Origin of the sequence: Methylobacterium sp. BTF04 (assembly GCF_010692745.1) — a bacterium.
Classification (GTDB): Bacteria; Pseudomonadota; Alphaproteobacteria; order Rhizobiales; family Beijerinckiaceae; genus Methylobacterium.
Genome location: NZ_JAAHTB010000028.1, coordinates 1 through 57671, shown reverse-complemented (window position 1 = coordinate 57671; position 57671 = coordinate 1). Strand labels below are relative to the sequence as shown.

The 57671-nt window shown below is 67.7% G+C and carries 52 protein-coding genes and 1 pseudogene (1 of these 53 running past the window's edge); 24 read left to right on the top strand and 29 right to left on the bottom strand.

Going from position 1 to position 57671, the window contains the following annotated elements; all coding sequences use genetic code 11:
• The 5 genes from G3T14_RS16280 to G3T14_RS16260 form a co-directional block, all read left to right on the top strand.
• Positions 1-1541, top strand: the 3' portion of a protein-coding gene (locus G3T14_RS16280; RefSeq protein WP_246733387.1) for an ABC transporter substrate-binding protein. The gene continues 10 nt to the left of window position 1, outside the view; the window shows 1541 of its 1551 coding nt (coding positions 11-1551); its start codon lies beyond the left edge, outside the window; it ends in the stop codon at positions 1539-1541.
• A 209-nt stretch (positions 1542-1750) separates the two neighbouring features.
• Positions 1751-2704, top strand: coding sequence for an ABC transporter permease (locus G3T14_RS16275; protein WP_163643589.1), 954 nt, complete (start codon positions 1751-1753; stop codon positions 2702-2704).
• Positions 2704-3633 carry an ABC transporter permease gene (locus G3T14_RS16270; RefSeq protein WP_163643588.1) on the top strand — a complete coding sequence of 310 codons (930 nt, stop codon included), beginning with the start codon at positions 2704-2706 and terminating at the stop codon, positions 3631-3633. Before G3T14_RS16275 ends, G3T14_RS16270 begins: the two co-directional genes overlap by 1 nt.
• Positions 3630-4685 (top strand): ABC transporter ATP-binding protein, encoded by a 1056-nt coding sequence (locus G3T14_RS16265; RefSeq protein ID WP_163643587.1) that lies wholly within the window; start codon positions 3630-3632, stop codon positions 4683-4685. Before G3T14_RS16270 ends, G3T14_RS16265 begins: the two co-directional genes overlap by 4 nt.
• Positions 4682-5707, top strand: coding sequence for an ABC transporter ATP-binding protein (locus tag G3T14_RS16260; RefSeq protein WP_163643586.1), 1026 nt, complete (start codon positions 4682-4684; stop codon positions 5705-5707). The genes G3T14_RS16265 and G3T14_RS16260 overlap by 4 nt, the downstream gene beginning before the upstream one ends.
• Positions 5708-5831: 124 nt before the next feature.
• On the opposite strand, the gene G3T14_RS16255 is transcribed toward G3T14_RS16260, so the two are convergent.
• The 4 genes from G3T14_RS16255 to G3T14_RS16240 all read right to left on the bottom strand — a co-directional run bounded on the left by G3T14_RS16255 (position 5832) and on the right by G3T14_RS16240 (position 10262).
• Positions 5832-6722, bottom strand: coding sequence for an ABC transporter permease (locus tag G3T14_RS16255; RefSeq protein WP_163643585.1), 891 nt, complete (start codon positions 6720-6722; stop codon positions 5832-5834).
• Positions 6723-6741: 19 nt separating this feature from the next.
• Complete coding sequence (locus tag G3T14_RS16250) at positions 6742-7686, bottom strand: ABC transporter permease (RefSeq protein ID WP_163643584.1); 945 nt, start codon at positions 7684-7686, stop codon at positions 6742-6744.
• A 286-nt stretch (positions 7687-7972) separates the two neighbouring features.
• Positions 7973-9247, bottom strand: coding sequence for an extracellular solute-binding protein (locus G3T14_RS16245; protein WP_163643583.1), 1275 nt, complete (start codon positions 9245-9247; stop codon positions 7973-7975).
• 28 nt (positions 9248-9275) lie between these two features.
• Positions 9276-10262: an ABC transporter ATP-binding protein gene (locus G3T14_RS16240; RefSeq protein ID WP_163643582.1), complete on the bottom strand. Its 987-nt coding sequence runs from the start codon at positions 10260-10262 to the stop codon at positions 9276-9278.
• Between the two features lie 212 nt (positions 10263-10474).
• Here G3T14_RS16240 and G3T14_RS16235 point away from each other — a divergent pair, with 212 nt between their 5' ends.
• Positions 10475-11734, top strand: coding sequence for a Zn-dependent hydrolase (locus G3T14_RS16235; RefSeq protein WP_163643598.1), 1260 nt, complete (start codon positions 10475-10477; stop codon positions 11732-11734).
• Here G3T14_RS16235 and G3T14_RS16230 read toward each other — a convergent pair whose 3' ends face one another.
• The 11 genes from G3T14_RS16230 to urtA form a co-directional block, all read right to left on the bottom strand.
• Positions 11735-12229 (bottom strand): ureidoglycolate lyase, encoded by a 495-nt coding sequence (locus G3T14_RS16230; protein ID WP_163643581.1) that lies wholly within the window; start codon positions 12227-12229, stop codon positions 11735-11737.
• 69 nt (positions 12230-12298) lie between these two features.
• Complete coding sequence (locus G3T14_RS16225) at positions 12299-13051, bottom strand: DeoR/GlpR family DNA-binding transcription regulator (protein WP_163643580.1); 753 nt, start codon at positions 13049-13051, stop codon at positions 12299-12301.
• Between the two features lie 182 nt (positions 13052-13233).
• Positions 13234-14286, bottom strand: coding sequence for an aliphatic amidase (locus G3T14_RS16220; RefSeq protein ID WP_163643579.1), 1053 nt, complete (start codon positions 14284-14286; stop codon positions 13234-13236).
• A gap of 175 nt (positions 14287-14461) precedes the next feature.
• Positions 14462-14779: a zinc ribbon domain-containing protein gene (locus tag G3T14_RS16215; RefSeq protein ID WP_163643578.1), complete on the bottom strand. Its 318-nt coding sequence runs from the start codon at positions 14777-14779 to the stop codon at positions 14462-14464.
• Between the two features lies 1 nt (position 14780).
• Entirely contained in the window at positions 14781-16010 is a 1230-nt protein-coding gene (gene fmdA, locus G3T14_RS16210) for a formamidase (RefSeq protein WP_163643577.1), read from the bottom strand.
• Between the two features lie 117 nt (positions 16011-16127).
• Entirely contained in the window at positions 16128-17183 is a 1056-nt protein-coding gene (locus G3T14_RS16205) for an alpha/beta fold hydrolase (protein ID WP_163643576.1), read from the bottom strand.
• 13 nt (positions 17184-17196) lie between these two features.
• A complete protein-coding gene (gene urtE, locus G3T14_RS16200; protein WP_204262897.1) occupies positions 17197-17886 on the bottom strand; it encodes an urea ABC transporter ATP-binding subunit UrtE in 690 nt (229 codons plus the stop codon).
• A gap of 83 nt (positions 17887-17969) precedes the next feature.
• Complete coding sequence (gene urtD / locus G3T14_RS16195; RefSeq protein ID WP_163643574.1) at positions 17970-18755, bottom strand: urea ABC transporter ATP-binding protein UrtD; 786 nt, start codon at positions 18753-18755, stop codon at positions 17970-17972.
• A gap of 11 nt (positions 18756-18766) precedes the next feature.
• Positions 18767-19933: an urea ABC transporter permease subunit UrtC gene (urtC, locus tag G3T14_RS16190; RefSeq protein WP_163643573.1), complete on the bottom strand. Its 1167-nt coding sequence runs from the start codon at positions 19931-19933 to the stop codon at positions 18767-18769.
• A 14-nt stretch (positions 19934-19947) separates the two neighbouring features.
• A complete protein-coding gene (gene urtB / locus G3T14_RS16185; RefSeq protein WP_163643572.1) occupies positions 19948-20874 on the bottom strand; it encodes an urea ABC transporter permease subunit UrtB in 927 nt (308 codons plus the stop codon).
• Positions 20875-21128: 254 nt separating this feature from the next.
• Positions 21129-22388, bottom strand: a complete 1260-nt coding sequence (gene urtA / locus G3T14_RS16180; RefSeq protein WP_163643571.1) for an urea ABC transporter substrate-binding protein — start codon at positions 22386-22388, stop codon at positions 21129-21131.
• A gap of 329 nt (positions 22389-22717) precedes the next feature.
• Between urtA and G3T14_RS16175 the strand changes: the two genes are divergently transcribed.
• Positions 22718-26122 carry an ATP-binding protein gene (locus G3T14_RS16175; protein WP_163643597.1) on the top strand — a complete coding sequence of 1135 codons (3405 nt, stop codon included), beginning with the start codon at positions 22718-22720 and terminating at the stop codon, positions 26120-26122.
• Entirely contained in the window at positions 26115-27026 is a 912-nt protein-coding gene (locus G3T14_RS16170) for a response regulator transcription factor (RefSeq protein WP_163643570.1), read from the top strand. The genes G3T14_RS16175 and G3T14_RS16170 overlap by 8 nt, the downstream gene beginning before the upstream one ends.
• A 143-nt stretch (positions 27027-27169) precedes the next feature.
• On the opposite strand, the gene G3T14_RS16165 is transcribed toward G3T14_RS16170, so the two are convergent.
• The 6 genes from G3T14_RS16165 to pdxH all read right to left on the bottom strand — a co-directional run bounded on the left by G3T14_RS16165 (position 27170) and on the right by pdxH (position 31479).
• Positions 27170-27424, bottom strand: coding sequence for a hypothetical protein (locus G3T14_RS16165; RefSeq protein WP_163643569.1), 255 nt, complete (start codon positions 27422-27424; stop codon positions 27170-27172).
• Between the two features lie 159 nt (positions 27425-27583).
• The gene (locus G3T14_RS16160; protein WP_246733385.1) at positions 27584-28012 is read right to left on the bottom strand and encodes a TIGR02301 family protein; all 429 of its coding nucleotides are present in this window, start codon (positions 28010-28012) and stop codon (positions 27584-27586) included.
• 248 nt (positions 28013-28260) lie between these two features.
• A complete protein-coding gene (locus G3T14_RS16155; RefSeq protein ID WP_163643568.1) occupies positions 28261-28761 on the bottom strand; it encodes an NUDIX hydrolase in 501 nt (166 codons plus the stop codon).
• An 11-nt stretch (positions 28762-28772) separates the two neighbouring features.
• Positions 28773-29918, bottom strand: coding sequence for a hypothetical protein (locus tag G3T14_RS16150; protein ID WP_163643567.1), 1146 nt, complete (start codon positions 29916-29918; stop codon positions 28773-28775).
• Positions 29911-30633 (bottom strand): SDR family oxidoreductase, encoded by a 723-nt coding sequence (locus G3T14_RS16145; protein ID WP_163643595.1) that lies wholly within the window; start codon positions 30631-30633, stop codon positions 29911-29913. The genes G3T14_RS16150 and G3T14_RS16145 overlap by 8 nt, the downstream gene beginning before the upstream one ends.
• A 207-nt stretch (positions 30634-30840) precedes the next feature.
• Positions 30841-31479 carry a pyridoxamine 5'-phosphate oxidase gene (pdxH, locus tag G3T14_RS16140; protein ID WP_163643566.1) on the bottom strand — a complete coding sequence of 213 codons (639 nt, stop codon included), beginning with the start codon at positions 31477-31479 and terminating at the stop codon, positions 30841-30843.
• A 227-nt stretch (positions 31480-31706) separates the two neighbouring features.
• Here pdxH and G3T14_RS16135 point away from each other — a divergent pair, with 227 nt between their 5' ends.
• From G3T14_RS16135 to fabI, 3 genes are all read left to right on the top strand, one after another.
• Positions 31707-32150, top strand: a complete 444-nt coding sequence (locus G3T14_RS16135; RefSeq protein ID WP_246733384.1) for an RT0821/Lpp0805 family surface protein — start codon at positions 31707-31709, stop codon at positions 32148-32150.
• A gap of 164 nt (positions 32151-32314) precedes the next feature.
• A complete protein-coding gene (locus G3T14_RS16130) occupies positions 32315-33256 on the top strand; it encodes a DnaJ C-terminal domain-containing protein (protein WP_163643564.1) in 942 nt (313 codons plus the stop codon).
• Positions 33257-33393: 137 nt separating this feature from the next.
• Entirely contained in the window at positions 33394-34236 is an 843-nt protein-coding gene (fabI, locus tag G3T14_RS16125) for an enoyl-ACP reductase FabI (RefSeq protein WP_163643563.1), read from the top strand.
• Positions 34237-34332: 96 nt separating this feature from the next.
• Here the strand turns inward: fabI and G3T14_RS16120 are convergent, their stop codons facing one another.
• The 4 genes and pseudogenes from G3T14_RS16120 to G3T14_RS16105 all read right to left on the bottom strand — a co-directional run bounded on the left by G3T14_RS16120 (position 34333) and on the right by G3T14_RS16105 (position 37586).
• Positions 34333-34785, bottom strand: coding sequence for a MarR family transcriptional regulator (locus G3T14_RS16120; protein ID WP_163643562.1), 453 nt, complete (start codon positions 34783-34785; stop codon positions 34333-34335).
• Positions 34773-35090: a putative quinol monooxygenase gene (locus tag G3T14_RS16115; RefSeq protein ID WP_163643561.1), complete on the bottom strand. Its 318-nt coding sequence runs from the start codon at positions 35088-35090 to the stop codon at positions 34773-34775. Before G3T14_RS16115 ends, G3T14_RS16120 begins: the two co-directional genes overlap by 13 nt.
• 172 nt (positions 35091-35262) lie before the next feature.
• Positions 35263-36414: pseudogene (locus G3T14_RS16110) on the bottom strand (AAA family ATPase).
• 86 nt (positions 36415-36500) lie between these two features.
• Positions 36501-37586 (bottom strand): polyphosphate kinase 2 family protein, encoded by a 1086-nt coding sequence (locus G3T14_RS16105; RefSeq protein WP_246733380.1) that lies wholly within the window; start codon positions 37584-37586, stop codon positions 36501-36503.
• 135 nt (positions 37587-37721) lie between these two features.
• Here G3T14_RS16105 and G3T14_RS16100 point away from each other — a divergent pair, with 135 nt between their 5' ends.
• Both G3T14_RS16100 and G3T14_RS16095 read left to right on the top strand, forming a co-directional pair.
• Positions 37722-38309, top strand: a complete 588-nt coding sequence (locus G3T14_RS16100; protein WP_348645288.1) for a histidine phosphatase family protein — start codon at positions 37722-37724, stop codon at positions 38307-38309.
• Between the two features lie 192 nt (positions 38310-38501).
• On the top strand, positions 38502-42569 hold the full coding sequence (locus G3T14_RS16095) for a Pls/PosA family non-ribosomal peptide synthetase (RefSeq protein ID WP_163643559.1): 4068 nt from the start codon (positions 38502-38504) through the stop codon (positions 42567-42569).
• Positions 42570-42659: 90 nt separating this feature from the next.
• Here the strand turns inward: G3T14_RS16095 and G3T14_RS16090 are convergent, their stop codons facing one another.
• Positions 42660-43319: an alpha/beta hydrolase gene (locus G3T14_RS16090; RefSeq protein WP_163643558.1), complete on the bottom strand. Its 660-nt coding sequence runs from the start codon at positions 43317-43319 to the stop codon at positions 42660-42662.
• Between the two features lie 285 nt (positions 43320-43604).
• Between G3T14_RS16090 and G3T14_RS16085 the strand changes: the two genes are divergently transcribed.
• From G3T14_RS16085 to sufA, 7 genes are all read left to right on the top strand, one after another.
• The gene (locus G3T14_RS16085) at positions 43605-44765 is read left to right on the top strand and encodes a cysteine desulfurase family protein (protein ID WP_163643557.1); all 1161 of its coding nucleotides are present in this window, start codon (positions 43605-43607) and stop codon (positions 44763-44765) included.
• A gap of 72 nt (positions 44766-44837) precedes the next feature.
• Positions 44838-46307: a Fe-S cluster assembly protein SufB gene (gene sufB, locus G3T14_RS16080; protein WP_163643556.1), complete on the top strand. Its 1470-nt coding sequence runs from the start codon at positions 44838-44840 to the stop codon at positions 46305-46307.
• A 192-nt stretch (positions 46308-46499) separates the two neighbouring features.
• The gene (gene sufC, locus G3T14_RS16075; protein ID WP_163643555.1) at positions 46500-47252 is read left to right on the top strand and encodes a Fe-S cluster assembly ATPase SufC; all 753 of its coding nucleotides are present in this window, start codon (positions 46500-46502) and stop codon (positions 47250-47252) included.
• Between the two features lie 2 nt (positions 47253-47254).
• The gene (sufD, locus tag G3T14_RS16070) at positions 47255-48577 is read left to right on the top strand and encodes a Fe-S cluster assembly protein SufD (protein WP_163643554.1); all 1323 of its coding nucleotides are present in this window, start codon (positions 47255-47257) and stop codon (positions 48575-48577) included.
• Positions 48578-48793: 216 nt separating this feature from the next.
• Entirely contained in the window at positions 48794-50038 is a 1245-nt protein-coding gene (locus tag G3T14_RS16065) for a cysteine desulfurase (RefSeq protein ID WP_163643553.1), read from the top strand.
• Between the two features lie 11 nt (positions 50039-50049).
• Complete coding sequence (locus G3T14_RS16060) at positions 50050-50430, top strand: SUF system Fe-S cluster assembly protein (protein WP_163643552.1); 381 nt, start codon at positions 50050-50052, stop codon at positions 50428-50430.
• A 139-nt stretch (positions 50431-50569) separates the two neighbouring features.
• Positions 50570-50947: a Fe-S cluster assembly scaffold SufA gene (sufA, locus tag G3T14_RS16055; RefSeq protein ID WP_163643551.1), complete on the top strand. Its 378-nt coding sequence runs from the start codon at positions 50570-50572 to the stop codon at positions 50945-50947.
• A 72-nt stretch (positions 50948-51019) separates the two neighbouring features.
• Here the strand turns inward: sufA and G3T14_RS16050 are convergent, their stop codons facing one another.
• Positions 51020-52084, bottom strand: coding sequence for a GGDEF domain-containing protein (locus G3T14_RS16050; protein WP_163643550.1), 1065 nt, complete (start codon positions 52082-52084; stop codon positions 51020-51022).
• 106 nt (positions 52085-52190) lie between these two features.
• Positions 52191-53849 carry a DEAD/DEAH box helicase gene (locus tag G3T14_RS16045; protein ID WP_163643549.1) on the bottom strand — a complete coding sequence of 553 codons (1659 nt, stop codon included), beginning with the start codon at positions 53847-53849 and terminating at the stop codon, positions 52191-52193.
• A gap of 269 nt (positions 53850-54118) precedes the next feature.
• Here G3T14_RS16045 and G3T14_RS16040 point away from each other — a divergent pair, with 269 nt between their 5' ends.
• The 4 genes from G3T14_RS16040 (at position 54119) to G3T14_RS16025 (ending at position 56717) form a co-directional block, all read left to right on the top strand.
• A complete protein-coding gene (locus G3T14_RS16040) occupies positions 54119-54844 on the top strand; it encodes an aspartate/glutamate racemase family protein (protein WP_163643548.1) in 726 nt (241 codons plus the stop codon).
• A 102-nt stretch (positions 54845-54946) separates the two neighbouring features.
• A complete protein-coding gene (locus G3T14_RS16035; protein WP_163643547.1) occupies positions 54947-55561 on the top strand; it encodes a hypothetical protein in 615 nt (204 codons plus the stop codon).
• Positions 55551-55910: a transcriptional regulator gene (locus G3T14_RS16030; RefSeq protein WP_163643546.1), complete on the top strand. Its 360-nt coding sequence runs from the start codon at positions 55551-55553 to the stop codon at positions 55908-55910. The genes G3T14_RS16035 and G3T14_RS16030 overlap by 11 nt, the downstream gene beginning before the upstream one ends.
• Positions 55911-55982: 72 nt before the next feature.
• On the top strand, positions 55983-56717 hold the full coding sequence (locus G3T14_RS16025) for a di-trans,poly-cis-decaprenylcistransferase (RefSeq protein ID WP_348645287.1): 735 nt from the start codon (positions 55983-55985) through the stop codon (positions 56715-56717).
• Between the two features lie 93 nt (positions 56718-56810).
• Here G3T14_RS16025 and G3T14_RS16020 read toward each other — a convergent pair whose 3' ends face one another.
• Positions 56811-57050: a hypothetical protein gene (locus G3T14_RS16020; RefSeq protein WP_163643544.1), complete on the bottom strand. Its 240-nt coding sequence runs from the start codon at positions 57048-57050 to the stop codon at positions 56811-56813.
• Positions 57051-57671 lie beyond the last annotated feature (621 nt).

The following is a 57671-nucleotide window of genomic DNA, read 5'->3' as shown; positions in this document are numbered from 1 at the left end:
GCGCCTTTGCGCAGGGCGTCCTCAAGATCGGGATGACCGCTTCCGACATCCCGCTGACCACCGGTCAGGCCGACAATGGCGGCGAGGGCATGCGGTTCATGGGCTATACGGTCTATGACGGGCTCATCAACTGGGACCTGTCCTCGGCCACCAAGCCCTCCGTGCTGGTGCCGGGCTTGGCCACGAGCTGGACGGTGGACCCGGCCGACAACACCAAATGGACGTTCAAGCTGCGCGACGGCGTGACCTTCCACGATGGCTCCCCGTTCACCGCCGAGTCGGTGGTGTGGAACCTCGACAAGCTCCTCAAGAACGACGCGCCGCAGTTCGATCCGCGCCAGTCGGCCCAGGGGCGCTCGCGCATCCCGGCGGTGGCCAGCTACAAGGTGATCGACCCGACCACGGTGGAGATCGTCACCAAGGCGCCCGACGCGACGCTACCCTACCAGATCGCCTGGATCATGATGTCGTCCCCCACCCAGTGGGAGAAGCTCGGCAAGAGCTGGGACGCCTTCGCCAAGACCCCGTCGGGGACGGGCCCGTGGAAGCTGACCCTGTTCGCCCCGCGCGAGCGCGCCGAGATGGCGCCCAACAAGGAATACTGGGACAAGGCCCGCGTGCCGAAGCTCGACAAGCTCGTGCTGGTGCCGCTGCCCGAAGCCAATGCCCGCGTGGCCGCCCTCCGCTCCGGTCAGGTCGACTGGATCGAGGCGCCGCCGCCGGACGCCGTCGCCTCGCTGAAGGCCGCCGGTTTTGGCATCGTCACCAATTCCTATCCGCACAACTGGACTTGGCACCTGTCGCGCGTCGAGGGCTCGCCGTGGAACGACATCCGCGTGCGCAAGGCCGCCAACCTCGCCGTCGACCGCGAGGGCATGAAGGAGCTGCTCAACGGTCTGATGATCCCGGCACAGGGCTTCATGCCGCCGGGCTCGGCCTGGTTCGGCCACCCGACCTTCAAGCCGACCTACGATCCGGAGGGCGCCAAGAAGCTCCTGGCGGAAGCGGGCTATGGCCCCAACAAGCCGATCGTCACCAAGATCCTGATCGCGCCGTCGGGCTCGGGCCAAATGCAGCCGCTGCCGATGAACGAGTTCATCCAGCAGAACCTCGCGGATGTCGGCATCAAGGTCGAGTTCGAGGTGGTGGAGTGGAACACCCTGATCAACTTGTGGCGGGCGGGCGCGAAGTCCGACATGTCGCGCAAGGCCACGGGGATGAACTTCTCCTACTTCATCCAGGACCCCTTCACCGGCTTCATCCGTCACCTGCAATGCAACCTCGCCGCGCCCAACGGCACCAACTGGGGCAATTACTGCGACCCCGAGATGGACAAGCTGTTCGATCAGGTCCGCACCACCTTCGATCCGGTGGAGCAGACCAAAGTGCTGGAGAAGGTCCACGAGAAATACGTCAACGAGGCCCTGTTCCTGATGGTGGCGCACGACACAAACCCGCGCGCCCTGAGCCCCAAGGTGAAGGGCTTCGTCCAGGCGCAGAACTGGTTCCAGGACTTTTCGCCGATCTCGATGGGCAAATGATCCGCGATGGGCAAGTAATTCGCGATGGGCAAGTAATCGGCGGCGTTTGCGCATGAACCCTCCCCCCGTCGCGGGGGAGGGTGACCCACGCAGTGGGTCGGGAGAGGGGAGCGCCACCGTCTCCGAACAGACCTGAGCCGACCCCTCTCCCGCCTGCTTCGCAGGCACCCTCCCCCGCACAGAGGGGAGGGGTTCAAGGGCCCCGCACCATGCTGAGTTTCATTCTCCAACGCCTGCTCACCGTCACGCCGGTCGCGATCGGCGTGAGCATCGTGTGCTTCCTCCTGGTGCACCTCGCCCCCGGCGATCCGCTCAGCGCGATCCTGCCGGTGGACGCCACGCAGGAGACCATCGACGCCATGCGCACCGCCTACGGCTACGACAAGCCGCTGCCGGTGCAATATGTCCTCTGGCTCTGGCACGTGCTGCACGGCGATCTCGGCATCTCCATCGCCACCGGGCGCCCGGTGGTTCAGGAAGTCGGCCGCGCGGTGGTCAACAGCCTGATCCTCGCCTTCGTGGCGACGCTCATCGGCTTCACCTTCGGCACCTTCTTCGGCTTCGTCGCCGGCTATTTCCGCAATTCGGTGCTCGACCGGGCCGCCTCGGCGATCTCGGTGTTCGGCGTGAGCGTGCCGCATTACTGGCTCGGCATGGTGCTGGTCATCGTGTTCTCGGCCCAGCTCGGCTGGCTGCCGCCCACGGGCGCCGGACCGGACGGCTCGGGCAACTGGCGACCGGACCTCGACCACCTGCGCTACATCATCCTGCCGGCGGTCACGATGTCGGTGATCCCGATGGGCGTCATCGCCCGCACCATCCGGGCGCTCGTCGGCGACATCCTCGCCCAGGACTTCGTCGGCGCCCTGCGCGCCAAGGGCATGAGCGAGTTCGGCGTGTTCAAGCACGTGGTGAAGAACGCCGCGCCCACGGCGCTCGCCATCATGGGCCTGCAGCTCGGCTACCTCCTCGGCGGCTCGATCCTGATCGAGACGGTGTTCGCCTGGCCGGGCACCGGCTTCCTCCTCAACGCGGCGATCTTCCAGCGCGACCTGCCCCTGCTCCAGGGCTCGATCCTCGTGCTGGCGATGTTCTTCGTCGCTCTCAACCTCATCGTCGACGTCGTCCAGACGGCGCTCGACCCGCGCATCGAGAGGGGCTGATGTCGCTCGCTTCCCCCACCGCCCCCCCGGTCCTCGACATTGCCGGCGGGGCTACCCCGGCCCTGGCCACCCCCGACGCCTTCGTGCCCTCGCGCGGGTTCTGGGGGCAGGTCGGGAGCAAGCTCCTGCGCGATCCCGTGGCGATGATCGCGGCCTGCGTCATCCTCACCATCGTGCTCGTCGCGGTGTTTTCGCCATGGATCACGCCGATGGACCCGTATCGCGGGTCGATGCTGCGTCGCCTGCGGCCGATCGGCGATTCCACCTACCTCCTCGGCTCGGACGAGCTCGGGCGCGACATGCTGAGCCGCCTGATGTTGGGCGGGCGCCTGTCGCTGTTCATCGGCGTCACGCCGGTGATCCTCGCCTTCGTCATCGGCTCCGGCATCGGCATTCTCGCCGGCTATGTCGGCGGCTGGCTGAACACCGTGCTGATGCGCACCGTCGACGTGTTCTTCGCCTTCCCGTCGGTGCTGCTGGCCATCGCGCTCTCGGGCGCCTTGGGGGCGGGCATTTTCAACTCCATCGTCTCGCTGACCTGCGTGTTCGTGCCCCAGATCGCCCGTGTGGCCGAGAGCGTGACCACCCAGATCCGCTCGCGCGACTATGTCGACGCGGCCCGGCTCTCGGGCGCCTCGACCTTCACGATCCTGAGGGTGCAGGTGCTCGGCAACGTGCTCGGACCGATCTTCGTCTACGCCACCAGCCTCATCAGCGTGTCGATGATCCTGGCGTCCGGCCTGTCCTTCCTCGGCCTCGGGGTGAAGCCGCCCGAGCCGGAATGGGGCCTGATGCTCAACACCCTGCGCACGGCGATCTACGTGAACCCCCTGGTCGCGGCGCTGCCGGGGCTGGCGATCTTCATCGTCTCGATCTCGTTCAACCTGTTCTCGGACGGCCTGCGGTCGGCGATGGAAGTGAAGGCATGAGCACGCTCACCGGCGCCGTTCCCACCGACCGCGATCGCGGTGGCCCCGGCCAGCCGCTCCTCACCGTCGAAGGCCTCGTCAAGCACTTCCCGGTCAAGAAGGGCCTGGGCGGCAAGAAGGCGGTGGTCCGCGCCGTGGACGGCGTCGATTTCGGCATCCTCAAGGGCGAGACCCTGGGGATCGTCGGCGAATCCGGCTGCGGCAAGTCCACCACCGCGCGCCTGATCATGGGCCTCATCGCCCATGACAAGGGCGACCTCCTGTTCGACGGCGAGCGGATCGGCAGCCGTGCCCTGCCGCTGCGCGAGTTCCGGGCCCAGACCCAGATGGTGTTCCAGGACAGCTACTCGTCGCTGAACCCGCGCATGACCATCGAGGGCTCCATCGCCTTCGGGCCGCAGGTCCACGGCGTGCCCAAGCGCCAGGCCATCGAGCGGGCGCGCAGCCTGCTCGCCCGCGTCGGCCTGGAGCCGGCGCGCTTCGCGGCCCGGTATCCGCACGAGTTGTCCGGCGGCCAGCGCCAACGCGTGAACATCGCCCGCGCACTCGCCCTGGAACCGCGCCTCGTGGTCCTCGACGAGGCGGTCTCGGCCCTCGACAAGTCGGTGGAGGCGCAGGTGCTGAACCTGCTGATGGACCTCAAGCAGGAATTCAACCTCACCTACCTGTTCATCAGCCACGACCTCAACGTGGTGCGCTTCATCTGCGACCGGGTGGCGGTGATGTATCTCGGCCAGGTGGTGGAGATCGGCCCGGCCGACACCGTGCTGGCCAACCCGGCCCATCCCTACACCGCAGCGCTGCTGTCCTCGATGCCGTCGATGGACCCCGATGCACGCACGCAGGTGGCGCCACTGGCCGGCGATCCGCCCAACCCCATCGACCCGCCGCCGGGCTGCCGCTTCCATCCACGCTGCACCCTGGTGGAGGAGGTCTGCCGCAGCGTGGTGCCGCCGCTCGATCCGGTGGATCCCCTCCACCGAGTCGCCTGCCTCGCCCGCCAGCCGGGCTCGGGCCATTCGCTGGCACCCATGATGACGGTGGCGGCATGACCACATCCGTGAACGAAGCCGCCGTCGCGATCCGCGGCCTGAAGGTCGTCTTCGGCGGCGTGGTCGAGGCGGTGGACGGCGTCGACCTCACCCTCGAGCGCGGCCAGGCCGTGGCGCTGATCGGCGAATCGGGCTCGGGCAAGAGCGTGACCCTGCGGGCGATCATGCGGCTCAACCCCGAGCGCAAGACGAAGATCGGTGGCCAGATCCTGGTGGCCGGCCAGGACGTGATGGCGCTCTCGGCCAAGGGCCTGCGGGCCCTGCGCGGCCGGGCGGTGGCGATGATCTTCCAGGAGCCGCTGCTGGCGCTCGACCCGGTCTACACGGTGGGCAGCCAGATCACCGAAGCGATCCGCCAGCACGAAAAGATCAGTGCGGCGGACGCGCGCAAGCGGGCGCTGCAGCTGTTCGAGCGGGTGCGCATTCCGAGCCCGGAGCGGCGCCTCGACGCCTATCCGCACGAGATGTCGGGCGGCATGCGCCAGCGCGCGATGATCGCGCTCGCACTCGCCTGCCGGCCGCAGGTGCTGCTCGCCGACGAGCCGACCACGGCGCTCGACGCCACGGTGCAGATCCAGATCCTGCTGCTTCTGCGCGAATTGCAGGCGGAGCTCGGCCTCTCGACGATCTTCGTGACCCACGATCTCGGCGCGGCGGTGGAAGTCGCCGACCGGATCGCGGTGATGTATGCCGGCCGCATCGTCGAGGAGGGCTCGGCCCGCGACGTGGTGCTGAACCCGCACCACCCCTACACCATCGGCCTGATGCGCAGCCGCGCCGACGGGGCGCTCTCCAAGGGCACGCGCCTCAAGACGATTCCGGGCAGCCCGCCCGACCTCGCCAACCGCCCGCCCGGCTGCCCGTTCGCCCCGCGCTGCTTCCTCGCCGAGGATCGCTGCCGGGTGGATGCGCCGGCCTATGTCGCCGTGGAACCCGGCCACCGGGCGGCCTGCTGGCGCACCGACGCGGCGCATGCGGCCTTCGCGGGCGACAAGGCGCGGGTGCTGGAGGCGGCGGTTTAGCGGTTTGGGCGGTCCTGCCGCTGCGGGCAATCGGATCACAAAGCTTTTGGGTGACCGCGCTTCAGGTGGGGGCATCGCGCCGACGCGGCGCGTGCGCCGCTGTCCAAAAGAAATCGGACGGCGTTCAGCCCATCCGTAATCCGGCCTTCGCCTTGCGCCGCTGCAGATACAGGCTCGCCCCCAGCGCCGTGGCGATCACTGCGAGCGACATCCCCGTGGTGAGCGTGCCGAGCGCGTAAATCTCCGGCGTGGTCACCGTGGTGGTGAGCCCCTGGAGTTCCAGCGGCAGGGTGTTGCGGCCGCCGATGGCCTGGCTGGTGCGGGCAAGTTCGTCGAAGGACAGGGTGAAGCCGAACAGGGCGACGCCGACCAGCGACGGCCCGAGGATCGGCACCACCACGTGGCGCAGGGTCTGCGGACCGGTGGCGCCGAGATCGCGCGCTGCCTCTTCGTAGGCCGGATCGAAACGGTTGAAGACCGCGAACATGATCAGCAGGCCGAACGGCAGCGTCCAGGTCAGGTGCGCGCCGAGCGCCGAGGTGTAGAGCCCCATCAGGGTGCCGTGCTCCTGCAGCCAGTCCCAGCCGGTCGCCGTGGCGGCCCATTTCACCGCCTCGTCGAGGAGCCTGAATTCGAGGCCGATGCCGAGCGAGACCACGATGGAGGGCACGATCAGACTCGCCACCGCCAGCGTGAACAGCACGCCCTCGCCGGCGAACCGCTTGCGGAAGGCGAGACCGGCGAAGAACGCGATGATCACGGTAAGCGCCATCACCACGAGGCCGAGGCGCAGCGAGCGCCACAAGGCCCCCCAGATATCGACGATGCCGAGGCCGGCCCAGAGCTTGCCGAACCAATGGGTCGAGACCCCGTTCATCGGGAAGGTGAGGCCGCCCTGCGGACCCTGGAAGCTCAGCACCAGGATCGTCAGCGTCGGCCCGTACAGGAAGACAACGAATAGGCAGAAGAACGCGGCCAGGACGTAGAAGGCGAGGGAGCGGGGCCGGTCGCTCATGGGTGAGAGGCTCGCATCCTCAGAGTTCCTTGCGCAGGTCGATGAGCCGGGTCATCGCGACGATCATCAGCATCACCGCGCCGAGCAGCACGATGGCGTTGGCCGCCGCCGCCGGCAGTTGCAGCGCCGACATCTGTACCTGGATCACCTTGCCCACCGAGGCGATCTGCTGGCCGCCCATGACGCCCACGGTGACGAAGTCGCCCATCACCAGCGTGACCACGAAGATCGACCCGATGGCGATGCCGGGCTTGGCCAACGGCACCACCACGTTCCACAGGGTCTGCCAGCCCGTGGCGCCGGCATCGTAGGCGGCCTCGATCAAGGCGCGATCGATGCGGGCCATCGAATTGAAGATCGGCACGATCATGAAGACCGTGTTGAGATGGACGAAGGCGAGCACCACCGAGAAATCGGAATAGAGCAGGCCCTCGATCGGCCGGCTGATGAGCCCCATGCCCTGGAGCGTGTCGTTGACGAGCCCATTGCGGCCGAGCAGCGGAATCCACGAGATCATGCGGATCACGTTCGAGGTCCAGAACGGGATCGTGCAGACCAGGAACAACACCATCTGCATCGTCTTCGAGCGGACGTGGAAGGCGACGAAATACGCCACCGTGAAGCCGATCACGAGGGTGAACGCCCAGGTCAGCGCGCAGAATTTCAGCGTCGACAGGTAGGTGCGAACGGTGGTGCATAGGTCGGTGGTGGCCGTGCAGCCCTCGAACACGTCGACGTAGTTCTGCAGGGTGAAGGCCGGGATGATCTCGTACTCGTTGTACTCCCAGAAGCTCACCATCAGGGTGAGGGCCAGCGGCACCACGAAGAACACCAGGAAGACGAACGCCATCGGCGCCGCCTGGAGATAGGCCAGCACGCGCCGGCGCCGGGTTTTCGCGGTGAGGCTCTGGTGGGCCGCGGCGGGCGGGGATTCCGCGTGGGTGGCGAGCACGGCGTCGGTCATGCGTGAGCCGCCGGCAGCGTTTCCGCCCCCAGTTCCCGCACCGCAATGGACGTCGCGGCGAGTCTGTGTTTTCCGATCGGCCCCTTTGGTGCGAAGCGTCGCGACAGGCTCCCTCTCCTGGAAGGAGAGGGTTGGGGTGAGGTGTGTGACATCTCCGAAGAGTCCACACACCTCGCCCTGTCCCTCTCCTTCCAGAAGAGGGGACCAACGCTCGATCCACGTGCGTTCAGGATCATGGCGAGTGCCTTCGGGCAGGAGAGAGCGCTCTGGATCGGCGCGGCGTGCCTCACGCGGCGATGAATTCGTTCCACTTGCGGACCATGTAGGTGTTCTCGTCCATCACCGCGTTCCAGCAGGCGACGCCGCCCATGCGGGTCTCGAACGAGCCGCCGTCGCGAATGGCGCCGGCCTTTTCCAGCACGCCGCCATCGGGGCCCTTGATGTCCTGCGCGGCGGGCTTGCCCTCCATCCAGTAGGCCCATTCGTAGGGCTCCATCTGGGTCTTGGCGGTGTCCAGCACCGCCGAGTAATAGCCCTGGCGGTTGAGATAGGCCCCGGCCCAGCCCGACAGGAACCAGTTGATGAAGTCGTAGGCCGCGTCGAGCTTCCTGCCGGTGAGGGTCTTGGGAAGGCCGAACCCGGTGGCCCAGGCGCGGTAGCCTTCCTTGAGCGGCTGGTAGGTGCAGGCCACGCCCTGCGAGCGGACCTTGGTGACCGCGGGCGACCACATCGACTGGATCACCGTCTCGCCCGACGCCATCAGGTTCACGGATTCGTTGAAATCCTGCCAGAAGGCGCGGAACTGGCCCGCGCGCTTGGCCTCGATCAGCAGCTTGATGGTGCGGTCGATCTCGGCCTTCGTCATGTTGCCCTTGTCGGGATAGGTGTAGTCGCCGGTGGCCTCGATCACCATGGCGGCATCCATGATGCCGATGGACGGAATGTTGAGGATCGCGGCCTTGCCCTTGAACTCGGGGTTCAACAGCTCCTTCCAGCTGGTGATCGGGCGCTTGATCAGGTCGGGGCGGATGCCGAGCGTGTCGGCGTTGTAGGTGGTCGGGATCAGGGTGATCCACTCGGTGGCCGAACCGGCGAAGGTCTTGCCGGTCTGGCCTTCGAGGTAGAATACCTTCTTGGGCGCCGTGCCCTGGTCGCCTATCTTCCTGCCGCCGACCTCGCCCTTGGTGAAGACCGGCGTGATGTTGTCGGCCTGCTTGATGCGGCGGGCATCCATGCCCTGGATGTTGCCCGAGGGGATCAGCTTCTTGAGGCTGAAGAACTCGGTATCGACGATGTCGAACGAGTTCGGCTGGGTGATCACCCGCTTGGTCACCTCGTCGGTGACCACGGGGATATACTCGATGGTGATCCCGAGATCTTCCTTGACCTTGCGGGCGATGTCGCCGGATTGGTTCACGGCGGTGCCGAGGTAGCGCAACGTCACCGGCTCGGCGGCGATCACGTTGGGAAATCCGGTGATCGGCCCGGCTCCGAGGGCGAGGCCGGTGGCGCCCGCGCCCTGCAGCAGGGTGCGGCGGCTCAGCTTGATCGTGGTGGTCATGCTCGATCCTCTACGCAGGGGAAAACTGTCACGCGCTCAGGCGGTGGGCGGCCGCCGCATCCCAGCCGAACGGGATGCTCTGCCCGAGCGCCAGCGGACGGGCGGCATAGGCTTCGTCGCTGAGGATGGCGGTCAACGCACCGTCCGCGGTGGCCTGGCCTTCGGCCTCCAGGCCGACATGGACGCTGGTGCCCTGGTACTCCACCGAGACGATCCGGGCGGACACCGCGTCGGCCCCGGCCTCGGCCCCGAGGCGCATCCGGTCGGCCCGCACGGCGATGCGTTCGTCGCCGAGGCGGATCACGTTGTGGCCGCCGATGAAGCGGGCGACGAAGGCGGTGGCCGGGCGCTCGAAGATCGTGCGCGGGTCGGCCGCCTGCTCGATCCGGCCGCCATTCATCACCACCACCAGGTCGGAGAGCGCCATCGCCTCCTCCTGACTGTGAGTGACGTGGATGAAGGTGAGGCCGAGATCCTTCTGCAGGCGCTTCAGCTCGGTCCGCATCCGCACCCGCAGGAACGGGTCGAGGGCCGAGAGCGGCTCGTCGAGGAGCAGGACCTTTGGACCGGTGACCAGGGCCCGGGCGAGGGCCACACGCTGCTGCTGGCCGCCCGAGAGCTGGGCCGGCAGGCGCTCGGCCAGATGCGCCATCTGCACGAGATCGAGCATGGCGAGCGCCTTGGCACGCCGCTCGGCCTTGCCGATCCCACGCATCTTCAGGCTGAAACCGACATTGTCGCGGCAATTGAGGTGCGGGAACAGGGCATAGCTCTGGAACATCATCGCCGTGCCGCGCTCGGACGGGGTGGCATCGCCGACCGCCCGCGGGCCGATCACCACGTCGCCGCTCGACACGGTCTCGTGGCCGCCGATCATCCGCAGGGTCGTGGTCTTGCCGCAACCGGAGGGACCGAGGAGGCAGCAATAGGCGCCCGAGCGCACCTTCAGGTCGATGCCGTCGACGGCTTTCGTGTTGCCGTAAAGCTTGGTCAGGCGGATGAGTTCGACGTCCATGCGGTTCTCCCCACCGGAGAGCGAGCAAGGGGCGGGCCAGATATCGGTCCTGCATCGCGACAGAACCGGTTCCGGCGGGACGGGCCGCGCTCCTCAAGACGCCGGCCGGAGAGAATAACAAAATTTGGCGGACGGACAGGCGCCGACGCCGATGCGACGGTATGCATCTTGCCGCCGGCATCGGGACGCCATCACGCAGCGAGGAACCCGGTATGGGTGGGACACGGCACAATCTTCGGGTCGACGGAGCGCGACTGTGGTCGACGATCGTCGAGACGGCGGCCTTCGGTGCGACCCCGGCCGGGGGCGTCAACCGGTTGACCCTGTCGCCCGAGGACGGACAGGTGCGCGACTGGTTCCGTGCGGCGTGCGAGGCGGCGGGGCTGGAGGTCGGGGTGGACGAACTCGGCACCCAGTTCGCCCTGCGGCCGGGCCGCGACATGACGCGGGCGCCCATCGCCTGCGGCTCGCACCTCGACACCCAGCCCACCGGGGGGCGCTTCGACGGCATTCTCGGCACGCTCGCCGGGCTCGAGGTGATGCGCTCCCTCAACGATGCCGGGATCGAGACCGAAATCCCGCTTCTCGTGGTCAACTGGACCAACGAGGAAGGCTCGCGCTACGCCCCGGCGATGATGGCCTCGGCGGCCTATGTCGGCGAATTCACCGTGGAAGACATCCTCTCGCGCCAGGATGCCGCCGGGATCAGCGTGGCACAGGCGCTCGAATCCATCGGCAACGTCGCCACGGAGCCCCTCGGCGCGCGCACCATCGGAGCCTTCGTCGAGCTCCACATCGAGCAGGGGCCGATCCTGGAGGCCGAGGGCAAGACCATCGGGGTGGTGGCGGGCGGGCAGGGCATCGCCTGGTTCGACGGGGCGGTCACCGGGTTCGAGAGCCATGCCGGCACCACGCCGATGACGCGCCGGCGCGACGCCTTCAACGGCTTGGCCGAAGTCGCCCTCGCGGTGGAGCGCATCGCGCTGGCCCACGGCCCGAGCGCGGTGGCGACGATGGGCGAGGCGGTGATCGCCGCACCGTCCCGCAACGTCATCCCCGGCCGGGTGCAGTTCACCCTCGACGTGCGCGATCCGGAAAGCGCCACCCTCGACGCCGTCGAGACGGAGTTGCGGGCCGCCCTCGCGGAGATCGCCGGCCGCCGCCGGCTGACGATCGACCTCGACCGGATCTGGCGCAAGGAGCCGGTGCCGTTCGATGCCGCCATCGTCGGGCTGGTGGAATCGGGGGCCGAGGCGCTCGGGCTGTCGCACCGCCGGATGGTCTCGGGCGCCGGCCACGACGCCTGCAACCTCGCCGGGAAGGTGCCCACCGCGATGATCTTCGTGCCGTGCCGCGACGGCATCAGCCACAACGAGGCGGAATCGGCCACGCAGGCAGACTGTACGGCCGGCGCCGACGTGCTGCTCCAAACCCTGCTGACCCTGGCCAACGCGCCCGCGACCACGGCGTGATCAGACCTCCGGGTCGAGCTGAACCGGGGCGATGGCGGCGAACACGCAATCGCCCGCGCTGCCATCCTCATGGGCCAGCATCGCGAAGGTGCCCGGGTGCGCCCACGTCATCATGTGGGCGTGCCAGGCATTGGTGCGGTAGTTGATGCCGACATGGCCGGGCACCCGGAAGGCGTACAGGGCCGTCTCGTCCGGGCGCCCGTCCCGGTCGGGGGCCACCACCACCACGTAGGCGTCCACCGCGAGCGGCAGGAAGGCCTGGCTCGAATGGGGATGGCGCTCGAGGCGCCCGAGCGGCATCAGGCCGGCCCAGGGCTCGCTGTGGATGAGGGCGAGGTTGGCCGCGGCTCCGGGCCGCCCGTTCTCCAGGGCGGTCGCCCGATCCTGGCGCGGCGGAACGGCCGGAGCGTCCAGGAGCGTCCCGAACGGCGCGAAGGCGACGGGATCGATCGGCCGGATCGTCAGGCGACGCGGGGTGGGTTCATCGTGCGGCATGGTCACCGGGGCTGATCGGGCAGGGCCGGCCCATCCTACACCACCCCACAGGGGGGATGGAGGCCGTGGTCAGGAACTGATGAGATCGATGGCGTGCCGGTCGAACGCGTCCTGGAACAGCCGCGGAGGCGGTCGGTCGGTGACGACGCTGAGCGCGTCGCCGAGGCCGAAGGTGCAGAGATTGGCCTGGCGCCCGAACTTGCGCGAATCGGCCAGCAGGACGGCGCGGCGGGATTGGTCCTTCAGGACGCGGCGGAGCACGGATTCATGCTCTTCGTGGTCCATCCAGCCATGGTCGAGATCGCAGGCGGCGATGCCCATGAACGCGATGTCGAAGACGTAGCGCCGGGCATAGGCCACGGTCTCGTAGCCCACCAGCGCGTTGTCGACGGAGCGCAAGGTGCCGGGGGTCAGGTTGATCCGCGCCGGGCCGCCGCCGAGCAGCAGGGCGATGTCCACCGAGTTCGTGGTGATGGTGAGATTGCGGCCGGTGAGTCGGCGCGCCAGAGCCAGGGTCGTCGTGCCGGTATCGAGGAAGAGCGACATGCCGTCACGCACCAGCCCCTCGCCGAGGACGGCGACGCGTGCCTTCTCGCGGGTGTTGACCTTGCCACGCTCCAGCAACGGCCGCTCCTGATCGAGACGGGGCGGCACGGCGCCACCGTGGATACGCCGCACCAGGCCGCGCTCTTCCAGCACCCTGAGATCGCGCCGGATGGTTTCTTCCGACACCTTCAGGAACGCGGCGACATCCGAGACGCCGACCCGTCCCGCCGCGTGCAGGCGCGACAGGATTTCCTGATGGCGATGATCCGTGAGCATGCGCGACAACCGTTCCAACGTTGACGCGATGATAACGGCGACAAACGCGTCCAGTCGCAGGCCAAGTCGCCGCGGGAACAGGGTATCCCATGCTCGTTTGCGTTGTGCCGCAACCGGCCGCGACCGCAACGCGGGACAGGCACGCCCAGCGGCGCTTCATCCTGCACGCGCGCGATCGCCCATCACTGCGGGTCGGGAGGCCCTTCGCCCTTGCCGACGAAGGGGATGCCCTCGATCGGGCATTCCTCGGTGCCGACGCTCTGGCGGGTGATGGCCCGCACCGCATCGCGGGTGCCCTCGGGGTCTTCGATCCAGCGGCGATAGAAATCGTACGGGCAGTCCGACAGGCCGTGCCGGTTGTCGCCCGAGTTGATCATGCCGGTATAGCCGCGGTGCAGCAGCTTGAAGAGGTGGTTCTCGGATTGGCCGTGGGCGCGGGAATCGCGGATCAGGAACTTCGATAGGGCTGCATACTGGATGCCCATCTCCTCCTCGCCGCATTCGCCCAAGGTCCGGCCGTCGAAGCCGACGATCGCCGAGTGACCGAAATAGGTGTAGACACCGTCGAAACCCGCCGCGTTGGCCACCGCCACGTAGGTATTGTTGGCGAACGCCATCGCCTTCGACATCAGGATCTGCTGCTCCTTGGCGGGATACATGTAGCCCTGGCAGCGGATGATGAGTTCGGCCCCGCGCATGGCGCAGTCGCGCCAGATCTCGGGATAATTGCCGTCGTCGCAGATGATCAGGCTGATCTTCAGGCCTTTGGGACCGTCGGACACATAGGTCCGGTCGCCCGGATACCAGCCCTCGATCGGCGTCCAGGGCATGATCTTGCGATACTTCTGCACGATCTCGCCCTGGTCGTTCATCAGGATGAGCGTGTTGTAGGGCGCCTTGTGGGGGTGCTCCTCGTGGCGCTCGCCGGTGAGCGAGAACACGCCCCAAACCTTGGCCTTGCGGCAGGCGGCGGCGAAGATGTCGGTCTCGGGCCCCGGCACGGTGGTGGCCGTCGCGTACATCTCGGCCGCGTCGTACATGATCCCGTGGGTCGAGTATTCGGGGAAGATCACCAAGTCCATGCCGGGCAGGCCCGACTTCATGCCGATCACCATGTCGGCGATCTTTCGGGAATTCTCCAGAACCTCCGCCTGCGTGTGGAGGCGGGGCATCTTGTAGTTGACCACCGCGACGCCGACGCTGTCGCTGCTGGACGAGATGTCTCCGTGCATCATGGCGATGTTGCTCCTCGATTGGGACGAGCCCTCCCCCCAGTGCGGGGGAGGGTGCCTGCGGAGCAGGCGGGAGAGGGGAGCGCTGCCCCATTCGGACCGGTCGGCGCCGCCCCTCTCCCGGTCGCTCCGCGACGCCCCCTCTCCCGCAGAGGGGAGAGGGGGCGTCGCGGTCAAGTCAGTGGCTGATCATCCACGGGCGCGCGCTCGGGAAACCTTTCGCGGCCGTGGGATTGGACTTCGGCTTCGCGCCGCTGCAGCAGCCGCAGCCGGCCCCGTGTCCCGATGACTTGCGGGGCGCGTGCGCGCTCCGCTCGTTCGTCGCATGCGCCCTGCGCTTGCCCGCATCCATCGAGGCGAGGTTCGGCGCGGTGAGGAAGGCGCGCCCGCAGGCCGAACCGCAATCGGGGCAGTCGTGCGGGTCCTTGAACTGCGCCATCGGGCGCAGCACGGTGAACGGCCCGCAGGCCTCGCAGGCGTAATCGTAGACCGGCATCTCAAAGATCCGGCGAGAGCGGCATCTGGATCGAGCCGTCGATATGCTTGATCGGCCCGTTCGCGTCGGGGTTGATGTCGAACTCGAAGATCTTGGTGGGAATCCACAAGGTCGCGCAGGCATTCGGGATGTCGACGACGCCCGAGATATGGCCCTGTACCGGCGCGGTCCCGAGGATCGAGTAGGCCTGCGCCCCCGAATATCCGAATTTCTTCAAGTATTCGATCGCATTCAGACAGGCCTGCCGGTAGGCGATGTGGACGTCGAGGTAATGCTGGCCGCCGTGCTCGTCGACGGAGATCCCCTCGAAGATGAGATGGTCGTCGAATTTCGGCGTGATCGGCGACGGCCTGAAGATCGGGTTCTTGATCCCGTACTTGGCCATGCCATCCTTGATCAGGCTGACCTTGAGGTGGACCCAGCCGGCCATCTCGATGGCGCCGCAGAAGGTGATCTCGCCGTCGCCCTGGCTGAAATGCAGGTCGCCCATGGAGAGGCCCGCGCCCGGCACGTAGACCGGGAAGTAGATCTTCGAGCCGCGCGACAGATCCTTGATGTCGCAATTGCCGCCGTGCTCGCGCGGCGGCACCGTGCGGGCGCCCTCCGCCGCCGCCTTGTCGCGGCCTTCGCCCTTGAGCCGGCCCATATGGGCGGTGGGCCCGAACGGGAGGGTGGCGAGCGCCGGCACCCGGCCCGGATTGGTGTCGTAGAGCCCCTTCTCGCGGATGTTCCAGGTCTCGAGCATCTTCGGATCGGGCAGGCAGCCGATCAGGCCGGGATGGATTAGGCCGGGGAAGCGCACGCCGGGGATGTGGCGCGACTTGGTGAACATGCCCTCGAAATCCCAGATCGACTTCTGGGCCTGGGGGAAGTGCTCGTCGAGGAAGCCGCCGCCGTTCTTCTTGGAGAAGAACCCGTTGAAGCCCCACTGGCTCTCGGGCTTGGCACCGATGTCGAGCAGGTCGACCACGAGGAGATCACCGGGCTCGGCGCCCTCGACGCCGATCGGGCCGGACAGGAAGTGGACGATGGACAGGTCGATGTCGCGCACGTCGTCGGCGGAATCGTTGTTCTTGATGAAACCGCCGGTCCAATCATAGGTCTCGACGATGAAGTCGTCGCCGGGCTTGACCATGGCCACCATCGGAATGTCCGGGTGCCAGCGATTGTGGACCATGTCGTTGTCGTAGGCCGACTGGGTCAGATCGACCTTGATCAGGGTCTCTGCCATGGTGTCCGTGCTCCCTTCCCTGGGTGAGGACATGCGTCCCCGTTCGCGCGGGCGGTGGAACCCACCCGCGTGTGACGTGTCGGCGGATTGGCCCGGCCGCGCGGCCGGACGTCCGCATCAGCGTGCGAGCAGCTCCTTGAGAGCCGCATCGACGAAGGCGATGTCGGGGCTGGTGCCGCGCGGGTCGCCGGCGAAATGACCCCAGTCGCTGTGGCAGACGCGCAATTCGGCATTCGGCATGCGCGCGACCTCGTAGGCGCTGTCTTCCTGCGGGAAGTAGAGGTCGGTCGAGCCCGGCATGACGATCGCCTTGGCCTTGATGCCGGCGAGCGCCGCGTCGAAGTCTCCGCCATAGGCCGGATCGCCCGAAATATCGGCATGCTGCCATGTCCACAGCAACGCCAGGAGATCGTTCGCGTCCTTGGGCAGGAAGAATCCCTCCCAGAAGTACACGAGGAAATCCTCGAGCGACGCGTAGTTCCACGGGACGTCGGGCGCCCGCCCGCCGAACGGCCGGACCGGCTGCTTCAGCTCGAGTTCCTTGCGGTAGAACGTCTGCGAGAAGCCCCAGCCCGCATAGACCCGCGCCATCGCGCGCAGGCCCCGGCGCGGCGGCGCTTCGTACCAGCCGTCCTTGAACTCGGCGTCCGCGGTCAAAGCCGCCTTCACCCCTTCGAGGAACACGAAATTGTGCCGCGAGCAGCGCGCCGCGCCCATGAACGGCAGGATGCGCTCGACCATGTCGGGATACGACGCGCCCCACTGGAACGACTGGGCCGCCCCCATCGACCAGCCGGTGACGAGCGCGATCCGTTCGATGCCGAACTTTTCGGTGACGAGTCGATGCTGCAGGCGGACCTGATCGTAGATCGTCACCGGCGGGAAGCGCGCACGATCATAGGGTTCGGAGGTGTTGCTCGGCGATGACGAGACGCCATTGCCGAGCATGTTCGGGATGATGATGAAGTATTGGGCCGGATCGAGGGCCATGCCCTCGCCGATCAGCCATTCGTTGTCGGCGTGGCTGGCGGAATACCAGGTCGGATAGACGATGACGTTGTCCTTGGCCGCATTCAGCGTGCCGAAGGTCTTGAAGGCGAGCTTTGCGTCGTGCAGCGTTCGGCCGCACTGGAGGACGACATCGCCGAGCTCGAAGATCTCGTAATCGCTCACAAGGCTTGTCCCTTCAGACCGACAGGAAGCGGGCGACCTGCGCTTCGTCGATATCCGCGCGCAGGGATTCGTGGACGATATTGCCATTCTCGATGACCAGCACCCGGTCGGCGACGTCGAGGGCGAAGCTGAGCACCTGCTCGGAGACGACGATGGAGAGACCGCGCGCGTCGCGGATCTTCTTGAGCGTGCGGCCCATCTCGCGGATGATCGAAGGCTGGATGCCTTCGGTCGGCTCGTCGAGGAGCAGCACCTTCGGCCGGCTCGCCAGCGCGCGGGCGATGGCGAGCTGCTGCTGCTGACCACCCGAGAGGTTGCCGCCGCGCCGGCCCTTCATCTCGAGCAGCACCGGGAACATCGTGTAGAGTTCCTGCGGTACCTTGCGCTCGTTGGTGACGGTCAACCCGGTCTCGATGTTCTCCTGCACCGTCATCGACGAGAAAATCATCCGCCCCTGTGGCACGTAGGCGAGGCCCTTGGCCACGCGGCTATGGCTCTTGAGGGTCGATACCTCCTCGCCATCGACGTTGATCGAGCCGGACTTGATCGGCACGATCCCCATCAGGGTCTTCATCAGCGTGGTCTTGCCCATGCCGTTGCGGCCCATCACGGCGACGATCTCGCCGGGCGCGACCGCGATGTCGAGGCCGTGCAGCACCTCGCTCTGGCCGTAGGCCGAATGCAGGTCGCGGATCGCCAGCATGGGCGCGACGGCACCGATGACCGAGGGGATGACGGGCGGCGCAGCGGCCGTCGCGGAGGTCTGCAGCATGGCGTCTGTCCCTGTCAGTGGCCGAGATAGACTTCGATGACCTTGGGGTCGTTCTTGACCCGCTCCATCGACCCTTCCGACAGCACCTTGCCCTGGTGCAGCACGGTGACCCGGTGGGCGATGTCCTCGACGAACTTCATGTCGTGCTCGATCACCAGCACCGAGCGGCCGACGATGATCTGGTTGAGGAGTTCGGCGGTCTTGATGCGTTCGCCGACGCTCATGCCGGCCACCGGCTCGTCGAGCATCAGCAGTTCGGGGTCCTGGATCAGCAGCATGCCGATCTCCAGCCATTGCTTCTGGCCATGGCTGAGAAACTCGGCCCGCTCCTGCAGCTGATCCTTCAGAAAGATCATGCTGGCGACCTCCTCGATCCGGTCGCGGACCTGCGCGTCGCGCTTGAAGGTGAGAGCGCCGAACACCGAGCGGCCGCGCGGGAACGAGATTTCCAGGTTCTCGAACACCGTCAGGTCGTCGTAGATCGACGGCGTCTGGAACTTGCGCCCGACGCCGGCCTGCACGATGGCGCTCTCGGAGAGCTTCGTCAGCTCCTGGCCCTTGTACTTGATCGAGCCCGCGCTGGCCTTGGTGCGCCCGCAGATCAGGTCGAGCACGGTGGTCTTGCCGGCCCCGTTGGGGCCGATGATCACCCGGATCTCGTTGGGATCGACGTAGAACGAGACGTCGTTGACCGCCTTGAACCCGTCGAAGGAGACGGTGAGCGATTCCACCGCCAGCAGGAAATTCTTCTCGGCCGGATCGGCGCCGATGATGTGGGACGGCAGGATGGCGGCGTTCATCGGATCGAATCCTATTCGGCCGCGTGGGGAAGGGCGACGGCGGGGGCGGGCTCCAGGGCCTTCACCTTGCGGGTGAGGCGCGGCTCGACATAGGTGCGGTAGATGCCCGCGAGTCCGTTCGGGAAGGCCAGCACCACGGCGATGAACAAGGCACCGAGGCCGAACAGCCAGAGCTCGGGGAAGCTCTCCGAGAAGCTGGTCTTGGCCCAGTTGACGAGAAGCGTGCCCCAGACCGCGCCGAACAGCGACAGGCGCCCGCCGACGGCGGCGTAGATCACCATCTCGATCGAGGGCACGATGCCGACGAAGGACGGCGACATGAACCCGACCTGGAGGGTGAACATCGCCCCGCCGATGGCGGCGAACACGGCGGCCAGACAGAACGCGAAGGTCTTGAAGCTGGCGACCTGATAGCCCGAGAACCGGACCCGATCCTCCTTGTCGCGCATGGCGAGGAGGATGCGCCCGAGCTTGGACTTCTTCACCGCCTGCGCGAACAGGATGCAGCCGATGAGGAGAGCGCCGTTGAGGAAGTAGAGGATATTGTGCGCGCTGTCGGTGCGGATGTCCCAACCGTGGAGCGTGCGCAGGTCGGTGATGCCGTTGATGCCGCCGGTATAGCCCTGCTGGCCGACGATCAGGATCGTCAGGATCGCGGCGATGGCCTGGGTGATGATGGCGAAGTAGGTGCCGCCGACCCGGCGCTTGAACATCGCCGTGCCGATGACGAAGGCGAAGAACGCCGGCACCACGATCACCGCGATGATCGTGAAGGGCAGGCTCTGGAACGGCTTCCAGAACCACGGCAACTCGGTGATCTGGTTCCAGTCCATGAAGTCGGGGATGCCCGGCGTCGACTGGATCTTAGTGTTGGCGACGCTCGACGCCTCGAGCTTCAGATACATCGCCATCAAGTAGCCGCCGAGCCCGAAGAACACCCCCTGGCCGAGAGAGAGGATGCCGCCGAAGCCCCAGCAGATCACCAGGCCGAGCGCCACGAACGAGTAGGTCAGGTACTTGCCGACGAGGTTGAGCCGGAACGCATCGAGCAGCATCGGCAGCACGAGGAAGATCACGCCGGCGAGCAGGGCGAGACTGACCCACTCCATCGGCTTCATATACGGGTTGTCGTTGATGACGGGAGACTTTTTGTCGGTCGAGATCTTGGCGCTGGTCATGATGTTCAGGCTCCTCAGCGCCGGACCTTGAGGGTGAAGAGGCCCTGCGGCCGCAGCATCAGGATGCCGACCACCGCCAGCAGCGTGATGACCTTCGCGGTGGAGCCCGACAGGAAGAATTCGAGGGTCGACTGGGTCTGCGAGATCGAGAAGGCCGAGGCGATGGTGCCGAGGAGCGAGGCCGCGCCGCCGAAGACCACAATGAGGAAGGTATCGACGATGTAGAGCTGGCCGGAGGTCGGCCCGGTGGAGCCCACCATGGTGAAGGCCGAGCCGGCGATCCCGGCGATCCCGCAGCCGAGACCGAAGGTCAGACGGTCGACCTTCTCGGTATCGATGCCGACCGCCCCCGCCATCGCGCGGTTCTGCACCACGGCGCGGACCTGGGCGCCGAAGCGCGAGCGATACATCAGGACCGCCACGCCGGCGGTGATCAGGGCGGTGACGGCCATCACGAACATGCCGTTGATCGGAATCTCGATGGTGTCGGTGACCTGCACCGAGCCGATCAGCCAGGACGGCAGTTCGACGCCGACCTCGCGCGGACCGAAGATCGTCCGGAAGGATTGCTGCAGGATCAGCGAGAGCCCCCAGGTCGCCAGCAGGGTATCGAGGGGGCGCTTGTAGAGGTGGCGGATCAGCGCCCATTCCACCAGCATGCCCAGCGCCCCGGAGGCGACGAAGGCGAGCGCCATCGCCACGAAGAAGTAGATCGAAAACAGGGCGGGCAGGTGGTTCTGGAAGAACGTCGAGCAGAGATAGGTCATGTAGGCGCCCAGGATCATGAACTCCCCATGCGCCATGTTGATCACGCCCATCTGGCCGAAGATGATCGCCAGACCGAGCGCCATCAGCGTGTAGACCGAAAACAGGATCAGCCCGGCAAAGCCCTGCATCACGAAGATCGAGCTGAGGTCCGTGAGCGAGTAATCACCGAACATGGGTTCGTTCTCCGAAAGATGCCGGGTCGGCTTCGCAAGCATCGGGCCGTTCAGAGCCGGGGCGACTGGCCCTTGAGGACGCGCTCCCCGCCCCGTCATCCCAGGGCCGCATCGCGGAGCCCGGGATCCAGAGCCGCCGACGGCGGCCCGGAATGACCGTGGGTTTTGGCCCCCTCGCGGCACCGAGAGGGGAGCCCCGCGCCCGCTCGACTGTCGCCGGCGGGCGCGGGGCGTGTTTCGGACCGACGTCCGTCCTACTGGTAGCCCTTGGGGAAGGGGTTCGGCTCGATCAGCTCGGGGCTCTCGTAGACCACCTCGAACTGGCCCGACGGCAGGGCCTTGGCGACGCGGGTCTTCGACCAGAGGTGATGGTTCGGGTGGACCTTCACGTAGCCTTCCGGCGCCTCCTTGAACTCGAGGCCCGGGGAGGCGGCGACCACCTTGTCAACGTCGAAGGAGCCGGCCTTCTCGCAGGCCATCTTCCACAGGAACGGCCCGAGATAGGCGGCCTGGGTCACGTCGCCGATGACGGTCTTCTCGCCCCACATCTTGTGGAAGGCGGCGACGAATTTTTCGTTGTTGGGATTTTTGAGCGACTGGAAGTACTTCATGCAGGAATAGGCGCCGGCGATGTTGTCGCCGCCGATGCCGTCGATCTCGTCCTCGGTGACCGAGATCGTCAGCAGGGTCTGCTTCGAGAGATCGATGCCGGCGGCCTTGAGCTGCTTGTAGAACGCCACGTTCGATCCGCCGACCACGTCGGTGAAGATCACGTCTGGCTTGGTGAGCTTGAGCTTGTTGATCACCGAGTTGAACTGCGTGTGGCCGAGCGGGAAATATTCCTCGCCCACGACCTTCAACTTGAGCACGTTCTCGATGTGCTTGCGGGCGATCTTGTTCGAGGTGCGCGGCCAGATGTAGTCCGAGCCGATGAAGAAGAACGTCTTGGCGTTCTTTTCCTTGGTGACCCAGTTCAGCGATTCGAGAATCTGCTGGGTGGCTTCCTGGCCGGTATAGATGACGTTCTTGGACTGCTCCAGGCCCTCGTAGAAGGTCGGATAGTACAAGAGACCGTTATACTGTTCGAATACCGGCAAGGCGGCTTTTCGCGATGCCGAGGTCCAGCAACCCATCACGGCGGCGCAATGGTCGTTGACGAGGAGCTTCTTGGCCTTCTCGGCGAAGGTCGGCCAGTCGGAGGCGCCGTCCTCCTGGATGATCTTGATCTTGCGGCCGAGCACGCCGCCGGCCTCGTTGATCTGCGCGATGGCGAGCTTCTCCGCCTGGATCGAGCCGGTCTCGGAGATCGCCATGGTGCCGGTGGCCGAGTGGAGGATGCCCACGGTCACCTCCGTGTCGGTCACCGCCAGACCCGTGGTGTTGACCGCCGAGGTCGGGGGTGCCGCCGCGAAGCTCATGCGCGGCATCAGCGCGATCGCCGGAACACCCGCGAGCCCCATCAGAAGCCTGCGCCGCAGCGCCGATTGCAGGCCGTTGCCCTTGTCCTCTGCCATCGTGCCTTGAACCCCTGTCCCTCGTCGCACGGCGCATCGGACGGCCGCGGATCGACGAGGCGGAGGCTAGGCCGCGTTGTGCGGCGCGGCATATACGCTGTTTTGCGTATGGAGCCGGGCAGACCACAGGCTCATCGTGACTGACTTTTTCCTCACGACCGGATTTCTTGCGTGCCGCGCTCCCGTCGGGGCGGAACGGGCATGCTCTTTGCTGGCGCCTAGGCCTTGGCTCGCCCGCAGGCCGGGGACTTCAGTGCGGTATTCCCGGTGCGACCCGTCGAGGGGACTCGCAGCCGGCGCACCGCATGGTACTCCTCGCGCCGGACATCATGATCGAACACCAGCGCATCCTGCCGATCCGGCGCGACTACAACCGATTCGTCGCCGACGAGACGTTGGAGGATTACGCCCTGCGCTTCACCGCCAAGTCGGCGCGGCGCTGGTCGGGGTTTCGCGTGGCGCAGACGGCGCTCGGCTCGCTCTCCTTCCTGGCGCTGGAGGCGATCGGCGGCACGCTGGTCCTGACGGTGGGGTTCACCAACACCCTGGCGGCGCTCCTCGTCGTCGGGGCGATCATCTTCGCCACCGCCGCGCCGATCAGCGTCTACGCCGCCCGCTACGGGGTCGACATCGATCTCCTCACTCGCGGTGCCGGCTTCGGCTATATCGGCTCGACGGTGACGTCGCTGATCTACGCGAGCTTCACGTTCCTGTTCTTCGCCATCGAGGCGGCGATCATGGCGCTGGCGCTGCAGCTCTGCTTCGGGCTGCCGCCCTCCCTCGGCTACCTCGTCTGCGCGCTCGCGGTCATTCCCCTCGTCGTCTACGGCATCACCCTGATCAGCCGGTTCCAGATCTGGACCCAGCCGATCTGGATCGTCCTCAACCTGCTGCCGCTCGCCTGCATCGCCTGGAGCGGTCAGGCGCCGATCGCGGCGTGGCTCGGCTATCCGGGTGCGGGTGGCCTCGGCGGCTTCGACCTGGCGCAGTTCGGTCTGGCCTCGGGCATCCTCCTGGCCCTGCTGGCGCAGGTCGGCGAGCAGGTCGATTTCCTGCGGTTCGTGCCGGCGCGGGAGGCCGGCAAGGAGCGGCGCTGGTGGGCGGCGGTGCTGGGCGCCGGGGCCGGCTGGATCGTGCCCGGCATGCTCAAGATCCTGCTCGGCTCGTTTCTCGCGGTGCTCGCCCTCCAGCATGGCGTGCCGGTGGAGCGGGCGGGCGAGCCGACGCAGATGTACGCTGTGGCGTTCGGCTACGTGCTGCCGCCAGGAGCGGCGGCCATCGCCCTGATGACACTGTTCGTCGTGGTCTCGCAGCTCAAGATCAACGTCACCAATGCGTATGCGGGCTCCATCGCCTGGTCGAACTTCTTTTCCCGCCTGACCCACAGCCATCCCGGCCGCGTCGTCTGGCTGGTCTTCAACGTCGCCATCGCGCTGCTGCTGATGGAGCTCGGCATCGACAAGACCATCGTCAGCACGCTCTCGCTCTATGCCGTGGTGGTCTCGGCCTGGGTCGGCGCCCTGGCGGCGGACCTCGCCATCAACAAGCCGCTCGGGCTGTCGCCGCCCGGTATCGAGTTCAAGCGTGCCCATCTGTACGCCATCAACCCGGTGGGCACCGGGGCGATGGTGCTCTCGATGATCTCCGGGTTCGTCGCCCATGCCGGATGGCTCGGGGCCGGCCTGACCGCCTTCGGGCCGCTGCTGGCGCTCGGCGTCGCCTTCGCGGCGGCTCCCGCCATCGCCTACGCCACCCGGGGACGCTACTACCTCGCCCGCACCCCGCGGACCGATTGGCACGGCGCGGCGGCGATCACCTGCCGGGTCTGCGAGCACCCGTTCGAGCCCGAGGACATGGCGCATTGCCCGGCCTATGCCGGGCCGATCTGCTCGCTGTGCTGCTCCCTCGACGCCCGCTGCGGCGACCTGTGCAAGCCGCATGGGCGCCTGGAGGCACAGGCGCAGAGCGTGCTGGCGCGGATCGTGCCGGCCCGGACCGCGGCCTGGATCGGCGCGCCGCTCGGGCGCTACCTCGCCCTGATGCTGACCCTGATGGCGGCCATCGGCCTGATCCTCAGCATCGTCCATGCGGGGGCCACCGCCGAGCATCCCGAACACCGCGAGATGCTGTCGGCGGCGCTCACCAGCGTGTTCCTGATCCTCATCGTCATCCTGGGCATCGTCGCGTGGCTGTTCGTGCTGGCGCAGGAGAGCCGCCACGTCGCCCTGGAGGAGACCGCCCGGCAGACCGGGCTGTATCAGGCCGAAATCGAGGCCCACAAGATCACCGACGCCAAGCTGCAGCAGGCCAAGGAGACGGCCGAGGCCGCCAACCTCGCCAAGAGCCGCTACGTGGTCGGCATCAGCCACGAGTTGCGCACGCCGCTCAACGCCGTGCTGGGCTACGCCCAATTGCTGGAAGGCGATCCGAGCATCCCGGCGCCGCGCCAGAACGGGATCCGGGTGATCCGGCGCAGCGCCCAGCACCTGTCCGGGTTGATCGACGGCCTCCTCGACATTTCGCGCATGGAGGCCGGTCGCCTACAGATCCATCGCGACGAGGTCCGGCTCGCCGACTTCCTCGACCAGATCGTCGACATGATCCGGCTTCAGGCGGAGGCCGCCGCCCTCGAATTCCGTTTCCGCAAGCCTGACACCCTGCCGGCGGTGGTGGCCACCGACGAGAAGCGCCTGCGCCAGATCCTGCTCAACCTCCTGTCGAACGCGATCAAGTTCACTCCCGCGGGCCACGTCGCCCTGGAGCTGACCTACCGCAACCAGATCGCGGTCTTCTCGATCCGCGACACCGGTCTCGGTATTCCGGCCGACGACCTTGAGCGGATCTTCGAGCCGTTCGAGCGCGGCTCGATGGCCGCCGCACGCTCAACCCCGGGAACCGGGCTCGGCCTGACCATCGCGCATCTGCTCGCCCAGGTGATGGGCGGCGAGATCACGGTGGAGAGCGAGGTCGGGCGGGGCACCTGCTTTCGGGTGCGGCTGATGCTGGCCTCGGTGGCGCGGCCCAAGCCCGTCCGCGTCATCGCGAACGCCCCGGCCCGCTCCTATTCCGGCGCCCGCCGGACCATCCTGGTGGCCGATGACGACGCGGCCCATCGCGGGCTGATGCGCGACATCCTGGAGCCCCTCGGCCTCGTGGTGCTGGAGGCGCCGGACGGTCCGGCCTGCCTCGCCCTCGCCGCGACCCAGCGCCCCGACCTGTTCCTGCTCGACATCGCCATGCCGGGGATGAGCGGCTGGGTTCTGGCCAAATCCCTGCGCGAGGCCGGCCACACCGCCCGGATCGCCATGATGTCGGCCAACGTCCACGAGATCAGCCCGGTGCGGGGGCACGACGCACCCCACGACGCGATCATCGCCAAGCCGTTCGACCTGCGCGATTTTTTGGAGCGGGTCACTGGCCTGCTCGGCCTCGACTGGACCGCGCCGGAGAGCGCCCCCCTCATCGTTCCGGAGCCGGGCGCGACCGTGGCGCCCCGGCGCGAACAGGTCGCGGACCTGCTGCGCCTCGCCCGGATCGGGCATGTCCGCGGGCTCGAGGCCAAGCTCGCCGAGATGGAGACGGAGCCACCGGTGCCGATGGCCTTCGTCGGTCAGATGCGCGGGCTCGTGGCCGCCTACGACCTGCGACAGGTGATGAGCATACTGGACATCCTGTTGTCCGAAGGGACCTTGCACGACGAAACCTTGCGCGAGGAGGCCATGCCCGATGCATGAGGCCCACCGCGACATCGTCCTGGTCGTCGACGATTCTCCCGAGACCCTGAGCTTCCTCACCGACGCCATCGAGCGCTCCGGCGCCACCGTTCTGGTGGCGGTGGCGGGGGACCTCGCCTTGGCGCTCGTGGACGAGATCACCCCCGACGTGATCCTGCTCGACGCGATGATGCCGGGTATGGACGGGTTCGAGACCTGCCGCCGCCTGAAGGCGAAGGGCCATCTCGCCCACGTGCCGGTGATCTTCATGACCGGCCTGTCGGAAACCGAGCACATCGTGAAGGGGCTGGAGGCGGGCGGCGTCGACTACGTGACGAAGCCGATCGCGCCGGACGAGATCCTGGCCCGAATTCGGGTGCATCTGGCGAGCGCGCGGGCGGCACAGAGCGCGCGCGCGGCCCTGGACACCACCGGCCGCACCCTGTTCGCGGTGGACCGGGACGGCGCCGTGCTGTGGTGCACGCCCCAGGCGGCACAGCTCCTGGCCGGCCTCAGCCCCGAGCCCGGCGCGCCCCTGAGCCTGCCGCCGCAAGGCCGGTCGTGGCTGCGGGCCTGCGTGGCGGGGTCGAGCGCGGCGCCGCTGGCGCTCACCGACCGGGCCGGGGCACCGTATGCCTTGAGCTTCATCGGCGGCACCGGCGACGAGATCCTGTTGCGGCTCGCCCGCGACGGCACCGCGACGGGGCTGGAACGCCTGCGCCAACGCCTGCGCGTCACCGTCCGCGAGGCGGAGGTGTTGCTGTGGCTCTCGCGCGGCAAGTCGAGCCGCGACATCGGTGAAATTCTAGGCCTCAGCCCGCGCACGGTGACGAAGCACCTTGAAGGCATCTACGAAAAGCTCGGCGTCGAAAACCGCACCGCCGCATCGGTGATCGCCGCGCGCCACCTGCAGGATTTGGACTGATCCAGTTTCCCGACGATCGCTTCACGGTAGCTCCCTCTCCTAACGGGAGAGGGGATCATGGCTGCGTGCGGAAGGTTTGACGACCTTCGTTTTAAGGCAGGAACCGGCGAATGCCTGCCGGTCTCCGACGGATCAGCGTGGCTTCAATGCTGCGGAGTGGTGGTGAAGGCGCCGCCGCGGATGCGGTCCGGAAAGCCTTCGGCATAGCGGGCGGTGGCTTCCTCGCCGTAGGTCATCACCAGCTCTTGGAACGCCGCGAACAGGGCGGCCTGGGCCATGCAATCGCCGTCGAGGCCGTCGAGACAGCCCTCAGCGAACGCCTCGGAGACGTAGCCGAGCGCGGCGCGCTTGTCGTCGAGATCCGCCTCGAAGGGCGCGGATACTGCTTCACTGTGCATGGGCCACGACATCGTTTGCGCCGACAAGAAGGCTCGGCAAGACAGAACGATGATAGGGCGAGGTCCGGTCTGCGCAAAGCCAGGAATTGCGAAGCGGTTAACGCCGGCGCTCGAATTGTCGGAATTCGTGCGCCAGCACTGGCGTGTTGCCGTTCCGCATCATCCGCCGAACCGACTCGCCAGGGCGTGGGACAGGCGCTCGCCCTCGGCGACGAAGCGGCCGGCGGCTTCGTGGGCGGACGGCGTGCATATCCGGTAGGTCAGCGCATAACCGCGGTAGCCGCGATTGTAGGCGCCGGCCAACCGATCGCGCCGGCCGGGAGTGACGCCCTCGGCCTCCATCAGCGCCTTCATCCGGGCCGGCCACTCGACGGCGTCCGGGGTGACGCACAGCTCGCGCAGGAAAGCGAGGGCGCCGATGATCTCGGAGAGCCGCATCAGGTCGCGGTCGTAGGGGGCCGGCGGCGGCTCGGGGGCGGGCACCGGCTCCTTCTCTTTCTCCTTCTCGGCGGGCTTGGGAGCGACGCGCGCCGCGCCGCCGCGCGCTTGCTGGGCGAGAGCCGGGGCGAGGGCACCGGCGCAGAGCAGGCCGATCACAGCGGCGGCGAGCGGCAGGATTCCAGGGCGCTTGCCCGATCCACTTGGCGTGCCCGGGCGCAAAGAGGGAGCCGCAAGGCGAACCGGCAACTTCAATGCCGCCGCATCCGGCAAGCTTGCGGACGCGGTGGCATGCGCAAGTCCCCTCTCCTGGAAGGAGAACGGACCCCTGCTCGGTGCGAGGGAGATGAATTCCCTATTCTGGACGGCCGGAGCTTGTGCGTCGCGCGGATCGGGCGTCACGCCAGAGACTCCGTAGACGTCGCCACCGTGGCGAAGGCCTCCGCCACCGTACCGGCGAGGCCGGGGGTGGTGGCCAGCGTGTCGAGTTCGGCGCGCGTCGCCCAGCGGACACCGAGCGCTTCGGGACCGGCCACAGGCTCGCCGCCGCACCACAGGGCCGCGTGCGGATGGACCACGTAGTGGTGGCGCACGCGCCCGTCCGCATCGCGCAGGATGATCTCGGTGGGGCTGAGCACGCCGACGACCCGCGCGCTGAGACCGACCTCCTCCTGCAATTCGCGCACGGCCGCCGCAGCCAGGGTCTCTCCGGCCTCGACGAGGCCACCGGGGAGGGTCCAGACCCCGCGCATCGGCTCGTTGGCCCGCGCGGCCAGCAGCACGCGATCGTCCCGCAACACCGCGATCGAGGCCCCGACGAAGGGCCGCGTCGGGAACAGGCGTGCCTCCGCCTCACCAGCCTGCGCGTCCCCTGCCTGCGCGTCCCCTTGCGCGTCCATGGCACTCTCGCTCACCGGGTCACCACCGCGATGCGCCCGTCGGCGAGGCCGACGAGGAGGCGCGCAGCCTCGCCACGCCCGAGGGTGGCGAGGCCGAAGGCGGCGGGCGCGGGCAGGGCCAGACGCATGCGCTCGCGGATACCGTCCTTGAGCGACAGGATCGCCACGGCGCTGCGATCCAGGATGGGAAGCGCGAGATCGGGCGGCCCGTCCTTCTCCGGCTCGATCAGGGCGGCGAGATCGGCCTCGCCCTCGCCGGGGGAGACGTTGGTGTAGCCCGGAGCCTCGTAGGCGAGGCGCAGGGCGCCAGCCTCAGAGGTCCAGAGCTGGAGGAGCCCGGCCCCGTCGGGCGCCGCCACCGCCGCGATCTGCGGCCGGCCGGTCCCTGAAAAATCCGCGATCGCCGCCGGCTTGAGCGGCTGCCCGCCGGGTCCCGCGGCCTGTGCCGCCCCGCGCGCGCGGACGGTCCAGGCCGTATCCGCCACCGGCTTTGCGTCGGGCTTGCCTTCGGGTCTGCCGATCAGCACCAGGGAGGCGCCGCCCGCAGGCGTGACCGTCACGGCGACGATGACGGGTTGCCCGTCGATCCGCACGATATGGGGCCGACGCACGGCGAAGGCGGCGTCGTGTGCGGCCGGCACGATGCTGGTGGCGATCGGCACAGGCTTGGGATCGCCGCCCATCGCCACGGGTTGGCGCTCGCGCACCACGAGGTCGCGGGCCTGTCCGGGGCCACCGGCGAGGGCGGGGATCGGGTTGGCGAGATGCGCGCTGAGCCCATCGCGGACGGCACGGCGCGAGCCGGGCAGGGCGCCACGCGGGGTCTCGGCAGCGGCCAGTCCCTCCACGGTCTCGGCGCCGAGCAGGGTCGTGGTCACTTTGCCATCCGAGAGGCCCAGCACCGCGCCGCCGCCATCGCCCCAGACCACGGCGATCGCCGTGCCGGGCTCTGGCGTGGTGCTGCCGATCCCCTTCGGCCGAGCGATCAGCAGGACGCCGGAGGTCGCCACGGCCACCGACACCTCGCTACCGGGGCCGCGCAGGGCGCGGGCGCGGAACGGCAGATCGAGGATCGTGACGGATGGCTCGGCGGCCGCCGGGATCGTGAGGTTCGCGGTGATGAACAGGAGCGCAGCCAGCGCACCCCGTTCAGACATGCTGGCCGCCGTTGATGTGCAGCTCGGCGCCGTTCACGTAGGACGAGGCCTCGGTGCACAGGAAGTAGATCGCCTTGGCCACCTCGTCCGGGGTGCCGAGGCGGCGCTGCGGGATGCCGGCGACGATCTTGTCGGTGCCGGGGGACAGGATCGCGGTGTCGATTTCGCCGGGCGAGATCGCGTTGACGCGCACGCCGAGCGGTCCGAAATCGCTGGCCAGCTCGCGGGTGAGCCCGGCCAGAGCAGCCTTCGAGGTCCCGTAGGCGGCGCCCGCGAACGGGTGGACCCGCGAGCCGGCGATCGACGTGACGTTGACGATGGAGCCCTTGGCGCGGGTCAGTTCGTCGCAGAGGCCGCGCGCCAGCAGCAGCGGCGCGAACACGTTGACCTGGAACACCTTGCGCCAATCGCCGAACTCGGTGGCGATGGCGCCGAGGCGGTCGCCATTGGCGCCTTTCGGCGAGATGCCGGCATTGTTGACCAGCGCATGGAGCAGGCCGCCTTCGTCGGCGAGCCGTCCGGCCACCTCCTTGATCCCCCGCATGGTATCCTCGGGATCGGCCAGATCGACCTGGAGATGGTCTTCTGGACCCATCTCCCACGGGCAGTTCTCGGGGAAGGCATGGCGCGAGCAGGTGATGACCCGCCAGCCGGCCGCGGAGAACCGCTTGACCGTGGCATGGCCGATGCCCCGGCTGGCGCCGGTGAGCAGCATCACGCGCCGACGTTCGTTGGATGAAGCCAAGTCCGTTCCTTCAGGCTCGGGACGCGCAGGATCGGCACATTCGAGATCGGGCGGCGCAGGACGCGGCGACGATCGAACGATCGCACCCGCATGACCACCAGAGCCAAGGTCTAAGCCCGGCCGCCGGGGAAATCCAGCGTCCGTGCCGCGTCGCAGCAAGGCCGCGCGCCCTGCCCATCATGGGTAGAGGCGAGCACCGTGCCAGCCCGCGCCGTCGGGGGTGAAGCGCACCCGGTCGTGCAGGCGGAACGCGCCGTTCTGCCAGAACTCGATGGATGAGGGCACGATGCGAAAACCCGTCCAGTTTTCCGGACGCGGCACCGGACCGTCCTCGTAGCGGGCGGCGAGGGCCTCGACCTCGGCCTCCAGCGTCGCGCGGTCGGTGAGCGGTCGCGACTGGCGGCTGGCATGGGCGCCGATACGGCTGTTGCGCGCCCGGCTCTGGAAATAGGCGTCGGCCTCCTCCACGGAGACGGCGGTCACCGGGCCGCGGGCGCGCACCTGTCGGCGCAGGCTCTTCCAATGCAGCACCACGGCGGCCTGGGGGTTCTGCGCCAGTTCTTCGCCCTTGGCGGAATCGACGTTGGTGTAGAACACGAATCCGCGAGCATCGACCCCTTTCAAGAGTACCATGCGCACGTCGGGCAGGCCATCCGTACCGGCCGTGGCCAGCGCCATGGCGTTGGCATCCTCGGGCTCTGAGACCTCGGCCTCTGCCATCCAGGCGGCAAACAGCGCCCACGGATCGGTGGCGCGGGTGAAGTCGCCATCGATTGCCGCAGCCGCAGCCGACTCATCGATCCTTAACCGATCCAAGGCGTACTCCTGTCTGCGTGAGATCCGGGTCGGGGGCACCGACGTTGGGACACGATCGCCATCGGTCACTTCCACGTCGTGAGTTCAGGGGTGTCATGCGTCGAGGCGAAGCGCGAACGGAAGCCGTAGCTGAAATTTCAGTGTCGGCGAAGGGCTGGGTACTGAGTGACGGCTTGGCTCTAGGCAAGAGTCTGGCGCTGGGAAAGAGCCTGGTGTGGGCGAGGGGCTTGGTCCTGGCCCTCGGCGTCGCTCAGGCGCTCGGAGGCTGCGGCCAGCCGCTCATCACGTTCCAGACCGACACCGCAGGCGAGGCCGCGAAGGCCGACGCCGACCCGACGAGCACCGGCAGCATCACGAAACGGCCGATCACCTTCGGGGCCGACCTCGGCGCCGAGGATTGGCGCCGGGCCCAGGCGGCGCTCTCGGTCGCCCTCGATCCGCAGGGCAATGGGCGCCCGGTGAAATGGGACAACCCCGAGAGTTCTCTGCGCGGATCGGTGAACCCGACCGGATTGCCCTACGTGTCCGAGGACGAGGTCTGCCGCGACTTCCTCGCCTCGGTGATCGCGCCCGACCGCAGCCGCTTCCTGCGCGGGACCGGCTGCAAGCCGGCGGGCGGCACCTGGGAACTGAAGCGGGTTCGGGCGGCCACCCGGAAGACTCCGGCCTGACGGCGGACTTTTCTGCGAGGCCGAACGTTGACGTGCGGGGTCCGGCGACGGATTCTGCCGAAGGCGTCGTTGCGAAGCGACGGTAAAACTTCCACATCTAGCGGTGATCCCGATGGGGCCCGGCAGGCGCCGGCCTGCCTGCGGCACCGAGACAGCTAAGACCGATGCGAAATCCCTACGACGTTCTGGGTGTCCCGAAGGGCGCGACCGAGGCCGATATCAAGAAGGCCTATCGCAAGCTCGCCAAGGCCTACCATCCCGACCGCAACAAGGACGACGCCAAGGCCAAGGATCGCTTCTCGGAGGCGAACTCGGCCTACGAGATCCTCGGCGATGCGGGCAAGCGCGGGCAATTCGACCGTGGCGAGATCGATGGCGACGGCAAGCCGCGCGCCCCGAGCTTCGACGGATTCGGCGGGTTCGGCGGCCAGCCCCGCGGCGCGGGCGGCGGCGGGTTCGATTTCGAGAGCGCCACCCGCGGACGCGGGCCCGCCGGCGGCGGCGGCATCGGCGAGGACATCTTCTCGCATCTGTTCGGTGAGGCGTTTCGCGCCGGCGGGGCCGGGCCGGCTCCGGGCGCCGCGCGCGGTCCGGCCAAGGGCGAGGACGTGGCGGCCGAATTGAGCGTGACGCTGGAGCAGGTCGGCAGCGAGGAGAAGCTGCGCCTGTCGCTGCCGAGCGGCCGCGACGTCGACGTGATGATTCCCAAGGGCGTCGAGGACGGGCAGACGATCCGCCTGCGCGGCCTCGGCCATGCCGGCGGCCCGCGCTCCGCGCCCGGCGACGCGCTCCTTACCATCCGCATCCAGGCCCATCCCCGCTTTACCGTGGACGGTGCGGACCTGCGCGCCTCCGTGGAGGTGCCGCTGGAGGACGCGGTGCTCGGCGGCCCCATCCGCGTGCCAACCCTGACGGGGGCGGTGGAGATGCGGATTCCCGCCATGACGAGCTCCGGCCGCACCTTCCGGCTCAAGGGCAAGGGCCTGCCCAAGAAGGACGGCACCCGCGGCGATCTTTTCGCCACCACGGCGGTCGCCCTGCCGACTACGGACGATTCCGCCCTGACGGATTATGCCAAGGCCAAGCGCGCCGCGCGGGTCGGCTGACGCCGTCCGGCCGGCCATTCCCTGGAATTCCTGGACTTTCGTCCCTCGCACAACCTCGCTAAGGATGCGCGGCGCTTGCCCCGCCGGTCGTCCGGCCCGTGGTGGCTGGCGCCGCGGCTTCTCGTTCAGGTGACTCCATGGCGGACACGAAACCGGCTCACGACTCCATCGGCGGCCTTCTCGCCGGCAAGCGCGGACTGGTGCTCGGTGTCGCCAACAACCGCTCGATCGCCTGGGGCATCGCCCGCAGTGCCGCAGCGCATGGGGCCAAGCTCGCCTTCACCTACCAGGGCGACGCCCTGAAGAAGCGGGTCGAGCCGCTCGCCCGCGAACTCGACGCCCATGTCGTCGGCCATTGCGACGTCACCGACCCGGCCTCCATCGACGCGGTGTTCGCGGCCACCGCCGAGATCTTTCCCGAGGGCATCGACTTCGTCGTCCATTGCATCGCCTTCTCCGACAAGGACGAGTTGACCGGGCGCTACCTCGAGACCTCGGAGGCAAACTTCACCAAGTCGCTCCTCATCTCCTGCTACTCGTTCACCGCTATCGCGCAGCGCGCCGAGAAGCTGATGCCCAACGGTGGCTCGCTGCTGACGCTGACCTATTACGGCGCCGAGAAGTGGATGCCGCATTACAACGTCATGGGCGTCGCCAAGGCCGCGCTCGAAGCCTCCGTGCGCTATCTCGCCGCCGATCTCGGCCCCTCGAAGATCCGCGTCAACGCGATCTCGGCCGGCCCGATCAAGACGCTCGCCGCCTCCGGCATCGGCGACTTCCGCTACATCCTCAAGTGGAACGAGTACAACGCGCCCCTGCGCCGGACCGTGACCATCGAGGAGGTCGGCGAGACCGCCACCTACCTGGTCTCGGACATGTCGCGCGGCATGACCGGCGAAATCCTCCACGTGGATGCCGGCTACCATGTCGTCGGCATGAAGAACCCGGACGCGCCGGATCTCAGCCTCGACAGGGACTGAGCGAGAGGCGCGATCCGCTCGAATGCAGGGGCTTACGTCGGGCGAATATCGGCCGGGTCGGGCGACGCCTCAGAGTCCAACACGGGCGTTCGTCCATCACCCCGTCCGATCCGCCGGACGGGCCATGAAATCGGCGATGATCGCGAAGTAGCCGGGCAGGAGGCTGGCCAGCACGGCCTGCCCGTTCGGTGTCAGCGTGATGCGCTTGGCCCGGCCATCCTCGGGATCCGGAATGCTGCTGAGCAGGCCGGCCTGCGACAAGGCCTTGACCGTCTCCGTCACCACGGGCCGCGAGATGTCGAGCCGATCAGCGATCTCGCTCGCCAGAAGACTCTTCCGCTCCAGCTCCCGATCGATCACGATCATGACGAGGAAGCGGGTCTGCGAAAGCGTATGACCGGTGAAATAGGCGTCGAGCTCGCGCATCAGCAGGCTTCCGCGCCTCAAGAGCCGAAGGGCCTCTGCGACGGCCTCGGCGTTCATGCCCGGGTAGCGCTCACTGTAGGTCTCGAGCATCTGCCGCGTGGGGAGTTCTTTCAGGAAGAACACGCGCTCACCTCGCCGATCTGGCGCAGCCGCGTAATGGCGACCGGCTCGGACAACCACAAGCGGTAATGGTCAAACACCGCTTGCGTATAGGGCTGCGCATGATGCGCTTCGAGCGCAGCCTCATCGTCCCAGACCTCGTAGAGATACAGGCATCCGCCACCGCCAGGATCGTCATGCAGCGTGAATACGCGGCAGCCCGGTTCGGCGCGGGTGACCGACAGAATGTCCAGCACCGCGTGACGGGCGGCGGCCAGATGCTCGGATTTCGGCGTGATACGAGCAAAGAGCGTCAGCGGTTCCGGCATGATATCCACTCCTATGATTAGGATGCTAACTATATGAACTGATCGCTGGTTGCAACTTTGGTGGGCTCGCGTCACTCCGGGATCGTCGTCTCGCAATCCCCGGCGGCCCCTCCGGGAATCGCGGCTCCATCGCCTCCATGGCTGGGCGATGAAGCGGGGGGCGCGATCCCGCTCAATCGTCCTCGCGGAACGACCCCGACCGCTTCAGCCCGTCGATCCAGGTGGCGCCGTCCTGCTTGACGACCCGGTGGGGTCTGGCGCCGCCATAGGTCGCGATGGCCGCGGCTAGGCGCTCCGAATGCGTGACGAGCCAGATCTGCGTCCGCTCGGCCGCTTTCACGATCATGCGGGCAAGGGGGTCGAGCAGATCCGGGTGAAGGCTGGTCTCCGGCTCGTTGAGGGCGATGAACGGCGGCAGCCGGTAGGCCAGCAGCGCGCCGGCCAGAGCGAGGTAGCGCAGGGTCCCGTCCGACATTTCCTAGGGCTCGAACATCCGCAGCGGATAGTCGGGGAACACGAGGCCGAAGGTCGCGTGACGACCCGGCAACGGCACGGTGAGGCGCCCGCCCGGAAAGGCGTCGTCGACCGCCGCGTCGAGATCCATCGTATCCTGGCGGAGATGCGCCAGCGTCGCGAAGACGGCGGCGAGGTCGGCACCATCCGAGGACAGGGTCGGCGTCGTCACGGCCAGGGCGGGTCGGCGCAGGGGGGAGCCCACGTCGGTGCGGAAGCTGTGGTAGAAGCGCCATTCGAGCAGGCTGCGGCGCGCCAGATCGAGTTCGGGAAAGGCCGTCGCATCCTGCAGGGCGGCGAGTGCCGTCTCCGTGGCGAGCAACGTCGTGCCGAGAGGCTGCCTGCGATCCTCCGCGTCGCGCGCGAAACCCCTCGGCCCCTCGCGTTCGAGCAGCGTCACCGGGCGGCGACCGGTCAGTTGGGATAGGGTTTCGGTCTTGATCTGTGGCTCGAGCGGGAAGGCGGCGCCGTGCGGAAGACCGTTCGGTTGCGGGACGAGCCCGAGAACGACTTCATAGCGCAGCGGACGCGATGCGGTCGCCGGATCGAACAGGTCGACCGACAGCGTGATCCGTGCCTTCTCGCCGACCTTGCGCTTTCCGGCCCACAAGGCGGATTCCATTCCGCCTTCCGCCGCGAGGTCCCGCGTCAGGGTTCCGGCCGCCGCCGATTGCAGCAGCTCCAGAGCGCGATAGAGATTGGTCTTGCCGACCCCGTTGGCACCGATGAAGACCGACAGGCTATCGACCGGGAAGGAGATCGATTTCAGCGACCGGTACCCGGACGACGAGACCTCGCGAACGGTCAGCATGCCTTTAGCTCCCACGGCGGGTTCGACCCCAGGACAAGCCGATGCGACCGCCGGACACAACCCCTAGGAAAGGCGCAGGCCGCGATTCAATCCGGCACCTTCATCTCGGACACGCCCGGCTGCGCCTCCGGGAAGCGCGGGTCCATCGCCTCCAGGGTGTCGGCGATGGTGCGGGCGATGACGAGGTTGCGGAACCACTTCCGGTTGGCCGGAACCACGTGCCAGGGGGCCTCGGGCGTCGAGCAATGGGTCAGGGCGTCCGTGAAGGCGGCCTGGTAGGCGTCCCAGGACTTGCGCTCGACGAGATCGGCCGCATCGAACTTCCAGTGTTTTTCCGGCTCGGCGATGCGCGCCTCCAGGCGCTCCTTCTGCTCGTCCTTCGAGATGTGGAGGAAGAACTTCAGCACCGTGGTGCCCGACACGGTGAGCATCCGCTCGAAATCGTTGATCAGTCCGTAGCGCGCCCGCCAGACGGTATCGGGGACGAGGTCCTTCACCCGCACCACCAGCACGTCTTCGTAATGGCTGCGGTTGAACACGCCGATCATGCCGCGGGCCGGAGCCTTGGCGTGGTAGCGCCACAGGAAATCGTGGTCGCGCTCCTCCGAGCTCGGCACCTTGAACGACCACACCCGGCAGCCTTGCGGGTTCACCCCCTCGAAGACGTTGCGGATGGTGCCGTCCTTGCCGCCGGTATCGATGGCCTGGAACACCACGAGGAGGCTGCGCTGATGCTCGGCATAGAGCCGCTCCTGCAGGGCCTTGATGCGCGCGCGCTCGGCGATCAGCGCCTCCTTGGCCTTTTCCTTGTCGAGGCCACCATCGGCATTGGGATCGATGGCCGAGAGGTCGCAGGTCCAGCCCGGCCGCACGGTGACGATGCCGGAGGCCGCCGGCGCGCGCGCCGCGACCCCGACGAGGCCCGGCGCGGCATCGGCGATCTGCGCCGCCTCGCTCGCCCACAGCGCCGACGAGGGCGGACGATCGCCGGCCGGCTTCTTGCCTCTGGGCTTCTTGCCGAGAACCGAATTCTTGCCGAGCGTGAACGTCTTGCCGAGCGTGAACTTCTTGCCGAGGGTGTCCTTGGTGTCGGACAGCTGCCCCTGCGACGCTGTTTCTGGGGATTTCAGCGTGGTCCGGCTCCGCCCCGGCTTGCCGTGCTTGTATGACATGACGGGACTCGCTGACTGAGAATGGGGGGGCGCCCCTGGGAATGCGGGACCGCGGACAATGGATTCGAGTGCGACAACGATTCCCAAGCTGGGCCGTTCCGGCCACGGGACCGGCGGCAGGGCGAGACAGGGCGCGTGAAAAGGCTCTACTTCGTCCGGCACGGCCAGACCGACTGGAACGCCGAGGGCCGCCTGCAGGGCCAGCGCGATATTCCTCTCAACGCCGAGGGGCTGCGCCAAGCCGCGGAGGCGGCGGCCCGGTTGGCGGCGGTCGCAGGGGCCGATCTGGCCACCCTCGATTTCGCGGCGAGCCCGCTCCTGCGCACCCGGCGGACCATGGAGGTGATGCGCAGCCGTCTCGGTTTCCCCGAAGACGGCTACCGCCTCGACCCGCGCCTCAAGGAGATCAGCTTCGGGGCGTGGGAAGGCGCGACCTGGGCCGAAATCCGTCGACGCGATGCCGCCCGCGCGGCGGCGCGTGATCGCAGCCGCTGGGAGTATCAGTCGCCGGGGGAGGGCGGCGAAAGCTACGCCATGCTGGCCGAGCGCGTGGCGCCCGCCCTCGCCGACCTTACCGGACCGACGGTGATCGTCGCCCATGGCGGCGTCGCCCGCGCCATCCTGGTGATCCGCGGCCATCTCGGCATCCGCGAGGCCCCGCGCATGGGCATCCGCCAGGGCGGCGTCCTCGTCCTCGACGATGCAGGCTGGCGCTGGGCCTGATCGCGGACTGGGCACGCCCCCGCGATTTTTGCGAACCGCGTCTTCGTTCAACGCCGGTTCAAGCCACGTCCGCAAACGTGCTAGAGGCCCAGGAGATATCGGACGCGCCGCGATTTCGGCGCGTTCCGGGTGCCTTACCCCGGACGGTCAGGACGATCCCCAGCCCTTGCGGGATCGGCAGCGGAGCAGTGGATGAGCAGTGTCGCCGAGACGACCCGGCCGCGGGCAGACGCGCTCGGACGAAAGGCGGTCCTGCGCGGCGCGGTCCGTCCCGACCTGATTCGCGACGAGGTGCTGGGCGAGATCTTCTCCGCCAGCGCCGCCGCGCGGCCGAGCCACCCCGCCCTCATCGACGGCGCCCGGACCAACCCGGACGGCAGCCATCCGGCCTTCACCTATGCGGAGGTCCTCGATCGGGCCGGGGCCATCGCCAAGGGCCTTGCCCATCGCGGGATCGGGCCCGGCGATGTGGTCGGTCTGTGGATGGCACGCGGACCCGACCTGCTGATCGCGCAGATCGGCATCACCCTGTCGGGCGCCGCCTGGCTGCCCTTCGACGCCGAAGCTCCGGCCGACCGCGTCGCGGTCTGCCTCACCGATGCGCAGGCCAAGGCGCTCGTGGTCTCGGCGGCGCTCGCGCCCCAGGCTCCGGCCGGCACCGCGGCACTGACCGCGGAATCCCTCGTCGCCGCCACGCCCGCCGACGCCCCCGTACCCGACCCGCGTCGAGCCGGCCTGACGCCGCAGCACCCCGCCTACCTGATCTACACCTCCGGCTCCACCGGCGTGCCCAAGGGCATCGTCATCAGCCATGCCAACATCTGCCACTTCCTGCGCTCGGGAAATGCGCTCTACGGCATGGCCCCGGACGACGTGGTGTTCCAGGGGGCGTCGGTCGCCTTCGATCTCTCGATGGAGGAGATCTGGGTTCCCTACCTCGTGGGCGCGACGCTGTTCGTCGCATCGCCGGCGATGATGGGCGACGTCGAAGCCCTGCCGGGTCTTCTCACCAAGGCCCGCGTCACGGTGCTCGATACGGTGCCGACGCTGCTGGCGATGATCTCGCAGGACCTGCCCACGGTCCGCCTCGTGCTGCTCGGCGGCGAAGCCCTGCCCGAACCCCTGGTGGCCCGCTGGGCGACCGCATCGCGACAGCTGTTCAACACCTACGGCCCCACCGAGGCCACGGTTGTGGCCACCGCCGCCGAGATGCGGGCCGGCACCCCCGTCACCATCGGTGGCCCGATCCCGAACTATTCGGTCTATGTCGCCGGCGAGACCCTCGCCTTGCTCGGCCCAGGCCAGCAGGGCGAGTTGCTCATCGGTGGTCCCGGAATCGCCAAGGGCTACCTCCAGCGCCCGGACCTGACGGCGGAAAAGTTCATCGCCAACCCGTATGAATCGGATGGCAGCGACCCGATCCTCTACCGCTCGGGCGACGCGGTGTTGCTCGATGAGGCCGGCAACATCCTGTTCCACGGCCGCATCGACGATCAGGTCAAGATCCGCGGCTTCCGGGTGGAACTCGGCGAGATCGAATCCCGCATCCAGATCCTGCCTGGCATCAACCAGGCGGCGGTGGTGCTGCGCCAGGACGACGGCGTCGACCGCCTCGTCGCCTTCCTGGTGCCGGAGCGCGGCACCACCATCGACAAGGCCGGCCTCCGCCACACCCTGGCCGAACAGATGCCGCCCTACATGGTGCCGGGTCATTTCGAGATCGCCGAGGTGCTGCCGCGCCTAACCTCGGGCAAGGTCGACCGCAAGGCCCTGCGCGCCGCCACCCTCACGGTGGCCGACACGACGGGCGAGCAGGAGCCGCCGGCCAACGAGACCGAGGCCGCGCTCCTCGCGGCCGCGAACCAGGTGTTCGGCGCCCAGGCGATCCCGTTCGAGGCCGACTTCTTCACCGATCTCGGCGGTCATTCGCTGCTCGCCGCCCGCTTCGTCGGGGCCGTGCGCGAGGCGCCGGCCCTCGCCGCCATCACCCTGCAGGACGTCTACGGCCGCCGCACCCTGCGGGCGATGGCCGAGGCCCTCATCGAACGCACCGGCGGGGCTGGCACGCAGATGGCGGTACGCGACCTCAGCTTCACCGCCCCGTCGCTCCAGCGCCGGTTCCTGTGCGGATTGGCGCAGGCCGCGGTGCTGCCCTTCGTCATCGCGCTCGCCACCGCGCAATGGCTCGGCATCTTCGTCACCTACCTGCTGCTCACCGGCGGCGGCCTCGGCTTCTTCGGAGAACTCGCGGTCCTGCTGCTGGTCTATATCGGCATCAACGCGGTCACGGCGGCCATCGCGGTGGCGGCCAAGTGGCTGATCCTCGGCCGGACCAAGCCCGGACGCTATCCGCTCTGGGGCGTCTATTATTACCGCTGGTGGCTGGCGCAGCGCCTCACCCCCCTGGTCCACATCAAGTGGCTCCAGGGCTCGCCCGCGATCGTGTTCTACCTTCGCCTGCTCGGCGCCAAGATCGGCGACGACGCACTGATCTCGGACGTGGAGGTGGGGGCTCCCGACCTCCTCAGCGTGGGAGCGGGAGCCTCGCTCGGCGGCCGCCTCGTCATCGCCAATGCCGAGGTGGTGGGCGATGAGCTCATCATCGGCACCGTCTCCATCGGCGCGGATGTCGCCATCGGCGCGTCCTGCGTCATCGGGCCGGATACGGTGATCGGCGACCACGCGGAGATCGCCGACCTGACCACGATCCCCACCGGCACGGTGGTGGGGCGGGCGGAAGCCTGGGACGGCTCGCCCGGACGCAAGGTCGGCGATGTCGACCCCGCCGACCTGCCGGCGCCCGCGCCGGTCTCGCCGCGCCGCCGCCTGGCATTCGCGACGATGTACGCCTTCCTGCTCGCGGCGATCCCGGCCATCGGCCTGCTGCCGATCTTCCCGGCCTTCTACATCTTCGACCAGCTCAGCGATTCGCTCGGCGACCTCACCGACATCGACTACCATTGGTACCTGCCGATGCTGACCTGGCCCACCGCCATGCTGATGACGGCGGGCACGGTGATGCTCATCGCCGGCATCCGCTGGGCGGTGCTACCGCGGGTCTCCTCTGGCACGCACTCGATCCACAGCGGCTTCTACCTGCGCAAATGGGCGGTGGCGCTGGCGGCCGAGGTGACGCTGGAGACGCTCTCCTCGCTGTTCGCCACCGTCTACATGCGGGCGTGGTACCGGCTGATGGGCGCTCGGATGGGGCAGGGCGCCGAGATTTCCACCAACCTCGGCGGTCGCTACGATCTGGCCGATATCGGCGCGCGCAACTTCATCGCCGACGAGGTGGTGTTCGGCGAGGAGGAAATCCGCCGCGGCTGGATGGAGATGCACGAGGTCCGCACCGGCGCCCGCGTCTTCGTCGGCAACGACGCGGTGGTGCCGCCGGGCGCGGTGATCCCCGACGACGTGCTGATCGGCATCAAGTCGAAGCCTCCCGCCAACGCCTTGATGGCACCGGGCGACACCTGGTTCGGCTCGCCGCCGATCAAGCTGCCCTCGCGGCAGAAAGTCGATCTCGGCTCCAACGCCCAGACCTACGAGCCGGGCATCGGCCCCAAGCTCCGGCGCGGCATCTTCGAGGCGTTCTCGACCTCGTTCTCGCCGATGCTGTTCATCACCCTGGCGATCACCGCCATCGACTTCTACTTCTACCCCGCCATCCTGGCGGAGGACTGGACCGGGCTGGCGATCAGCTTCGTCGCGGTCAGCGTCGGCATCGCCTTCATCCAGTCCTTCACGGTGATCGCGGTGAAATGGCTGCTGATGGGCGTCTACAAGCCCGGCATGCAGCCGATGTGGTCGTGGTGGGCCATGCGGACGGAAGCCGTGGCGGTGCTGTATTGGGGTCTCGCCGGCAAGGTCCTGCTCGAGCACCTCGTCGGGACGCCGTTCCTGCCGTGGATGCTGCGGCTGCTCGGGGTGAAGATCGGCCAGGGCGTGTGCATGCTCACCACCGACATCACCGAATTCGACTGCGTCACCATCGGCGACTTTTCGACCATCAACCGCACCTCGGCGCTGCAGACCCACCTCTACGAGGACCGGATCATGAAGGTCGGCCGGGTCACGGTGGGCAAGGGCGTCTCGGTGGGCGCGTTCTCGACGGTGCTGTACGACACCAAGGTCGGCGACTATGCCCGCCTGCGGCCGCTCACCATCGTGATGAAGGGCGAGTCGATCCCGCCGCATTCGGAATGGGAGGGCGCGCCGGCGGTGCCGGTGGTCCACGCGGCGAAAAAAGCGGTCGCCTGAGCCGACAGGCACACTGCCCCAATTAAAAAGGCCGGTCGCACGTTCAGCGGCGACCGACCTTCCTCTTATCCCTGCACCGCGGACGATGCCTCAGCCGTTCGTCTGTTCCTTCGTGCCGAGTCGCTTGTCGAGGTAGGTGTCCACCGTCTGGGTCAGTTCGGGGACCTTGCCGTCGAAGAAGTGGTTGGCGCCCTCGACCATCTGGTGCTCGATGATGACGCCCTTCTGAGTCTTCACCTTCTCGATCACCGGCATCACCTCGCGGGCCGGGGCGACACGATCCTCGGAGCCGTGCACGAACAGGCCGGAGGACGGGCAGGGGGCCAGGAAGGTGAAGTCGTAGCGGTTGGCCATCGCCGCGATGGAGATGAAACCTTCGATCTCGGGGCGCCGCATCAGAAGCTGCATCCCGATCCACGAGCCGAACGAGACGCCGGCGATCCAGCAGGCCCGCGCCTCGGGATTGACCGACTGGACCCAGTCGAGGGCCGATGCGGCGTCCGAAAGCTCGCCGGTTCCGTGGTCGAACGCCCCCTGGCTGCGGCCGACGCCGCGGAAGTTGAAGCGCAACGCGGCGAAGCCCCGGTTGGCGAAGGTGTAGAAAAGATTGTACACGATCTGATTGTTCATCGTGCCGCCGAACTGGGGGTGCGGGTGGAGCACGATCGCGATCGGTGCGCCCTTCTTCTTGGGGGCCTGATAGCGTCCCTCGAGACGGCCGGCCGGGCCGGTGAAGATGACTTCGGGCATGGTGTCTTTCGAAACTCCTGGGCGTCGCGCGGGGCGAACCGAACCCGAACAAGGCCGCCCCTGCGCCTTGACTCGCCCGGCAACGAACCTAAAAGCGCTCTTAGAACAATTCTAGTTGACTAGAATCGTTCTAAGCTACCGCGGTTCGAGCAGACTTCGGATCGGCGATTCCCTGCACGACGGGCTGTCGGAACACGTATCGTGCCCGCGCCTTAGCATGATCGTGGGGGGCAAAAGCAAGGAATTGTCGACTTCGACCTTGACGCGCCAAGTGGTTTTTCACGCATGACTTCGCCCCGCGCCTATCTCGACCACAACGCCACCTCCCCGGTTCGTCCCGAGGTCGTGGAGGCCGTGGCGTGCGCGTTGCTGCTGCCGGGCAACCCGTCTTCGGTCCATGCCGAGGGGCGTGCGGCACGGTCGGCGCTGGAGACCGCACGCGATCGGATCGGGCGCCTCGTCGGGATCGGGGCCGGCCGGGTGATCTTCACCAGCGGTGGCACCGAGGCCGCCAACGCGGTGCTATCCGGCGCCCTCACGAAAACCGGAATGCCGCCGGTGACCCGGCTCCTGATCGGCGCGACCGAGCATCCCTGCGTGTCGGCCGGTCACCGCTTCGCCGCGGATGCCGTGGACGTGATCCCGGTGGATGCGGCCGGCCTGATCGATCTGGAAGCCCTGCGACACCTCCTCGACCGGCACGCGGATGCGGGCGTGCTGATCTCGGTCCATGCCGCCAACAACGAGACCGGGGTGATTCAGCCTCTGGCCGAGATCGTCGGTCTGGCGCATGCGCATGGCCGCGCGCTGGTCCACAGCGATGCGGTCCAGGCGGTGGGCAAGGTACCGCTCGATTTCGCCGGCCTCGGCCTCGATGCGCTGACCCTCTCGGGGCACAAGTTCGCCGCGCCGAAGGGCGTCGGCGCGCTGGTGCTCGCCGAGGGCGTCAGTCTCGGTACGGCCTTCGTCCGCGGGGGCGGTCAGGAGGGACGGCTGCGCTGCGGCACCGAAAACCTGCCCGGCCTCGTCGGCATGGGCGTCGCGGCGGAGATCGCCCTGGCGCATCTGCCCGCGGTGGATGCGCGCCAGCGCGATGCGATCGAAGCGCGGCTTCGCAGTCTCGCCCCCGACCTGGTGGTATTCGGCGACGGCGCTCCGCGCCTGCCGAATACGCTCAGCTTCGCGATCCCGGGGCTCGATGCCCCCACCGCCGTCATGGCGTTGGATCTTGCCGGCATCGCGGTCTCGTCCGGTTCGGCCTGTGCCTCCGGCAAGGTCGCGCGGTCCCCCGTCCTCGCGGCCATGGGCGTCAGCCCTGCTGTGGCCGCAGGGGCGCTGCGCGTCAGCTTCGGGTGGAACAGCGTGGAAAGCGATGGCGCGCGCCTCTTCGCCGCCTGCGAACGCCTCGTGGTGACCCTATATCAACGACGAGGGCAGGCGGCCTGACGGCTGCCCGCCCAATCCATTTTCTCGCGAAAACCCCCGGCCCTTGACGCCGGGATGGCCAGGAGACGTTCAATGCCTGCAGTGCAGGAAACCATCGACCGGGTCCGCTCGATCGACCTCGACCAGTACAAGTACGGTTTCGAGACCACCATCGAGATGGAGAAGTCCGAGAAGGGCATCTCCGAGGACGTCGTGCGCTTCATCTCGGCCAAGAAGGGCGAGCCCGAATGGATGCTGGCTTGGCGTCTCGAAGCCTACAAGCGCTGGCAGACCATGAAGGAGCCCGACTGGGCCCGTGTCGAGTACGACAAGGTCGATTACAAGAACATCTACTACTACGCGGCGCCCAAGCGCCCGGCGGCGATGTCCCTCGACGAGATCGATCCGGAGATCCTGAAGACCTACGAGAAGCTCGGCATTCCGCTGCGCGAGGTCGAGGTGCTGGAGGGCATCGCCCCCGAGCGCCGCGTCGCCGTGGATGCGGTGTTCGATTCGGTCTCGGTGGCCACCACCTTCAAGGCGGAACTGTCCAAGGCCGGCGTGATCTTCATGCCGATCTCGGAGGCCATCCGCGAATACCCCGACCTCGTGAGGAAGTATCTCGGCTCGGTCGTACCCGTGACCGACAACTTCTTCGCGACCTTGAACTCGGCGGTCTTCTCGGACGGCTCGTTCGTCTACATCCCGCCGGGCGTGCGCTGCCCGATGGAGCTCTCGACCTACTTTCGTATCAACGAGCGCGATACGGGGCAGTTCGAGCGGACTTTGATCATCGCCGACAAGGGCAGTTACGTCTCGTATCTTGAGGGCTGCACCGCCCCGAAGCGCGACGACAACCAGCTCCATGCCGCCGTGGTCGAGCTCGTCGCCCTCGACGACGCCGAGATCAAGTACTCGACGGTGCAGAACTGGTACCCCGGCGACAACGAGGGCAAGGGCGGCATCTACAACTTCGTGACGAAGCGCGGCGATTGCCGCGGCAACAACTCGAAGATCTCGTGGACCCAGGTCGAGACCGGCTCGGCGATCACCTGGAAGTACCCGTCCTGCATCCTGCGCGGCGACAATTCACGTGGGGAGTTCTACTCCATCGCGGTGTCGAACGGCATGCAGCAGGTCGATTCCGGCACCAAGATGATCCATCTCGGCAAGAATACGACGAGCCGGATCATCTCGAAGGGCATCTCGGCCGGGCGTTCGCAGAACACCTATCGCGGCCTCGTCTCGGCCCACCGCAAGGCCACCGGTGCGCGTAACTTCACCAACTGCGATTCGCTGCTCATCGGCGACCAGTGCGGCGCTCACACCGTGCCGTACATCGAATCGAAGAACGCCAGCGCCCAGTTCGAGCACGAAGCGACGACCTCGAAGATCTCCGAAGATCAGATGTTCTACTGCCAACAGCGCGGCCTCTCCAACGAGGAGGCCACCGCGCTCATCGTCAACGGCTTCGTCCGCGACGTGCTGCAGCAACTGCCGATGGAGTTCGCGGTGGAAGCCCAGAAGCTGATCTCGATCAGCCTCGAAGGCTCGGTGGGGTAGGGCGAGATCGACAGCCGACATAGCCCCTCTCCCCGCTGCGGGAGAGGGTGGCCCGCGAATGCGGGTCGGGAGAGGGGAGCGCCGGGCCCGAAGAGGCCGCTATCCCCTCTCGCCTACTCCGCAGGCTCCCTCCGCCGCACAGGGCGGAGGGTGGCTTCGCGTTTCAAATTTTGAAGAACGGACGACACTGCAATGATCGAAATCAAGAATCTCACGGTCGCCATCGAGGACAAGCAGATCCTCAACGGCCTCAACCTCACCGTGAACGACGGCGAAGTCGCCGCCATCATGGGTCCGAACGGCTCGGGCAAGTCGACCCTGTCCTACGTCATCGCCGGCAAGGCGGATTACGAGGTCCTCGACGGTGAAATCCTGCTCGACGGCGTCGACATCCTCGAGATGAGCCCGGACGAGCGCGCCGCGAGCGGCGTGTTCCTGGCGTTCCAGTATCCGCTGGAGATCCCGGGCGTCGGCACCATGACGTTCCTCAAGGCGACCCTGAACGCCCAGCGCCGGGCCCGCGGCGAGGGCGAGCTCTCGACCCCCGACTTCATCCGCAAGGTGAACGGCGCGGCCGAGAAGCTCGAAATCAACAAGGAGATGCTCCGGCGCGCCCTCAATGTCGGGTTCTCCGGCGGTGAGAAGAAGCGCATGGAGATCCTGCAGATGGCCCTGCTGGAGCCCAAGTTCTGTGTCCTCGACGAGACCGATTCCGGCCTCGACATCGATGCCCTGCGCATTGTCTCCGAGGGCGTGAACGCGCTGCGCGCGAAAGGCCGCTCGTTCCTCGTCATCACCCACTATCAGCGCCTGCTCGACTACATCGTGCCGGACGTGGTCCACGTGATGTCGCAGGGTCGGATCGTGAAGTCCGGCGACAAGGACCTCGCCAAGGCGCTCGAGGCCTCGGGCTACGCCGAGTACCGCACGGGCGAGGCCGCCTGATCATGGCCGAGATCACCCCGCTCCGTACGGCGGCCGAGACCGGCCTGACCAAGCTCTTCGAAGCCACGAAGATGAAATACCCCACGGGCGTGTCCATCGCCCGCGAGGAGGCGTTCCGCTATTTCGAGGCGGTCGGCCTGCCGACCCGCCGCGTCGAGGCGTTCAAGTACACCGATCTGCGCACGGCGTTCCGGGATGCGGCCCACCCCGCCGAGATGCCGTCGTCGGAGATCGCCACGGCGGCCCTTGCGGCCGCCAAGGGCTTTTCGGAGATCGAGGCAGTGCGCCTCAACTTCGTCAACGGTCACTTGATCACCGAGGCGTCCGACCTCGGCCGCATCCCGGCCGGCATCACCGTGACGCCGCTGAACGAAGCGATGACCAAGGCCAGCCCGCTCCTCGCCCACCTGACGCCGGTGCGGCAGGCTGCCGAGAACCCGATCTACCAGCTCAACACCGCCTTCCTGGCGGACGGCGCGGTGATCACCGTGGCGGCGGGCGCCAAGGTCGAGACCCCGATCCACCTGCGCTTCGTCGGCGCCGGCACCGAGGCGTTCTCCACCGCCACGCGGGTCCTGGTCGTGCTGGAGGAGGGCGCCGAGGCGACCATCCTGGAAACCCATGAGGGGCCGGACGGCGTCGCCTACCAGCCCAACGACGCGCTCGACGTGGTGATCGGCGATCACGCCACCTTCCGCCACGCCCGCCTCAACGCGGAAGGCCGCGAGGCCGTGGCCCTGTCGACGCTCTCGGCCCGCCTCGGCGCGAAATCGGCCATCGAGACCGTCAACGTGGTCGTTGGCGCGGTTCTGTCGCGGCATCAGGTCTACCTGAATTTCGCCGGCGCCGACGCCAATGCGGTGGTCAATGGCGCAGCCATGCTGAACGGCAAGCAGCTCGCCGACACCACGTTCCTGGCCGACCATGCCGCCACCGGCGGAGTGAGCCGCGAGCTATTCAAGACTGTGGTCGACGGCGCTGCCACCGGCGTGTTCCAGGGCAAGATCATCGTCCAGCAGGCGGCCCAGCAGACCGACGGTAAGATGATGTCGGCCTGCCTCATCCTGTCCGACGAGGGCCAGATGATGAACAAGCCCGAACTGGAGATCTTCGCCGACGACGTCGCCTGCGGCCACGGCGCCACCTGCGGCGCCCTCGACGACGACCTCCTGTTCTACCTGATGCAACGCGGCCTGCCGAAAGCGGAAGCCGAGAGCCTGCTGGTTCAGGCCTTCCTTGGCGCGGCTATTGAGGCGGTCAGCCACGAAGGCGCGCGCGAGGCGCTGATCGGCAGCGTCGAGGCTTGGCTCAAGGCGCGCGGCTGAACGACAACAAAGAGCCGGCCTCGACACGAGGCCGGCTCTTAGGTCCTGTCCAATCCGCAACCTCATCCTGAGGTGCCGGAGCGTAGCGGAGGCCTCGAAGGAGGACTTCCGTTCGCGTGGCGGGCCCTGGAGCCCTCCTTCGAGGCTGCTTCGCAGCACCTCAGGATGAGGTGGTGAAAGGGTCCGGCCTTTGCCCCTACGCTGGAAAGTCGAGATATGAACGCACCTCTCGCATCCGCCCCCTACGACGTCGAGGCGATCCGGGCCCAGTTCCCGATCCTCTCCCAGACGGTCTACGGCAAACCACTGGTCTATCTCGACAATGCGGCCTCGTCGCAGAAGCCGCGGGCGGTGATCGACGCCATGGTGAACTGCATGGAGACCGGCTACGCCAACGTCCATCGCGGCCTGCACTTCATGGCGAATGCCGCCACCGAAGGGTTCGAGGGCGCGCGCGAAACCACGCGCCAGTTCCTCAACGCCGAGTCCACCGACGAGATCATCTTCACCCGCAACGCGACGGAAGCCTACAACCTCGTCGCTTCGTCCATGGGGTTGATGGGCCAGATCGGGGAGGGGGACGAGATCATCCTCTCGATCATGGAGCACCATTCCAACATCGTGCCCTGGCACTTCTTGCGCGAGCGGCGCGGCGCGGTGATCAAGTGGGCGCCGGTGGACGACGCGGGCAACTTCCTCATCGAGGAATACGAAAAGCTCTTCACGCCGCGCACGAAGATGGTGGCGATCACCCACATGTCGAACGTGCTCGGCACGGTGACGCCGGCGGCCGAGATCGTGCGCATCGCCCATGCCCACGCCGTCCCGGTGTTGCTCGACGGGGCACAGAGCGCGGTCCACCAGCCGATCGACGTGAAGGCGCTGGATTGCGACTTCTTCGTCTTCACCGGCCACAAGGTCTATGGGCCAACCGGCATCGGCGTGCTCTACGGCAAGAAGGAATGGCTCGATCGCCTGCCGCCCTACCAGGGTGGCGGCGAGATGATCCGGACCGTGTCGCAGGATGCGATCACCTACAACGATCCGCCGCACCGCTTCGAGGCGGGGACGCCGGCGATCATCGAGGCGGTGGGCCTCGGCGCGGCCCTCGAATTCATGATGGGGGTCGGCCGAGACAAGATCGCGGCCCACGAGGCGCGTTTGACCGCCTATGCGCAGGAGCGTCTCGGCGCGATGAATTCGGTGCGCCTCATCGGCACCGCGCGCGGCAAGGGCGGTGTCATCGCCTTCGAGATGAAGGGCGCGCATGCCCATGACATCGCCACCGTCATCGACCGCTACGGCGTCGCCGTGCGCGCGGGCACGCACTGCGCCATGCCGCTGCTGACGCGATTTGGCGCGACCTCCACCTGTCGCGCCTCATTCGGCCTGTATAACACCACGGAAGAAGTCGATGCTCTCGCCGCGGCGCTCGCCAAGGCCGAGATGATGTTCGCCTGAGGGATCAGATCATGAGCGATTCAGCCATCACCGGCGGGGCCAACACCCCCGCCATCGCCAGCGCCTCGGCGATCCCGCCCGAGGAACTCGACCGCCTGACCGATGACATCGTCGCGGCCTTGAAAAGCGTCTACGACCCCGAAATTCCGGCCGATATCTACGAGCTCGGCCTGATCTACAAGGTCGACATCGCCGACGACCGCAAGGTCGCCATCGACATGACGCTCACCGCACCGGGCTGCCCGGTGGCCGGCGAGATGCCGGGCTGGGTCGAGAACGCCGTGGCGGCGGTGCCGGGCGTCCAGGCCTGCGCGGTGACCATGGTGTTCGATCCGCCGTGGGACCAGAGCCGGATGTCGGACGAGGCCCGCGTCGCCCTCGACATGTGGTGAGGCCGATCGGGCGATCGGTCTCGCCATTGGGTGGCGCCTCAGGACGACAGTGGACCGCAGCCTCCGGCGTCCTTATCTTAACCTTGCACGATCACCCTCACGCGCCCGGGCCTTGAACCCGGCCGTCGGAGAGAAACCAATGGCTTCGAACTTCAAAGTCCTCTCGCTCACCGATGCTGCGGCGACGCGCATCAAGGCGATCATCGCCGATGCCGACCGGCCGATCGCGGGGCTGCGCGTCGGCGTGAAGAACGGCGGCTGCGCCGGTATGTCCTACACCATGGAATATGCCGAAGATCGCAAGCCCGGCGAAGACATGGTCGAGGATCGGGGCGTGCGCGTCTTCGTCGATCCGAAGGCGCTGCTATTCCTGCTCGGCACGCAGATGGACTTTACCACCAACAAGCTCGCCTCGCAGTTCGTGTTCAATAACCCGAACCAGACTTCAGCCTGTGGCTGCGGTGAATCCGTGGCGATCACCCCGGCTAATCCCGAGGCCCTGCGCGTCTCGGCGTGATCGTGATGTCGGCCTGATCGCAAAGCGGCGGATCTTGTCGATCCGCCGCGCGCGGTCGCTCGCGCGGCCGGGTCAGGCGACGTTGGTCAGGGCGGACCCGTCCGCGGAATCGTCCATCGTGCGATTCCGGCCATCGCGCTTGGCCTTGAACATGCACTGGTCGGCCCGCTCCAGCAGCGAGACCGCGGTGTCGCCAGGCCGGGTCACGGCGATGCCGAGCGAGATCGTCACCTTGCCGAGCGATTCGCCGGTGGACCGCTTGACGAGTTCGCGACCCATCACACTGGTGCGGACCTTCTCGGCCAGCGCGAAGGCGGCGGCCCGGCCGGTCCCCGGCAGCAGGATGCCGAATTCCTCACCGCCGAAGCGGGCGAGGGTCGCCTCAGCCTTGATATGCTCGCGCATCACGATGGCCACGAGCCGCAGCACCTGATCGCCGGTGATGTGGCCGAAAACGTCGTTGAAGCGCTTGAACGAATCCACGTCGATCACGATCAGGCTGGCGGACTCGCACGCCGCCGTGCTCGCCTCCACCATCTTGTGCAGGCTGTCTTCGAAGTGCTTGCGGTTGAAAAGGCCGGTGAGCGGATCGGTGAGGCTTTCGATCCGAGTGGCCTCCAGGGTCTCGCGCAGACTCTCGATCTCGCTGCGGCTCTCACGCATACGGGCTTCGAGGGTGCGGCTGTTGGCGATCACTTCGCGCGTCGCGGCAACGAGGACAGCCGCGATTTCGTGCAGGCGCGTTGGGCTCAGCGTCGAGCCGTCGAGGGCACGGGACATGGCGGTCAGCGATTCGCCGTATTGTGTGGTCGAGCCGAGCGAGAGGTTGAGCACCTCCATGATGCTCTCGATCTCCGACAGCACGCTGGTGCTCGTCCGCTCGGCTCCGGTGGCGACGCGGTTCGCGTCGATATAGGTCTCGTAGAGCGTATCGATGTCACCGTCCGTCAGCGCCGGATTGCCGGCGGTGAGGCGCTTGATCGCGTCGTTCATCAGCGGCTTAGTGCCGGCGACGTAGGTGTACCAGACGGTGTAGGCGCGCGGCGTCGCCGACGGGCCATAATCGCGCATCATGGCGTTGGCGCGTTCGGCCAGCGCGAAGCTCCGGTCCTTGTCTGCGCCAGTGCCGTCCATCATCCGCCCAACCAATCAAACAGGCTCTTAGTCCGTCCTAGCCGGGCGGAACGAACCTAAGATGCCCAGTCTATCGGCGATTTGGTGCAGATGCGGTTAAGCGCAAAACCTATTTGGGCGCCTTCACCACCGCCGGACGGAGCAGAAAGGCCGGCACGTGCGAGCCAAGACCCACCGGTGTATCGCCGTCATCTTCATCGCCGCGACGGCGCGGCGCGGGTCGACGCTCCTCGCGCGCACGCTCGACCGGCCGGTCCTGCGCCGCTGGCCGGCCGCGCGATACCGGCGCGGCCTCACGCTCGGCCTCGGGCACACGCTCGGGCGAGGACCGCCGCGAGCCGGACCTGGATGAGCGCGCCTCAGAGCGCGCCGCTTCGGGCTTGGGAGACTCAGGCTTGATCGACTCGGGCTTGGAAGACTCAAGCTTGGAAGACTCGGGCTTAGAAGACTCGCCTCTCGAAGGTTCGGCTCTGGACGAATGGGATCTGGACGAACTCGACCGACCCGCCTCGCGCTTGGGGCCGTCCACCCTGTCCGTGTCGCCGCCGCGGGCGCGACGGCCGGTACCGGCCTTGCCGCGGTGGCGGGTCCGGGTCTGCTCGTCTTCGCCGCCGCTGGCCGGGGAAGCCTCCGGAAGCGTCGCGAGGTCACCCTCGGCCCAGGGGATCGGCTGGCCGATCAGGCTCTCGATGGCGTGGACCGAGCGCTCGTCGGCCCGGCTCACCAGGGTGAAGGCGTGGCCGGCCCGGCCGGCACGGCCGGTGCGGCCGATCCGGTGTACGTAGTCTTCCGGATGATGCGGGACGTCGAAGTTGAAGACGTGGCTCACCGCCGGGATGTCGAGGCCGCGGGCGGCGACGTCGCTCGCCACCAGCAGCGGAACCTCACCCGAACGGAAACCGTCGAGGGCGATGGTGCGGGCGCGCTGGTCCATGTCCCCGTGCAAGGCGGCGACGTTGAAGCCGTGGCTCGCCAGCGACTTCTGCAGCAGCGCCACGTCGCGCTTGCGGTTGCAGAAGATGAGGCCGTTGTTGAGTTCGGCCTCGCCGCGGATGAGCCGGCGAAGCAGGTCGCGCTTCTCATGTCCCTCGGAACCGGTGGCGACGAGCTTCTGTACGATGGTCGCCGCCGTCGAGGCAGGACGAGCCACCTCGATCCGCTGCGGGTTGTGCAGGAACACCTCCGCCAGCCGCTCGATCTCCGGCGGCATGGTCGCGGAGAAGAACAGGGTCTGGCGGGTGAAGGGCACCATCTTCACGATACGCTCGATGTCGGGGATGAACCCCATGTCGAGCATCCGGTCGGCCTCGTCGATGACCAGGAGCTCGACGCCGGTGAGCAGCAGCTTGCCGCGCTCGAAATGGTCGAGGAGCCGGCCGGGTGTCGCGATCAGCACGTCGGTGCCGCGCATGAGCTTGGCATCCTGCTCGGCGAACGACACGCCGCCGATGATGAGCGCCACGTTGAGCTTGTGGTTGATGCCGTAGCGGTCGAAGTTCTCGACCACCTGGGCCGCGAGTTCGCGCGTCGGCTCGAGGATCAGCGTGCGGGGCATGCGGGCGCGGGCCCGGCCGTTCTCCAGCATCGTCAGCATCGGCAGGGTGAACGCCGCCGTCTTGCCGGTGCCGGTCTGGGCGATGCCCAGAACGTCGCGCCGTGCCAAAACGTGCGGAATGGCCTGGGCCTGGATCGGAGTCGGCTCGGAGTAGCCGGCCGCCGTGACGGCCTGGAGGACCTTGTCGCTCAATCCGAGGTCGGCAAAAGACATATTCTATGAGAACCATTGCGCGCGGGAAACGAACCGACCGGCGCGGGGGACATCGACACGGGGACGGCTTGGAAGGGCGATTTCGATACCACGTCCCGCCGCGCACACGCGTTGCGAGGACACTTAGAGCCCTGGCCGGCCTTGTCAATCGACGCGAGGGACGGCAATCGCGGTTATCCGCAAGGCACGCGGTGGAGTAGCACCGCCGGAGTGCCGGCCGATGGCACGGGCGCTGCACGGTGCCACCCGAACCGGGGAACCCGAGACGCGTGCGCATCCTGCTGATCAACCCCAACACCACGCCCGTCGTCACCGACCTCGTGGCCGGTCATGTCAGGCGCATCGCCGGGGAGGGGGCGACGTTCGTCCCCGTCACCGGGCGTTTCGGCGCCCGCTACATCGCCAGCCGGGCCGCGGTGGCCATTGCCGGCCATGCCGCCCTCGACGCCCTGGCCGAGCATGTGGCGGGATGCGATGCGGTCTATCTGGCCTGCTTCGGCGATCCGGGCCTCGCCGCCCTGCGCGAGGTCTCGCCGGTGCCCGTGGTAGGCATGGCCGACGCGGCCTGTCGCGCGGCCTGCGCCGCCGGAGGGCGCTTCTCCATCGTCACCGGCGGGGCGCTCTGGGGTCCGATGCTGGAGGAGTTCGTCGCCGCCATCGGCCTGTCCGACCGGCTGGCGTGCGTGCGCACCATCGCCCCCACCGGCGGCGACATCGCGCGCGATCCCGATGCGGCCTTGAGCCAGCTCGCAGCCGCCTGCACCGCGTGCGCCCGCGACGACGACGCCGATATCGTCATCCTGGGGGGCGCCGCGTTGGCGGGTCTGGCCGTCCGTATCCAGCCCATGGTCACGGTGCCGGTCCTGTGCTCGGTGGAGGCGGGCACGCAGGCGGTTCTGTTGGCCGCGGCCGCAGGGCCGTCGGAGAGACAGGCGCCGCGCCTCGACAGCATCGGCCTCAGCCCCACACTCGCAGCCCGCCTCGCCGGGGCCTGAACTCCGCCTCCAAAAATCCGCTTGCCAAAATCCGCTTGCACCACCTTTGCGTCCGTGCTTACTTTGCTTTGCAAAGTGATTGAGGAAGGCAGGGACCGGACGATGTCGGAGCTCGACAAGGCCCTCGCCGACATCGTCGCGATCCGCACGCAGATGGCGCGGGGCACGGCCTTTCGCGGCTACGGCCCGGCGGCGCTGGTCACCACGGGTGGTCTCGCGCTGGTGACCGCCACGGCCCAGACCCTGTGGCTCGACGATCCGACGGCGCAGCCGCTCGCCTTCCTCGCCGGTTGGATCGCCACGGCGATCTGCGCGGTCGGGCTCATCGGGGCCGAGATGCTTGCGCGCGCCCGCCGGCACCATTCGGGCCTCGCCGATGCGATGATCCACAACGCCGTCGAGCAGTTCCTGCCGGCCGGCGCCGCCGGCGGCCTGCTCGCCCTGGTACTCCTGCACGTGGCGCCCGAAAGCCTGTGGTTGCTGCCCGGCTTGTGGCAGATCCTCGTCAGCCTCGGCCTCTTCGCATCCGCACGCTCTCTGCCGCGTGGGGTAGCGCTCGCAGGGGCCTGGTACCTCGTGGCGGGCCTCGGGGCACTGACTTATGCGAGCACGTTCCATGCCCTCTCGCCCTGGGCGATGGGCCTGCCCTTCGCAATCGGCCAGACCCTGATGGCCATCGTGCTGCACCGCGCTTCGGGAGACGGCGATGACGCGTGAACCGAGCGCCGCCCCGTTCTCCTATGACGGGCTCGACCGGGTGATCCATGAGAAAGCGCGCCTCGGCCTGATGGCCTCGCTCATCGCCCATCCCAAAGGCCTCGCCTTCGGCGACCTGAAACAGCTGTGCGGCCTCACCGACGGCAACCTCAGCCGACACCTGCAGGTGCTGCAGGAGGCCGGCCTCGTCGACATCCGCAAGGGTTACGACGGCAACCGGCCGCAGACCACCTGTGGTCTGACCACGGCCGGACGCCGCCGCTTCCTCGATTATCTCGCCGTGCTGGAACGCGTGGTCCGCGACGCGGCGGAGGCCGTCGGCGACCCCATGGACCTGCGTCCCGCCTGATCATCACCGAACGCCGCATCCCGATCGCGGATGAGGCCGAAACCGCGTTTCGTCTCGTCGAGGAACTTTACAGTGCAAAGCGAAAGTCCGATCGAGATCGCGAGTCCCGCCGGCCTTCATGTCGGCATCATCATGGACGGCAACGGCCGGTGGGCCACGGCACGCGGGTTACCGCGCGCACTCGGCCACAAGGCCGGGGTCGAGGCGATTCGGCGGGTGGTGGAGGCAGCACCCCGGGCAGGCGTCGGGACGCTCACGCTCTACGCCTTCTCCAGCGACAACTGGCGCAGGCCCGAGGCCGAGATTGTCGCGCTCATGGGGTTGCTGCAGCATTACCTGCGCCACGAGACCGCGCATCTGGCCGACAACGGCGTCCGGCTTACGGTGATCGGCCGGCGCGACCGCCTGCCGGATGGCATCGCCGAGGCGATCGGCCGGGCCGAGGCCGCCACCGCCAAGGGCTGCGCGCTGCACCTGCGCATCGCCGTCGACTATTCCGCCCGCGACGCGATCCTGGCCGCGGTCGCGGCCGCGCGCGACATGCCGCGCGAAAACCTGTCCCGGCGGGAGTTCTCGTGCCTGGTGACGGGTGGATCCGACATTCCCGACGTCGACCTGATCATCCGCACCAGCGGCGAGCAGCGCCTCTCCGACTTCCTGCTCTGGGAAAGCGCCTACGCCGAGTTCCACGTCACGCCAGCACACTGGCCGGATTTTGGCGCCGGCGATCTCGATGCGGCCCTCACCGCTTTCTCACGCCGCAACCGCCGCTTTGGCGGCCTCACCGATCCGGCGGTCGCCGCCTGACGTCTTGGTTCATCGGGCGCGCATCGTGCGAAGTCTTCTCGCGGAGGTGCCATATTGGGGCCCCGGAAGCGGGATGCCCAACGGCCATCTGCCCTAGCGCAGCTTAAATCCGGCAGTGCAGGGATCGAGGATGGTGCGGCTCGCGGGACCGGCGATGGAGCCGGTGGTTTCCGGGTCGGCCTGTCCGCGCCCGAGCTGGGCCTCCCGCTGCACGGTGGCGGCGCGCAAGCCGCCGAGGTTGCGCGAGAGATATTGCGTGAGGCCGAAGCCGACGAGGGCGGCGAGGAGACAGACTTTCACCGTCCAGGACAGAAGATCGCGGGACGGGCGCACCGGCTCTTCGGCAATTGGAAGGGGAGCGGGCGGCAGCGGATCTGAATATCGCGACGGGGGGATCATGCGGGAACGGGCCCTGTGGCCGCGGGCCTGGGGCAGACCGCGCCGGACGTGTCGTACGCCGAATACGGTTAACGCCGGCTTTCGCGTCCGGGCCGCCGCTCCCGGCGCCCGGCACTAAAGCGCATCGAATCCCGGAACAGTGCAAAATCCTGCAGGCCATAAAATTGTCAGATCAAGACTTTCTTTAGATTTCGTCGACGCGGCACTGCACCGCAGACGATCTATTCGGGCAACGGGGCCGAAGTGCGCCACGGCACGAGCAGACAGTGGAAGGTATGAACTCGGGCTAACCTTTACCCTTCATTGACATCTGTGGCCCTATCTCATGACCTTGTTGCAGGAAAGCGACAGACCTCGCGGCGGCCAGGGACTACAAGCGCGCCGGCTCTCGCCAACCAGGACCAGGTTCAAAAATGAAAAGCCTTATTCTTGCCTCCACCGTGCTCGCCGGCCTGACCGGCTCCGCTTTCGCAGCCGATCTTCCGCGTCGCGCTGCCCCGCCGGTGTTCATTCCGGTGCCGGTGTTCACCTGGACCGGCTTCTACGCCGGTTTCA

Bases quoted from the DNA above. Each gene is read 5' to 3' on its own strand.
- G3T14_RS16255 (WP_163643585.1), bottom strand. From the start codon at position 6,722: ATGAGCGACCGGCCCCGCTCCCTCGCCTTCTACGTCCTGGCCGCGTTC.
- G3T14_RS16050 (WP_163643550.1), bottom strand. From the start codon at position 52,084: ATGATGGACGGCACTGGCGCAGACAAGGACCGGAGCTTCGCGCTGGCC.
- G3T14_RS16045 (WP_163643549.1), bottom strand. From the start codon at position 53,849: ATGTCTTTTGCCGACCTCGGATTGAGCGACAAGGTCCTCCAGGCCGTC.
- urtD (WP_163643574.1), bottom strand. From the start codon at position 18,755: ATGAACGCCGCCATCCTGCCGTCCCACATCATCGGCGCCGATCCGGCC.
- G3T14_RS16170 (WP_163643570.1), top strand. From the start codon at position 26,115: ATGCATGAGGCCCACCGCGACATCGTCCTGGTCGTCGACGATTCTCCC.
- sufC (WP_163643555.1), top strand. From the start codon at position 46,500: ATGATCGAAATCAAGAATCTCACGGTCGCCATCGAGGACAAGCAGATC.
- G3T14_RS16265 (WP_163643587.1), top strand. From the start codon at position 3,630: ATGAGCACGCTCACCGGCGCCGTTCCCACCGACCGCGATCGCGGTGGC.
- G3T14_RS16270 (WP_163643588.1), top strand. From the start codon at position 2,704: ATGTCGCTCGCTTCCCCCACCGCCCCCCCGGTCCTCGACATTGCCGGC.
- G3T14_RS16240 (WP_163643582.1), bottom strand. From the start codon at position 10,262: ATGGACGTCGAACTCATCCGCCTGACCAAGCTTTACGGCAACACGAAA.
- G3T14_RS16235 (WP_163643598.1), top strand. From the start codon at position 10,475: ATGGGTGGGACACGGCACAATCTTCGGGTCGACGGAGCGCGACTGTGG.
- G3T14_RS16275 (WP_163643589.1), top strand. From the start codon at position 1,751: ATGCTGAGTTTCATTCTCCAACGCCTGCTCACCGTCACGCCGGTCGCG.
- G3T14_RS16130 (WP_163643564.1), top strand. From the start codon at position 32,315: ATGCGAAATCCCTACGACGTTCTGGGTGTCCCGAAGGGCGCGACCGAG.
- G3T14_RS16155 (WP_163643568.1), bottom strand. From the start codon at position 28,761: ATGGACGCGCAAGGGGACGCGCAGGCAGGGGACGCGCAGGCTGGTGAG.
- fabI (WP_163643563.1), top strand. From the start codon at position 33,394: ATGGCGGACACGAAACCGGCTCACGACTCCATCGGCGGCCTTCTCGCC.
- G3T14_RS16085 (WP_163643557.1), top strand. From the start codon at position 43,605: ATGACTTCGCCCCGCGCCTATCTCGACCACAACGCCACCTCCCCGGTT.
- G3T14_RS16115 (WP_163643561.1), bottom strand. From the start codon at position 35,090: ATGCCGGAACCGCTGACGCTCTTTGCTCGTATCACGCCGAAATCCGAG.
- urtA (WP_163643571.1), bottom strand. From the start codon at position 22,388: ATGGCAGAGGACAAGGGCAACGGCCTGCAATCGGCGCTGCGGCGCAGG.
- urtC (WP_163643573.1), bottom strand. From the start codon at position 19,933: ATGACCAGCGCCAAGATCTCGACCGACAAAAAGTCTCCCGTCATCAAC.
- G3T14_RS16215 (WP_163643578.1), bottom strand. From the start codon at position 14,779: ATGCCGGTCTACGATTACGCCTGCGAGGCCTGCGGGCCGTTCACCGTG.
- G3T14_RS16220 (WP_163643579.1), bottom strand. From the start codon at position 14,286: ATGATGCACGGAGACATCTCGTCCAGCAGCGACAGCGTCGGCGTCGCG.
- fmdA (WP_163643577.1), bottom strand. From the start codon at position 16,010: ATGGCAGAGACCCTGATCAAGGTCGATCTGACCCAGTCGGCCTACGAC.
- G3T14_RS16030 (WP_163643546.1), top strand. From the start codon at position 55,551: ATGACGCGTGAACCGAGCGCCGCCCCGTTCTCCTATGACGGGCTCGAC.
- G3T14_RS16095 (WP_163643559.1), top strand. From the start codon at position 38,502: ATGAGCAGTGTCGCCGAGACGACCCGGCCGCGGGCAGACGCGCTCGGA.
- G3T14_RS16260 (WP_163643586.1), top strand. From the start codon at position 4,682: ATGACCACATCCGTGAACGAAGCCGCCGTCGCGATCCGCGGCCTGAAG.
- G3T14_RS16145 (WP_163643595.1), bottom strand. From the start codon at position 30,633: ATGCTGCTCACCGGCGCCAGCCGGGGCATCGGCCATGCCACGGTCAAG.
- G3T14_RS16035 (WP_163643547.1), top strand. From the start codon at position 54,947: ATGTCGGAGCTCGACAAGGCCCTCGCCGACATCGTCGCGATCCGCACG.
- sufA (WP_163643551.1), top strand. From the start codon at position 50,570: ATGGCTTCGAACTTCAAAGTCCTCTCGCTCACCGATGCTGCGGCGACG.
- G3T14_RS16090 (WP_163643558.1), bottom strand. From the start codon at position 43,319: ATGCCCGAAGTCATCTTCACCGGCCCGGCCGGCCGTCTCGAGGGACGC.
- G3T14_RS16150 (WP_163643567.1), bottom strand. From the start codon at position 29,918: ATGTCTGAACGGGGTGCGCTGGCTGCGCTCCTGTTCATCACCGCGAAC.
- urtE (WP_204262897.1), bottom strand. From the start codon at position 17,886: ATGCTGGCGATCCGCGACCTGCATTCGGCCTACGGCCAGAGCGAGGTG.
- urtB (WP_163643572.1), bottom strand. From the start codon at position 20,874: ATGTTCGGTGATTACTCGCTCACGGACCTCAGCTCGATCTTCGTGATG.
- sufB (WP_163643556.1), top strand. From the start codon at position 44,838: ATGCCTGCAGTGCAGGAAACCATCGACCGGGTCCGCTCGATCGACCTC.
- G3T14_RS16105 (WP_246733380.1), bottom strand. From the start codon at position 37,586: ATGTCATACAAGCACGGCAAGCCGGGGCGGAGCCGGACCACGCTGAAA.
- G3T14_RS16165 (WP_163643569.1), bottom strand. From the start codon at position 27,424: ATGCACAGTGAAGCAGTATCCGCGCCCTTCGAGGCGGATCTCGACGAC.
- G3T14_RS16060 (WP_163643552.1), top strand. From the start codon at position 50,050: ATGAGCGATTCAGCCATCACCGGCGGGGCCAACACCCCCGCCATCGCC.
- sufD (WP_163643554.1), top strand. From the start codon at position 47,255: ATGGCCGAGATCACCCCGCTCCGTACGGCGGCCGAGACCGGCCTGACC.
- G3T14_RS16250 (WP_163643584.1), bottom strand. From the start codon at position 7,686: ATGACCGACGCCGTGCTCGCCACCCACGCGGAATCCCCGCCCGCCGCG.
- G3T14_RS16245 (WP_163643583.1), bottom strand. From the start codon at position 9,247: ATGACCACCACGATCAAGCTGAGCCGCCGCACCCTGCTGCAGGGCGCG.
- G3T14_RS16065 (WP_163643553.1), top strand. From the start codon at position 48,794: ATGAACGCACCTCTCGCATCCGCCCCCTACGACGTCGAGGCGATCCGG.
- G3T14_RS16175 (WP_163643597.1), top strand. From the start codon at position 22,718: ATGATCGAACACCAGCGCATCCTGCCGATCCGGCGCGACTACAACCGA.
- G3T14_RS16225 (WP_163643580.1), bottom strand. From the start codon at position 13,051: ATGCTCACGGATCATCGCCATCAGGAAATCCTGTCGCGCCTGCACGCG.
- G3T14_RS16230 (WP_163643581.1), bottom strand. From the start codon at position 12,229: ATGCCGCACGATGAACCCACCCCGCGTCGCCTGACGATCCGGCCGATC.